The 52188-nt window shown below is 65.5% G+C and carries 39 protein-coding genes and 2 pseudogenes; 15 read left to right on the top strand and 26 right to left on the bottom strand.

The features are described 5' to 3' along the window. Positions 1-164, bottom strand: a pseudogene (locus DIE23_RS33120) (RNA-guided endonuclease TnpB family protein); the annotation flags it as partial. A gap of 92 nt (positions 165-256) precedes the next feature. Here DIE23_RS33120 and DIE23_RS33115 point away from each other — a divergent pair. The 4 genes and pseudogenes from DIE23_RS33115 to DIE23_RS33100 all read left to right on the top strand — a co-directional run. Beyond that, positions 257-1984, top strand: a complete 1728-nt coding sequence (locus tag DIE23_RS33115) for a GMC family oxidoreductase (RefSeq protein WP_124616310.1) — start codon at positions 257-259, stop codon at positions 1982-1984. Then, the gene (locus DIE23_RS33110) at positions 1971-4439 is read left to right on the top strand and encodes an alpha/beta hydrolase fold domain-containing protein (protein ID WP_124616307.1); all 2469 of its coding nucleotides are present in this window, start codon (positions 1971-1973) and stop codon (positions 4437-4439) included. The genes DIE23_RS33115 and DIE23_RS33110 overlap by 14 nt, the downstream gene beginning before the upstream one ends. 186 nt (positions 4440-4625) lie before the next feature. Continuing rightward, positions 4626-5180 carry a protein tyrosine phosphatase gene (locus DIE23_RS33105; protein WP_124616305.1) on the top strand — a complete coding sequence of 185 codons (555 nt, stop codon included), beginning with the start codon at positions 4626-4628 and terminating at the stop codon, positions 5178-5180. 26 nt (positions 5181-5206) lie between these two features. Then, positions 5207-5446, top strand: a pseudogene (locus DIE23_RS33100) (DNA-binding protein); the annotation flags it as partial. A gap of 15 nt (positions 5447-5461) precedes the next feature. On the opposite strand, the gene DIE23_RS33095 reads toward DIE23_RS33100, so the two are convergent. Together DIE23_RS33095 and DIE23_RS33090 are read right to left on the bottom strand one after the other, a co-directional pair. After that, positions 5462-7480: an LssY C-terminal domain-containing protein gene (locus DIE23_RS33095; RefSeq protein WP_124616303.1), complete on the bottom strand. Its 2019-nt coding sequence runs from the start codon at positions 7478-7480 to the stop codon at positions 5462-5464. 102 nt (positions 7481-7582) lie between these two features. After that, the gene (locus tag DIE23_RS33090; RefSeq protein WP_124616301.1) at positions 7583-8035 is read right to left on the bottom strand and encodes a hypothetical protein; all 453 of its coding nucleotides are present in this window, start codon (positions 8033-8035) and stop codon (positions 7583-7585) included. A 307-nt stretch (positions 8036-8342) separates the two neighbouring features. Between DIE23_RS33090 and DIE23_RS33085 the strand changes: the two genes are divergently transcribed. Both DIE23_RS33085 and DIE23_RS33080 read left to right on the top strand, forming a co-directional pair. Then, positions 8343-8990, top strand: a complete 648-nt coding sequence (locus DIE23_RS33085) for a response regulator transcription factor (protein ID WP_124616299.1) — start codon at positions 8343-8345, stop codon at positions 8988-8990. Beyond that, positions 8987-10777 (top strand): sensor histidine kinase, encoded by a 1791-nt coding sequence (locus DIE23_RS33080; RefSeq protein ID WP_124616297.1) that lies wholly within the window; start codon positions 8987-8989, stop codon positions 10775-10777. The genes DIE23_RS33085 and DIE23_RS33080 overlap by 4 nt, the downstream gene beginning before the upstream one ends. 59 nt (positions 10778-10836) lie before the next feature. Here DIE23_RS33080 and DIE23_RS33075 read toward each other — a convergent pair whose 3' ends face one another. Both DIE23_RS33075 and DIE23_RS33070 read right to left on the bottom strand, forming a co-directional pair. Next, complete coding sequence (locus DIE23_RS33075; RefSeq protein WP_124616295.1) at positions 10837-12147, bottom strand: MFS transporter; 1311 nt, start codon at positions 12145-12147, stop codon at positions 10837-10839. Positions 12148-12260: 113 nt separating this feature from the next. Next, the gene (locus DIE23_RS33070; protein ID WP_124616292.1) at positions 12261-13277 is read right to left on the bottom strand and encodes an ABC transporter substrate-binding protein; all 1017 of its coding nucleotides are present in this window, start codon (positions 13275-13277) and stop codon (positions 12261-12263) included. A 236-nt stretch (positions 13278-13513) separates the two neighbouring features. Between DIE23_RS33070 and DIE23_RS33065 the strand changes: the two genes are divergently transcribed. Together DIE23_RS33065 and DIE23_RS33060 are read left to right on the top strand one after the other, a co-directional pair. Further along, positions 13514-14179, top strand: coding sequence for a response regulator transcription factor (locus DIE23_RS33065; RefSeq protein WP_124616290.1), 666 nt, complete (start codon positions 13514-13516; stop codon positions 14177-14179). After that, on the top strand, positions 14166-15587 hold the full coding sequence (locus DIE23_RS33060; RefSeq protein WP_124616288.1) for a sensor histidine kinase: 1422 nt from the start codon (positions 14166-14168) through the stop codon (positions 15585-15587). The genes DIE23_RS33065 and DIE23_RS33060 overlap by 14 nt, the downstream gene beginning before the upstream one ends. Before the next feature lie 168 nt (positions 15588-15755). Here DIE23_RS33060 and DIE23_RS33055 read toward each other — a convergent pair whose 3' ends face one another. Then, positions 15756-16187 carry an Lrp/AsnC family transcriptional regulator gene (locus tag DIE23_RS33055; RefSeq protein WP_044845386.1) on the bottom strand — a complete coding sequence of 144 codons (432 nt, stop codon included), beginning with the start codon at positions 16185-16187 and terminating at the stop codon, positions 15756-15758. A gap of 295 nt (positions 16188-16482) precedes the next feature. On the opposite strand from DIE23_RS33055, the gene DIE23_RS33050 reads away from it, so the two are divergent. Both DIE23_RS33050 and ctlX read left to right on the top strand, forming a co-directional pair. Further along, positions 16483-17562, top strand: a complete 1080-nt coding sequence (locus DIE23_RS33050; protein ID WP_124616286.1) for an ornithine cyclodeaminase — start codon at positions 16483-16485, stop codon at positions 17560-17562. A gap of 58 nt (positions 17563-17620) precedes the next feature. Beyond that, entirely contained in the window at positions 17621-18622 is a 1002-nt protein-coding gene (gene ctlX, locus DIE23_RS33045) for a citrulline utilization hydrolase CtlX (protein WP_124616284.1), read from the top strand. An 82-nt stretch (positions 18623-18704) separates the two neighbouring features. Here ctlX and DIE23_RS33040 read toward each other — a convergent pair whose 3' ends face one another. From DIE23_RS33040 to DIE23_RS33025, 4 genes are all read right to left on the bottom strand, one after another. Beyond that, a complete protein-coding gene (locus DIE23_RS33040; RefSeq protein WP_124616282.1) occupies positions 18705-21455 on the bottom strand; it encodes an Hsp70 family protein in 2751 nt (916 codons plus the stop codon). Positions 21456-21460: 5 nt separating this feature from the next. Continuing rightward, on the bottom strand, positions 21461-23302 hold the full coding sequence (locus tag DIE23_RS33035) for an Hsp70 family protein (RefSeq protein WP_124616280.1): 1842 nt from the start codon (positions 23300-23302) through the stop codon (positions 21461-21463). After that, complete coding sequence (locus DIE23_RS33030) at positions 23299-23895, bottom strand: DUF2760 domain-containing protein (protein ID WP_124616278.1); 597 nt, start codon at positions 23893-23895, stop codon at positions 23299-23301. Before DIE23_RS33030 ends, DIE23_RS33035 begins: the two co-directional genes overlap by 4 nt. A gap of 258 nt (positions 23896-24153) precedes the next feature. Further along, positions 24154-24594 (bottom strand): Rrf2 family transcriptional regulator, encoded by a 441-nt coding sequence (locus DIE23_RS33025; protein WP_059601208.1) that lies wholly within the window; start codon positions 24592-24594, stop codon positions 24154-24156. A 153-nt stretch (positions 24595-24747) separates the two neighbouring features. On the opposite strand from DIE23_RS33025, the gene DIE23_RS33020 reads away from it, so the two are divergent. The 5 genes from DIE23_RS33020 to DIE23_RS33000 all read left to right on the top strand — a co-directional run bounded on the left by DIE23_RS33020 (position 24748) and on the right by DIE23_RS33000 (position 29889). Continuing rightward, positions 24748-25662: an NAD(P)/FAD-dependent oxidoreductase gene (locus DIE23_RS33020; RefSeq protein WP_124616277.1), complete on the top strand. Its 915-nt coding sequence runs from the start codon at positions 24748-24750 to the stop codon at positions 25660-25662. A gap of 163 nt (positions 25663-25825) precedes the next feature. Then, positions 25826-26752 carry a LysR family transcriptional regulator gene (locus DIE23_RS33015; protein ID WP_124616275.1) on the top strand — a complete coding sequence of 309 codons (927 nt, stop codon included), beginning with the start codon at positions 25826-25828 and terminating at the stop codon, positions 26750-26752. 112 nt (positions 26753-26864) lie between these two features. Continuing rightward, on the top strand, positions 26865-27995 hold the full coding sequence (locus DIE23_RS33010) for a DSD1 family PLP-dependent enzyme (RefSeq protein WP_124616273.1): 1131 nt from the start codon (positions 26865-26867) through the stop codon (positions 27993-27995). Between the two features lie 161 nt (positions 27996-28156). After that, the gene (locus tag DIE23_RS33005) at positions 28157-29128 is read left to right on the top strand and encodes an ornithine cyclodeaminase family protein (RefSeq protein ID WP_124616320.1); all 972 of its coding nucleotides are present in this window, start codon (positions 28157-28159) and stop codon (positions 29126-29128) included. 29 nt (positions 29129-29157) lie between these two features. Further along, the gene (locus DIE23_RS33000; protein WP_124616318.1) at positions 29158-29889 is read left to right on the top strand and encodes an HAD family hydrolase; all 732 of its coding nucleotides are present in this window, start codon (positions 29158-29160) and stop codon (positions 29887-29889) included. A gap of 147 nt (positions 29890-30036) precedes the next feature. On the opposite strand, the gene DIE23_RS40915 is transcribed toward DIE23_RS33000, so the two are convergent. The 16 genes from DIE23_RS40915 to DIE23_RS32920 all read right to left on the bottom strand — a co-directional run. Continuing rightward, complete coding sequence (locus DIE23_RS40915) at positions 30037-30219, bottom strand: zinc-ribbon domain-containing protein (RefSeq protein WP_124616316.1); 183 nt, start codon at positions 30217-30219, stop codon at positions 30037-30039. 241 nt (positions 30220-30460) lie between these two features. Then, positions 30461-31519, bottom strand: a complete 1059-nt coding sequence (locus tag DIE23_RS32990) for a hypothetical protein (protein WP_124616271.1) — start codon at positions 31517-31519, stop codon at positions 30461-30463. Positions 31520-31687: 168 nt separating this feature from the next. Then, positions 31688-32170 carry a type VI secretion system lipoprotein TssJ gene (tssJ, locus tag DIE23_RS32985; protein WP_260436284.1) on the bottom strand — a complete coding sequence of 161 codons (483 nt, stop codon included), beginning with the start codon at positions 32168-32170 and terminating at the stop codon, positions 31688-31690. Between the two features lie 50 nt (positions 32171-32220). Next, positions 32221-34026 (bottom strand): type VI secretion system baseplate subunit TssF, encoded by a 1806-nt coding sequence (gene tssF, locus DIE23_RS32980; RefSeq protein WP_124616314.1) that lies wholly within the window; start codon positions 34024-34026, stop codon positions 32221-32223. Between the two features lie 101 nt (positions 34027-34127). Next, the gene (locus DIE23_RS32975) at positions 34128-37676 is read right to left on the bottom strand and encodes an ImcF-related family protein (protein ID WP_124616267.1); all 3549 of its coding nucleotides are present in this window, start codon (positions 37674-37676) and stop codon (positions 34128-34130) included. After that, positions 37657-39006: a hypothetical protein gene (locus DIE23_RS32970; RefSeq protein WP_124616265.1), complete on the bottom strand. Its 1350-nt coding sequence runs from the start codon at positions 39004-39006 to the stop codon at positions 37657-37659. Before DIE23_RS32970 ends, DIE23_RS32975 begins: the two co-directional genes overlap by 20 nt. Positions 39007-39008: 2 nt before the next feature. After that, the gene (locus DIE23_RS32965; protein WP_124616263.1) at positions 39009-39272 is read right to left on the bottom strand and encodes a PAAR domain-containing protein; all 264 of its coding nucleotides are present in this window, start codon (positions 39270-39272) and stop codon (positions 39009-39011) included. A 40-nt stretch (positions 39273-39312) separates the two neighbouring features. Then, positions 39313-40728 (bottom strand): hypothetical protein, encoded by a 1416-nt coding sequence (locus DIE23_RS32960; protein WP_124616261.1) that lies wholly within the window; start codon positions 40726-40728, stop codon positions 39313-39315. Between the two features lie 90 nt (positions 40729-40818). Then, positions 40819-41400: a hypothetical protein gene (locus tag DIE23_RS32955; protein WP_124616259.1), complete on the bottom strand. Its 582-nt coding sequence runs from the start codon at positions 41398-41400 to the stop codon at positions 40819-40821. Beyond that, complete coding sequence (locus tag DIE23_RS32950) at positions 41375-43663, bottom strand: M23 family metallopeptidase (protein ID WP_260436283.1); 2289 nt, start codon at positions 43661-43663, stop codon at positions 41375-41377. Before DIE23_RS32950 ends, DIE23_RS32955 begins: the two co-directional genes overlap by 26 nt. A gap of 74 nt (positions 43664-43737) precedes the next feature. Beyond that, positions 43738-46092, bottom strand: coding sequence for a type VI secretion system Vgr family protein (locus DIE23_RS32945; RefSeq protein ID WP_185646589.1), 2355 nt, complete (start codon positions 46090-46092; stop codon positions 43738-43740). Positions 46093-46314: 222 nt separating this feature from the next. Continuing rightward, on the bottom strand, positions 46315-46851 hold the full coding sequence (gene tssJ / locus DIE23_RS32940) for a type VI secretion system lipoprotein TssJ (RefSeq protein WP_124616255.1): 537 nt from the start codon (positions 46849-46851) through the stop codon (positions 46315-46317). 13 nt (positions 46852-46864) lie between these two features. Then, positions 46865-47956, bottom strand: a complete 1092-nt coding sequence (gene tssG, locus DIE23_RS32935) for a type VI secretion system baseplate subunit TssG (RefSeq protein ID WP_260436282.1) — start codon at positions 47954-47956, stop codon at positions 46865-46867. Beyond that, the gene (gene tssF, locus DIE23_RS32930; protein ID WP_124616251.1) at positions 47953-49767 is read right to left on the bottom strand and encodes a type VI secretion system baseplate subunit TssF; all 1815 of its coding nucleotides are present in this window, start codon (positions 49765-49767) and stop codon (positions 47953-47955) included. The genes tssG and tssF (DIE23_RS32930) overlap by 4 nt, the downstream gene beginning before the upstream one ends. 11 nt (positions 49768-49778) lie before the next feature. Continuing rightward, a complete protein-coding gene (gene tssA / locus DIE23_RS32925) occupies positions 49779-51359 on the bottom strand; it encodes a type VI secretion system protein TssA (RefSeq protein ID WP_185646588.1) in 1581 nt (526 codons plus the stop codon). Positions 51360-51630: 271 nt separating this feature from the next. Further along, positions 51631-52188, bottom strand: a 558-nt coding sequence (locus DIE23_RS32920; RefSeq protein WP_185646587.1) for a type VI secretion system contractile sheath domain-containing protein, incomplete at its 5' end; no start/stop codon positions are given.

Below are 52188 nucleotides of genomic sequence, written 5' to 3'. Positions count from 1 at the left end.
GTCGTCAGCACGTTCAAGTCGAAACCCGATGGCCACTTCTTGTTCCACTTGAGCGCGTGCTTCTGCGTGTCATTGCAAAAGTTCCAGACGTAGTTCACCGCACGGCTCTGCTTGTTAAGCAGTCCGTTGAGCGACTTCACCCGGTAGCGGTAGACAAGAATCATGCCGGTGATCCTAACCCGTGGAAGAAGCTGCCTGTCAACAGCACTCCTTTCCTTCCCGCCATCAACGGTGGAGTTTCTCGGAGCAAATTCTGATGAGCAAGACTTTCGACTACATCGTCGTCGGCGGCGGTTCGGGCGGGTGCGTCGTCGCGGGGCGACTGACCGAGGACCCGGCCGTCACCGTCTGCGTGCTGGAGGCCGGCGGCCGCGGCGACGGCACGGTCGTCAACGTGCCGACCGGCGCGGTCGCGATGCTGCCGACCCGCGTGAACAACTGGGCGTTCGACACGGTGCCGCAGCCGGGGCTCGGCGGACGCATCGGCTATCAGCCGCGCGGCAAGGCGCTCGGCGGTTCGTCCGCGATCAACGCGATGGTCTACATTCGCGGCCATCGCGTCGATTACGACGGCTGGGCCGCGCTCGGCAACGAAGGCTGGTCCTACGACGACGTGCTGCCGTATTTCCGCCTGAGCGAGCACAACGAGCGCTTCGACGACGCCTTTCACGGCCGCGACGGCCCGCTGTGGGTCAGCGACCTGCGCACCGGCAACCCGTTCCATGCGCGCTACCTGGAGGCCGCGCGACAGGCCGGGCTGCCGCTCACCGACGACTTCAACGGCGCGCGGCAGGAAGGCGTCGGCCTCTATCAGGTCACGCAGAAGCACGGCGAGCGGTGGAGCGCGGCGCGCGCGTATCTGCTGCCGCACGTCGGCCGCCGCGACAACCTGACGGTCGAGACGCACGCGCAGGTGCTGCGCATCCTGTTCGACGGCACGCGTGCGACGGGCGTCGAGGTGCGGCAGCACGGCACGGTTCGCACGCTGCGCGCACGGCGCGAAGTCGTGCTCGCGGCCGGCGCGCTGCAGACGCCTCAACTGCTGATGCTGTCGGGCGTCGGTCCGGCCGGCGAATTGCAGCGGCTCGGCATTCCGGTGCGCGCCGACCTGCCCGGCGTCGGCCGCAACCTGCAGGATCATCCGGACTTCATCCTCGGTTACCGCGCGCGCAGCGTCGACACGATGGGCGTGTCCGCGCGCGGCGGCCTGCGCATGTTGCGCGAGTTCGCGCGCTTTCGTCGCGAACGGCGCGGAATGCTGACGTCGAATTTCGCGGAAGGCGGCGGCTTCCTCAAGACGCGTGCGGACCTCGATGCACCCGACATCCAGCTGCACTTCGTCGTCGCGCTCGTCGACGATCATGCGCGCCGGCTGCACGCCGGCCACGGGCTGTCGTGCCATGTGTGCCTGCTGCGGCCGCGCAGCCGCGGCTCGGTCACGCTGCACAGCGCCGATCCGCTCGCCGCGCCGCGCATCGACCCCGCGTTCCTCGACGATCCGCGCGATCTCGACGACATGGTCGCCGGCTTCCGCATCACGCGCCGGCTGATGGAAGCGCCGGCGCTCGCCGAATGGATCACGCGCGACCTGTTCACCGCGAACGTGACGACCGACGACGAGATTCGCGACGTGCTGCGCAGGCGCACCGACACCGTGTATCACCCGGTCGGCACGTGCCGGATGGGGCATGACGCGCTCGCGGTCGTCGATCCGCAATTGCGCGTGCACGGCGTGCAGGGGCTGCGCATCGTCGATGCGTCGATCATGCCGACGCTGATCGGCGGCAACACCAACGCGCCGACGATCATGATCGCCGAGAAGGCCGTCGACCTGATCCGCGGCGTGCGGCGTGTGCCGGCACGTTCGCCTGCCGACACCGAATACGAACCGGCCGCCGTGCCGGCACACCGCGATACCGTTCCTGCGTCGTGCGCGTCGCACGATGCGATCCAGCTCGAGGAAACCCGCCATGTCGTCGCCTGAAGCTTCCCGTCCCGCCGAATCGGCCGCGCCGCTGTCGGCGATCATCATCGGCGCCGGCTTCGCCGGTATCGGCATGGCCGTCGCGCTGCAACGCGCCGGCATTCACGACTTCGTGATCGTCGAGCGCTCGCACGACGTCGGCGGCGTGTGGCGCGACAATCGCTACCCGGGCGCCGCGTGCGACGTGCCCTCGCATCTGTACTCGTTCTCGTTCGAGCCCAACCCGAACTGGTCGCGCGTGTTCGCGCCGCAGCCCGAAATCCATGCGTACCTGCAGCATTGCGCGCGCAAGTACGGCCTCGCTCGCCATCTGCGTTTCGGCGCCGAGGTCGAGCGCGCGCGGTACGACGAGGCCCGTGCGCTGTGGCACGTCACGCTTGCCGACGGCACGACGCTCAGCGCCGTCGTGCTCGTCAGCGGCACCGGCCAGTTGAGCCGCCCCGCGATGCCCGAGCTGCCCGGCATCGACACGTTTCGCGGCCGCGCCTTCCACTCCGCGCACTGGGATCACGACTATCCGCTCGCCGGCAAGCGCGTGGCCGTGGTCGGCACCGGCGCATCGGCGATCCAGTTCGTCCCTGCGATCGCCGGCGACGTCGAGCGCCTCGTCGTGTTCCAGCGTTCGCCGGCCTACGTGATGCCGCGCCCGGACCGGGCGTATCGCCCGTGGGAGCGGGCGCTGTTCCGCCGGATGCCGTGGGCGATGAAGCTGCATCGCGCATCGATCTACGTGCGCTACGAGTCGCGTGCGATCGCATTCACGCGGCTGCACGGGCTGATGGATGTCGCGGTCGGCCGGCCGTTCCGCAAGCTGCTCGCGCGCGACGTGCGCGACCCCGTGCTGCGCGAACTGCTCACGCCCGACTATCCGATCGGCTGCAAGCGGCTCCTGCTGTCGAGCGACTACCTCGCCACGATCGGCCGCGACAACGTCGAACTCGTCACGCAGCGCATCCGGCGCGTGACCGAAACCGGCATCGAGACCGACGACGGCGTGCATCACCCCGTCGACGCGATCGTCTACGGCACCGGTTTCGCGGCGACCGCGTTCCTGTCGCCGATGCGCATCACCGGCCGCGACGGGCTCGACCTGAACGACGCGTGGCGGCGCGGCGCGCAGGCGTATCTCGGGCTCACCGTGCCGGGCTTCCCGAACTTCTTCATGCTGTATGGACCGAACACCAACCTCGGCCACAACTCGATCGTCTACATGCTCGAAAGCCAGATCGCGCACGTGATGCGCTGCGTGCGCGCGATGCGGCGGGACGGCGCGCGCGCGATCGACGTCGATCCGCGCCGCTACCGGCGCTACAACACGCATGTGCAGCAGCGGCTCGAAGGCTCGGTGTGGAGCGGCTGCAAGAGCTGGTACGTCGATGCGTCGGGCCACAACAGCACGAACTGGCCCGGCTTCACGCTGACCTATCGATGGATCACGCGCTTCACGGGGCTGTCCGCGTATCGCTTCACGCAGCCGCTGCCCGGCACCGCGACGCCGACACCGACGCTGACGCCGCCGCACGGTGCCGTCGTCGCGCCGCCCGACGGCCGGATGGAAGCTCTTGCCGCCGCTTCGCTGCGCGGCTTTCTGCGGGTTGCATTCCGCCCGCTGATCGGGCCGCCGTTCGGCGCACGCATGCAGCGCCGCGTCGTCGCGTTGCTGTCGCCGCTGATGCCGGGCGCGGGCGGCACGCTGCGCTACCGGACGTCCGCCGCCGGCGTGCCGGTCGAAGTGATCGCGCCGAAGCGCGGCGACGCGGGCGGCGCGATCCTCTATCTGCACGGCGGCGCGTTCTGTCTCGGCGGCCCGCATACGCATCGCGGCGTGACGACGCGGCTCGCGACCGAAGCCGGCCTGCCGGTGTGGGTGCCCGACTACCGGCTCGCGCCCGAGCATCCGAGCCCGGCGGCGCTCGACGATGCGCTGGCCGCATACGATGCACTGCGCACGCAAGGCTACGCGCCGCACCGGATCGTGATTGCCGGCGATTCGGCCGGCGGCGCGCTCGCGCTGGCGCTCGCCATTGCGCTGCGCGAGCGCGGCGAGCCCGCCGCGGCCGCGCTGCTGCTGATCTCGCCCGTGACCGACCCGGCGCTCGGCGGCGACACGCTCGCATCGCGCCGCCACGACGATCCGATGATCCGTCGCGGCTGGCTCGAACAGGGGTTGCGCTGGTATCACGGCGCGGGCTCGATTGCGGCGCGCGGTCCGCTCGACACCGACTTGCGCGGCCTGCCGCCGATGCTGGTGCAGGCCGGCGACCAGGAAGTGCTGCTGTCGGACGCGCAGCGACTCGCGGCGCATGCGCTCGCCTGCGGCGTGCCGTGCCGGCTGGAGATTCATGCCGCGCGCTGGCACGTGTTTCATCTGCAGGCGTTCTATCTGCGCTCGGCGCGGGACGCGTTGCGGACGCTGGCGGGGTTTGCCGCGCAGCGCGTGACGGCGACGTCGTGATGATCCTGTGAAGCCGGCGATCGAGGCAGTGGAGCACGGCTCCCTCGATCGCCGGCTTGCAACAATGCGACACCCTCTTGCAAAAACCGGCCGTTTATTTTTTTCCGCCACACGCGACCGGCATGATTTCCGCAAGCCTCGGTGTCATGCCGTGGCGACGATCACCCCACTCTGGCGGAGACACAAATGAAAAGAAGCCACACCCTCAAGACGCTTGCCCTGCTCTGTTGCCTGGGCGTCCAGTGCGCGACGTCGGCATTCGCGGACGAACCGAAGAAGGTCGCGTTCGTCGATACGGGCAATACCGGACGCAGCGTGATGGCCGAAGCGATCGCCGGACAACTGATCGTGCAACGGCACGCGCATATCGCGGTGATCTCGCGCGCGGTCGACGAGGATCCGTATGACGAAAAGCCCGAGGAAAACGGCGTGATCCTGATGAAGCGGCGCGGGATCGACACGTCCGCGCATCGTTCGGTGCAACTGAACGCGAATGATGTGAAGCACTCCGACGTGATCCTGACGATGACCGACAAGCACAAGGAAAAGGTGCTCGCGCTCTATCCGTCGGCCGCGGGCAAGGTCTTCACGCTCGCCGAGTACGCGACCGGCGCGCACAAGGACGTGCCCGACGCGTGGGGCAAGCCGATCGACTTCTACGAATCGGTGACCGCTCAGCTCGACGCCTTCATCCCGGTCGCGCTCGACAAGGTCGCGACGGCCGCGCCCGCGAAGCAGTAACGCAGGTCGGACCTGCCGGGTCGCCCGTCGCGATGGAATCGCTCGACGATCCCGACAACCGTGCGGCCGCGCTGCTCGCGCTGCGCACGGTCGCGGAAGCGTGGGGCGGGCTCGGCGCGGTCGCGGCGGAAGCCGGGATCAGCCGCGAATCGCTGTATCGCACGCTGTCGCCCAACGGCAATCCGACGCTGAAAACCCTGCTCGCGGTGCTCAAGACGGTCGGCCTGCGCCTGTCCGTCGTCCCCGCGCAACCGGCGCACGCCTGACGCGGTGCCCGCGTTTCAAGGCTGCACCATCCACACGAGCACCATCGCGGCCGGCGCCGCGCTCATCCCCGCCGGCGGCTGCTCGATCGTCGGCTCGACCTGCAGCACCTGCGCGATCGTCGCCGCATCGTCGACCGTCGTCGTGCGCACGATCGTCATCAGCCGCGCGGGCCGATGCAGCGTCTCGCGATACAGCGCGCCGTACCACAGCGGCCGCATGCCGAGCGCATCCTGCAGCACGTACGGATAACGCCACAGCCGCAACACGAGGCGGCTGTCCGGACGGGCCGGATCGACGCGCACGAACACGCGGCGCGTACTTTCGCCGTGCGTATAGCGCGGCAGCACCGGCAGCGCATCGGCCGGCACCTGCGGCACCAGCCAGCGCAGCGCGGTGGCGGGCGACCACGGCGTCGCGCGTTGCCAGCCGGCCAGCGAGAGATGGCGGTCGAGCGTGTCAGACGTCGCGCACCATTGCAGCGGCAGATATTCCTCGCGATCACCGCCGATCTCGGTGCGCCGCGTCGGCACGCGCTGCCACCCGCCGCGCATCCATTGATCGACGGTCATCGCGACGACGTCGCCCACGTGCGGACGCGCCGCGCGATCGAGCTGCCACTGCGCGGGCACGGTCCAGACGCCGGTCGTCGCGAGCACGACGAGCACCGCGACGAGCGCGCCCCGCGGCTGCACATGCTCGCGCACCTGCCAGTACGCGTAGGCGCCCGCCAGCACCGCGAACCACGCGAGCCCGAGGCTCCAGCCGCCGAGCAAGCCCGACAACCACGTATCGCCGACGTACAGCCGCGCGAAGCCGCCGAGCACGATCCACAGCGCGACAGCCGTCACCACCGGAATGCGCCACAGCGCCGGCCGGTCGCGCGTGATCACCCAGCCGATGCCGCTGCTCGCGAGCATCGCGAACGCCGCATCGGCGTCGGGCAGCGGCACGTGCAGCGCGCCGGGCGGCAGGCTCGCGGGCGTCGTGCCGGGCGGGCCGGCACCGAACGCCGGCACCAGCACGACCGCGATGCCGACCGTCGCGAGCCACCATGCGGACGTCACCCAGCAGCGATGGATCATCAGCCAGACGAGGAACGCGGCCGCGACGATCAGCCCCGTATCGTGTCCGTGCAGCACCGCGAGCGCGCGCATCGCGGCATCCACGGGCGGCGTGCGCAGGTTCTGCAGGAACGCATACAGCCCGATGTCGGCGTGCATCAGCGGATCGTTCGCGACGATGTCCTGCACGATGCCGGCAAACAGCCACACGCAGCCGACGAACAGCAGCGCGAACACGGGCACCGCGCCCGGCAGGCGGCGCCCCTTCTCGATCGCGTCGCGCAGCCAGCCATCGAAGCGCGGCCAGCGGCGCGCGCCTGCATGCACGGCTGCGCCGGCCGCACGGCACAGCAACGGCCAGCCACGCCGCAGCGCGACGCGCACGCCGATCCACACGAGCGCGACCAGCGCGGCGATCACCAGCAGGATCGCGGCGACCCGCACGCTGATCGCGGCGGCCAGCACCGCCGACGCGCCGAACAGGATGCCCGGCGCGACGTGCACGGGCGCCCAGATCAGCGCCGACACGACATTGACCGGGTAGAACGACCGGCGCGGCAGCGTCGCGCAGCCGACCACGACCGGCACGACCGCGCGCACCGGCGCCAGGAAGCGCGCGAGCACGATGCTCTTCATCCCGTGGCGGAGCACGAACTGCTCGCCGCGCGCATAGGCATCCGCGTAGCCCAACCGGACCCACCCGTTTCGAATCGTGCCGCGGTAGTGGCGTCCGAGCTCGTAGCTGACCCCGTCGCCGACGATCGCGCCGGCGGCCGCGACGCCGATCGTCGTCCAGCCGTCGAGCGCGCCCGCGCCGATCAGCGTGCCGGCCGCGAACATCACGGCGCCGGCCGGCACGACCGTGCCGATCAGCGCGATCGCCTCGGCACAGGCGGCGGCGAACACGACCGCCAGCACGAGCGCGGGGTGCGCGCCGATCGCGCCGAGCCATGCGTGGATCGTGTCGCTCATCGCGGGCCGCGCGGCGTGGCGGCGCGGCGTGCCTGCACCGGGCCGGCGATGGCGTGGAGAAGGTTCATCGGCGTGTGCGCGCGGTCGCGCCGGCGGGCGGCGTCAGTCGAACTCGTGCTGCCGCGCGTCGGCCTCGAGCGGCGCGTCGTGGTAGCCGACGGTCGCGATCTCGTGCAGATAGCGCTCGAGAAAGGCGCCGATCGACCCGGCTTCCTCGTACTGATGCACATGGCGGAATTCGTGCGTGAGCAGGCGTCGCGTGTCATGGCCGCGCAGCACGAACACCGCATGGCCGAGCGTGAGGCCGATCGTTCCCGGCGACAACAGGCCGGTGTCGCGCGCGATCGCGCCCAGCGCCGGCGTGTCGGGGAACGGCAGCCGGTCGGCGACCACGACGCGGATCCGGTCCGGCTGGGCGACGCCCACGGTACGCGCGTCGTCGGCCTGCGCGGGCGTCAGCGGCACGCCCTGCGCGAGCCCGTGGGCCGCCTGCGCGTCGGCCCACGCGACGGCGTCGGGCAACGCGGACGGCAGGATGTCGGCGAGATCGATCATCGTGGCGGCTCCTCGGGTCGGGACGGTGCAATCGGGCACCAGTTTATCTCTGAATCAGGACGGTCCGCGAGGCATGCCGCCCGCCCGACGGCGACCATTCCTCGGGAATACCCGCCCTATCTGGCCCTATCGCCTGTACCATTTCACGACGATTATTTCGCTTCAGGACACATTCGACATCCCGGTATCTCAAAAATTTCCCGCAGGTGCTCCATTTTTGGTTTCGGCGGAATATATTGGTCAGAAGAACGGCCGCGGCGACAACCGGCGGAACAGCCCGCGGCGTCATCCCGAAGAGGACCGCTAGATGATCAGGGTAATTCTGGCTGACGATCACGCAGTCATGCGCGACGGACTGCGTCACATCCTGGAAACGGCCGGCGGTTTCGAGATCGTCGGCGAGGCGAGCGACGGCGCGGCCACGCTCGCGCTGGCCGAACGTTGCGCCGCCGACGTGCTGCTGCTCGACCTGTCGATGCCCGCGCCGACTGGTATCGAGCTGATCCGGCTGGTCAGGACGCATGCGCCGTCGCTGCGCATGCTGGTGCTGACGATGCATGCGGAGACGCAGTACGCGGCACGCACGTTCAAGGCCGGCGCAACCGGCTACCTGACGAAGGACAGCGCGACCGCCGAGCTCGTCCAGGCCGTCACCAAGGTTGCGGCGGGCGGCGTGTACGTGAGCGCGTCGGCGGCCGAAAGCCTCGCGCGCACGTTGCGCGCCCCGGCTGAAATGCTGCCGCACGAGCGGTTGTCCGCGCGCGAACTCGACGTGATGCGCCGCATCGTCGCGGGCCAGACGGTCACGCGGATCGCGGCGGAACTCACGCTGAGCGCGAAGACGGTCAGCACCTACAAGACGCGCATCCTCGAGAAGATGGAACTGCCGCACGAAGCCGCGCTGGTGCGCTACGCGATGCGCCACGATCTCGACCTCGGCGTCGACGACGCATGATGCCCGCGTTCCGCTTCCGCTCCGCCGACACCGACGACGACGCGCCGGAACCGTCGCGCCTGTTCATGTCGTCGCTGCCGCCCGACCGACGCGAGCTGCGACTCGCGATCGCCACCGTGATCGTGTCGGCCGTGATCTTCGGCGTCCTCGCGCCATTCGCGGGCATGCCGCTCGCTCGCGTGTGGGGCTTCATTCCCGTGTACCAGTCGGCGATCGTCGTCAACGACATGGTGACGGCCGGCCTGCTGCTCGGCCAGTACGCGAACCTGCGCGAGAAATCGCTGCTCGCGCTCGCGGGCGGCTACCTGTTCACGGGCTTCATGGCCGGCACGCACATGCTGACCTTTCCGGGGCTGTTCTCGCCGACGGGCCTGCTCGGCGCGGGCGAACAGACCACCGCGTGGCTTTATCTGTTCTGGCACGGCGGATTTCCGCTGGCGGTCGCCGCGTATGTGCTGCTGCGCGTGGCGCCGCCCGCCCGCCCGCCATCGCTCGAGCAGCGCCACGCGGCGATCCCGATACTGCTTTGCATCATGTCGGCCGCGGGCGCGACTGTCGCGCTCGCGCTGCTCGCGACCGCCGGCCACGACCTGCTGCCGCGCATCATGCAGGGCAACCGAATGGCGTCGACGATGACGAACGCGATCGCGCTCGTCTGGGCGCTGAACCTTGCAGCGCTCGTGCTGACGTGGCGGCAGCGCCGCCATTCCGTGCTCGATCTGTGGGTGATGATCGTGCTCGTCGCCTGGCTGTTCGATATCGCGCTGTCGGCGATGCTGAATCACGGACGCTTCGACCTCGGCTTCTACGCGGGACGTACCTACGGACTCGTCGCGTCGAGCGTCGTGCTGTTCGCGCTGCTGTTCGAGAACGGCCGGCTGCATGCGCAGACCGTGCGCGCACTGGCCGGCGCGCGCTATCAGCACCTGCTCGTCATGCAGAAGAGCGCGCAACTCAACGAGGCGAACGAACGGCTCGAGCAGCGCGTCGCGGCGCGCACCGCGCAGTTGAGCGCGTCGAACCGCGACCTGCGGCGCGAAGTCGAGGAGCGCGTGCGCGCGGAGCGGGCGCTGCAGGCGTCGCGCGAGGAACTGCGCGAAGTCGCTGCGATCAGCGCGAGCGCACGCGAGGCCGAACAGCGCCGCATCGCGCGCGAACTGCACGACGAACTCGCGCAGACGCTCGCGACGCTGAAGAACGATCTCGAATGGCTGCTCGACCACGTGCCGCAGGACGACGCGCAGCTGGCGCGCAAGATCGCGGCGATGCATGCGCTCGCGCGCGGCGCGGTAACGGCGACGCGGCGCATCGCGTCCGACCTGCGTCCGCTGATGCTCGACGACCTCGGGTTCGCGGCCGCGATGCAATGGCTCGTGGAGGATTTCCAGCGCCGTCACGGCATGGCGTGCACGCTGCATGTCGAGCCGGGCGAATTGCAGCTCGACGAACCGTATGCGACGGCCGTGTTCCGCATCGCGCAGGAAGCGCTCGCGAACGTCGCGCGGCACGCGGCCGCGTCGAGCGCGACCGTGACGCTCGTGTACCTGGACGAGACGATCGCGCTGACGATTCGCGACGACGGTGCGGGCTTCGATCCCGGCGCGCCGCGCAAGTCGGGATCGTTCGGGCTGGTCGGGCTGCGCGAGCGCGCGTATCTCGTCGGCGGCACGCTGCGGATCGATACGACGCTCGGCGAAGGGACGACGGTGGAAGTGGATATTCCGGTGTCGTCCGCGCATGTGGCGCTCGCGCATGACGGACGGGGGACGTCGCGGACGGAGGGGTAAGGTTGAAGCAGCGGGGGCGGTATGCTGCCGCGAGGGCTGCACCCCGCTCCCGCCGCGCATCACGCCCGCGCCGCCACCATCCCCCGCTCCGAGCGCGTCCACGCGATGAGCGCGCCGATCCCGAGCAACGCGAGGCACACGATCGGCACGATCATCGGCCCGAACGCCGTGCCCGTCACCTTCCCCGCGAACGGCATCAGGTTCTGGCTGAAGAAGCCGCCGAGGTTGCCGATCGAGTTGATCGCCGCGACACTCGCCGCCGCACGCGCGCCGGTGAAGTAACGCGGCGGCATCGACCAGAAGCACGGATACAGCAGCGGGATGCACGCGCCGCCGAGCACCAGCGCGATGAAGCGCAGCGGCGTCGACGGCAGCACGAGGCTCAGCAGGAAGCCGAGCGCGCCGAGCGCCGCGACGATCGCGATCGTGCGCAGGATGCTCTTCGCGCGGCGCAGCTTCGACGGCAGCCACACCAGCAGCACCACCGCGAGCGCCCACGGCAGCATGCTCAGGAAGCCGTTCGTGCTGCTCGACACGCCGAACGATTTCACGAGCGTCGGCAGCCAGTACGTGACGCCGTACAGCGACGTCGACATCAGCATGTAGGTCGCCGCGAACAGCATCACGCGCGGATCGAGCAGCGCCTTCCACGGCTGCGCATGCTCGGCCTGCGCCGGCTTCTCGCGTTCGAGCGCGGCCGCGACGATCTGCTTCTCGCGTTCGTCGAGGAACGGCGCGTCGCGGAACGACGCCGGCAGCACGCGGAACACGACGATCGCGACGATCACGGCCGGGATGCCCGTCGCCACGAACACCCACTGCCAGCCCGCGAGCCCCCACACGCCGTTCAGGCTCAGCAGCACGCCGCCGACCAGCGAGCCGAGCATGTTCGCGAGCGCGCTGCCGAGCGTGAAGATGCCGAGCACCTTCGCGCGGTAGCTCTGCGGGAACCACAGCGTCAGGTAATAGATCACGCCCGGATAGAAGCCGGCCTCCGCGATCCCGAGCAGGAAGCGCAGCGAACAGAACGCGGGCATCGACGTCGTGAAGCCCATCAGCACGGTGATGAGGCCCCACGTCAGCATGATCCGCGCGAGCCACACGCGTGCGCCGTAGCGATGCAGCGCGAGCGTGCTCGGCACTTCGAACAGCAGGTAGCCGATGAAGAACAGCGACGACGCGAGACCGAACGCGGCCTCCGTCATCCCGAGGCTGTGCACCATCTGCAGTTTCGCGAAGCCGACGTTCTGCCGGTCGATGAACGCGATCAGGAACATCACGACGAGGATGGGCAGCAGGCGCCGCGCCATCTTCGACATGATGCGCTGCTCTTCGGCGGACGCGGGGTCCAGGGTTTCGGTGGCATTCACTGCGGGCTCCTCCGTGAATCGGTTGCTTGTCGGTTGAATCGGCGCCGCGCGCGACGCACGCGCGGGCGCGGTGGTATTCGATGAAAATGGGGTTCGGCGGCGGACGGCGGCGGTCAGCCGGTCCGGTAGTCGTCGAGCATCGGCGCGAACATCTCGTTCCACGTGCGCGGCTTCGCCTTGATCGTGCCGGCGAGATACAGGAATTCGACGTAGTCCATCAGCTGGTTCGGCCGCACCGAGAAACGCGTGTCCGGCGCGGCGAGCATCTGCATCACGTCGTCGTGCGACACGCCGACACCCGACGACGCCGCATACAGCGCGGCCGCCGCGCGCGGGTCCTGCGCGATCAGGCGGTTCGCTTCGTCGAGCGCGCCGAGGAACGCGGCGGCCAGCGCGGGCTCCGTATCGACGAGCCGCTTCGGCGCGAACACGACGTCGAGCGTCATCGGGCCGAGCACGTCGACCGAATTCACGACGCGATGAATGCCCGGCTGCCGCAATTCGAGCGTCGAGAACGGCGGCGACGTGAAGTGCGCGGTGACGCCGTTCTCGCGGCGGATCAGCGCCTGCATCGCCTGCGGATGCGGCAGGTTCACGGTGATCGAGTCGAGTTGCGCGAAATGCTTCGCGCCGAGCTGCCGGCTCGCGACCATCTGCAGCACGACCGCCGACAGCGACGTGCGGATGCCCGGCACCGCGATCCGGTCGGACGGCGTGAAGTCGCGCAGCGACGCGAGGCCCGGACGGTTCGCATTGAGCGACAGCGATGTGGTCGACAGTCCGCTGATGCCGATCACCTCGACGTTCGGAATCCCGCGCGCCCGCGCCCACAGCTCGATGAAGCCCGGTGCGCCGGCACCCGCGAAATCGAGCGTGCCGGCCATCATCGCGTCGTTGACGGAATTGCCGCCGTCGAGCAGCACCCAGTCGACCGCGACGTCGCGCAGGCCGTGCCTCGCCGCGTGCCGCTCGAACAGGCGCTGCTTCTCCATCACGAGCAGCGGCAGGTACAGCACGCCATAGCCTTTCGAAATCCGCACCGTGCGCGGCTTCGCGCGCACCAGCGACGGCGCGGCAAGCATGCCGAGGCCGGCGGCGAGCAACGCGCGGCGGCGCGGCGACGTCGTCATGCGCACGCCTCCGTGCACATGACGGCCAGCGGCAATGCGGCAGCCGGCGTCAGGCTTGGCCGTGCGTTCGGCCGCGCCTTCGTCGTGCCCGTGACATGCTGCATGTTGCCGTCTCCTCTGGTATTAATGCCGTCGTCGCTTGCTCCGGCTGAACACAGGTTATCGAGCGAGTCTGAGAAAATGCTGACATCCCGCCCTCGGGAAAACCCCTAACCCCTCTACCTGCAAACGGCACCATGCGCATTCTCGTCGTGGAGGACGATGCCGAAATCGGCGCGGCGATCCGCAGCCGCCTCGCGCGGCTCGGCCATGCCGCCGATCTCGAAACCGACGGCTCGACCGCGAACAGCCTGCTGCGCGTCGAGCGCTTCGATCTCGTCGTGCTCGATGCGAACCTGCCCGGCCTCGACGGCTTCGCGGTGCTGCGCAACCTGCGCGCGTCGGGCAGCACGACGCCGGTGCTGCTCGTCACCGCTCGCTCCGCGATCGACGACCGCGTGAGCGGACTCGGCCTCGGCGCCGACGACTATCTCGTGAAACCGTTCGACTACCGTGAGCTCGATGCGCGCGTGCAGGCGCTGCTGCGTCGCAACAGCGGCCATGCGAACGACGTGCTGACGCTCGGCGGCCTCGTGATCGACCGCAGCAGCCGGCTTGCCGAACTCGACGGCCAGCCGCTGTCGCTGTCGCGCCAGGAGTTCGCGCTGCTCGAGATTCTCGCGAGCCGACCGCAGCGGATCTTCTCGAAGGACGAACTGCTGAACCAGCTGTTCAGCTTCGGCAACGAGCCGACCGCGAACGCGGTCGAGCAATACGTGACGCGCGTGCGCAGGAAGCTGCAGGGCAGCTCGGTCGAGATCCGCACCGCACGCGGGATGGGGTATCAGATTGCCGCGCATTGACTGGTTCCCGAAGACGCTGTTCGGGCGCACGCTGCTGTTCATCGCGCTCGTCGTCGCGACCGGCGCGCTCGCGCTCGCCGCGATCGCGCGCTATTACGCGGGCGTCGCGGCCGAACGCGCATATGACCAGTTGCTCGCCGGCGCGTCGATCCAGGTGGCGGAGAACCTGTACGTGCAGGGCGGCGTGCTCGCGCTGAACCCGCCCGTCGCCGCGCTGTCGACGCTGTCGCGCTACGACCTCGTCTACTACAAGGTCGTCGATTCGCGCGGTGTCGTCGTGGCCGGCTACAACGATCTCGCGAGCCCCGCGACGCTCGCGGCCGCGAAACAGGGCCCGGCGTTCGCGAACGCCGTCTACCAGGGGCACCGGATCCGCACCGCGACCATCGCGCGCTACATGCCCGAGGAAAGCACGCCGGGCTGGGCACTCGTCACCGTTGCGCAGACAACCCATGCGCGACAGCAGCTGACGAACGACATGAGCATCAAGGTGTGGACGCTGATCCTGCTGATGAGCGTGCTGGCGATCGGCGCGAGCGGCCTCGCGATCCGGCGCGGGCTGCGGCCGCTCGCGCAGATCGGCACGATCATCGCCTCGCGCGACCCGGCCGACCTGCGGCCGGTGGCCGTCGATACGCCGAGCGAGATCGACGCGATCATCGGCTCGATCAACGGGCTGATGCGCCGGCTGGCCGAGCGGATCAACGCGATGCAGCGCTTCATCGCAGATGCGGCGCACCAGATGCGCACGCCGCTCGCGCGGCTCGACGCGCAAATCGAATTGCTCGACGGCGAAGCCGATCCCGCGCGTCATGCGGCGCGGCTCGATGCGTTGCGCGCGACCTGCTCGGATGTCGGCCGCCTCACGGGGCAGTTGCTCAATCATGCGATGGTGATCCATCGCATCGAGGCCGTGCCGCTGCAACCCGTCGACCTCGTCGCGCTCGCGAAGGACGTGCTCGGCCGCACGATTCCGCTTGCCGACGAACGCGATGTGGCCGTCGCGTTCGCGAGCGATGCACCGCATGCGTGGATCGACGGCGATGCGATCAGTCTGCAGGAGGCATTGTCGAACGTGCTGCACAACGCGCTGCTGCATGGACATGCGGACGATATCGTCGTGTCGGTCGCGACCGCCGGCAACGTCGATGATGCCGTGACGCTGACCGTCACCGACAACGGGCGAGGGATTCCGCGCGAACATTGGGATGCGGCGTTGCAGCCCTTCGTGCGGATCGCGCCGGACGGCAGCGAGCGCCGCACGGGGTCGGGGCTCGGGCTCGCGATCGTGCAGGAGGTGATGAAGGCGCACGGTGGGCGCGTCGGGTTCGCGTTTCCCGATGCGGGCGGGTTTGCGGTGGTGCTGATGTTTCCGCGGCCGGTGACGACGCGCGCGGACGAAGCATAGGCTGCCGGAGAATCCGCCGTACAACCAGTCGCACGGCGGATAGTCCGCCGCGCAGTGCGGATTCAGCCGTTCGACGTGGAACGGGTCAACATGACGCGCCATCCCGTGGCGTTCGATGTGTGGGGCGCGTCGATCTACCCTGAGTTGCACCGCGCGTCGTGCTTTTCGCTACGCCTTGTGCGTCGACAACAAAATACTCGTCTCCGTATTCGCGATCCCGTCGATCAACCGGATCGCGCCGAGCACGCGATCGAAATGCTCGAGCGAATCGGCGTGCAGCTCGGCGACCAGATCCCAGCGCCCGTTGGTACTGTGGATCGACGCGACGTTCGGATGCCCGCGCAGCACCTTCACCACTTCCGCGCCGCGATTGCCCTGCACCGCGATCGACATCAGCGCGCGGATCCGGTGCCGCTCCGCCGCCGGCTTGAGCCGCACCGTATAGCCGACGATCACGCCGTTCTTCTCCAGCCGCGTCAGCCGGTTCTGCACGGTCGCGCGTGCGACGCGCAACGCCTTCGCGAGGGCGACGACAGGCATTCGCGCGTTGTCCCGCAGCAGCGCGATGAGCTGCCGGTCGACGTCGTCGAGCGTAATCATGAGCGAACCTTCCTGTTGAACGTGAGCCGGCCGCCAGCGTGCCGGACGGCGTGCATTCCGACTAGTGCAAATCGTACAAACTGCCGTATCTTGCCAGCAATTTGCCAAGTCTATCGATAAATCTGCCAGTTTTGCCGTCTTTTTGTTGGCTCGACTCCCGGAAATAATGACTCCATCGACCGGCTGCACACGCCGCGACACCGCTTTTGATGGAGCCGGGGCCCGGGCCGAAGCGCCCGCCCCGGTCGACCAGGACGCCTGGACACCCGTACCGGCAAAAATTGGAGACAGACCGATGACCCGCTTCCTCGACGTTCCCGCCACCGCCCGACTGATCGCCAAGACTGGCGTCACGCCGTTCCTGCGTGAGCTCGTCGACACGCTGCGCGCCGATTACCTGCAATGGGCCGACTTCGACAAGTCGCCGCGCGTCGCCTGCCATTCGCGCGACGGCGTGATCGAGCTGATGCCCGTCGCGAACGCGTCGCTGTTCGCGTTCAAGTACGTGAACGGCCACCCCGTCAACGCCGCGCGCGGGATGCACACGGTGATGGCGTTCGGCGCGCTCGCCGAAGTCGACACCGGCTACCCGCTGCTGCTCGCCGAACTCACGCTGACCACCGCGCTGCGCACCGCCGCGACGTCGGTGCTGGCCGCGCAGGCACTCGCCCGCCCCGACTCGCGCACGATGGCGCTGATCGGCAACGGCGCGCAGAGCGAATTCCAGGCGATCGCGTTCCACACGCTGCTCGGCATCGAGGAGATCCGCGTGTTCGACGTCGATCCGCAAGCAACCGACAAGCTCGTGCGGAACCTCGCCGCGTATCCGGCGCTGCGCGTCGTGCGCGCCGCGTCGACCGCCGACGCCGTGCGCGGCGCCGACATCGTGACGACCGTCACCGCCGACAAGGCGTACGCGACGATCGTCACGGCCGACATGATCGAGCCCGGCATGCACCTGAACGCGGTCGGCGGCGATTGCCCGGGCAAGACCGAACTCGAGGCGGGCGTGCTGCAGGCGGGCCGCGTGTTCGTCGAATTCGAGCCGCAGTCGCGTATCGAGGGCGAGATCCAGCAGATGCCGGCCGACTTCCCGGTGACCGAACTGTGGCGCGTGCTGCAGGGCGAGACGACCGGCCGCGAACGCGCGGACGAAGTCACGGTGTTCGACTCGGTCGGCTTCGCGCTCGAGGACTACTCGGCGCTGCGCTACCTGTACGCGCTCGCGCAGCAGCACAACGCGGGCGTCGAGATCGCGCTGATTCCGCCGGCCGTCGATCCGAAGAACCTGTTCGCGCTGATCGACGATCCGGCCGCGATCGCGCAGGGTCACGCGGCGTTCGTGACCGAAGCCGTCGCCGCGTTCGCGCGCTGATCGTCATCCCGGGCGGCCTGCGCGCCGCCCGGTTCCCCGCCTCTCGCCTCTACCGTTCATGAATCTCGTATCGATCCAGGCGCCGGCCGCCGTCGTGATGATCCGGCCGCACCGCTTCCTGCCGAACCCGCAGACCGCGGCCGACAACGCCTTCCAGCGCACCGCCGCCGACAGCGCGAACGACACGCCGTCGGTGTCGGCCGCCGCGCGCGACGAAGTCACGGCCGCCGCGCAGACACTCGCCAATGCAGGCGTGCGCGTGCACGTGTTCGACGACCAAGGCGAGCGCGACACGCCCGACTCCGTGTTCCCGAACAACTGGTTCTCGACCCATCCGGGCGGACATATCGCGCTGTATCCGATGGCCAGCGCGAACCGCCGCCGCGAGCGGCGCGCGGACATCGTCGAGATGCTGAAGGCCGAGTATCGCGTGCAGGACGTGATCGACTACTCGGGGCTCGAATACGACGACGTGTTCCTGGAAGGCACCGGCGCGATGGTGCTCGACCACGTCGCGCGGATCGCGTACACCGCGCGGTCGCGCCGCGCCGATCCGGTCGCGCTCGAACGCTTCTGCACGAACTTCAACTTCGAGCCGATCTGCTTCGATACGGCCGACGCGAACGGCAACCCGATCTATCACACGAACGTGATGATGAGCGTCGCCACCGAGTTCGCGATGGTCGGCCTCGACCTGATCGCCGACCGCCGGCGCCGCGACGAGATCGCGCAGCGCCTGAGCGAAACGGGCCGCACGGTGATCGCGCTCGATCACGCGCAGATCGCGAATTTCGCGGGCAATACGCTGGAACTGTCGTGCAAGGACGGGCGCGTGCTCGCGCTGTCTCGGCGTGCGTTCGACTGCCTCACCGGCGACCAGCGCGCGACGATCGAACGCTCCGCGCGGCTGCTGCCGCTCGACGTGCCGACGATCGAACTGGCCGGCGGCTCGGTGCGCTGCATGCTCGCGGGGATTCATCTCGCGCGGCGCACGGCAGCAAATGACGTAAAGGAAATCGAATCGGTGGAGCGGCAACGCGAACCGGTGTCGCACACCTGAGAGGACATACCGCGGCGGACGGTCCGGCCTGGCCGGACGATGCTTCGATCTGCAAACGAGATCGAAGCATCCCGCCTTTCAATCAACCGGCCAGCAGCTTCAACCCGGCCGGCAGCGTTTCGCCGAACACGCGCGCCGTGTCGGCTTCGTCGAACGCAATCGCCTCGCGCACCATGTCGATCCACGCGGCCGACACATTCGCGGCCGACAGACGCTTGATCACCGCCTCACGTGTTTCGTCCGGCAAATCGCGTTCGCGGTCGCCCGTCATCCGCGCGATTTGCGCGACCGCGAATGCCGCGGGTTCGACGTGCTTCCAGTCCAGCGCGAACAGCGCGTCGAGCCAGCGGTTCGCGACGTCGGCCGGCACGACGTTGTGCGCGCTGCCGTAGAACGGCCGCCGCGCACCGATCCGCCCGAGCGCCCACGCGCACAGCGTGCGCTCGGCCGGCTTCTGCAATTGCACGATCAGACGCTCGGCCAGTTCCACCTTGCGCTCGACCGGCAATCGTTCGAGCGACGCGGACAAGCGCGTCATGTCCGCCGGGCCGACCTTGGCCGGGTCGAACGGCAGCTTGCGGCGCTTGTCGTCGGACGGTTCGAGGAACGCAATGGCGTCGCGCACCTGCGTCTGCGCATCGTCGTCGAGGCCGCCGGCCACGCGCCGCCACAGCGTCCACCACTCGGACCACACCTGCGCGTCGTTCACGTACTGAATCCCGTCGTCGAACAACGGCCACAGCTGCTCGATGCGCCACGCATCGAGCGGATGGCCGAAGCCCGGGCGCAGGCAATAGCCGGCAAGGTTCAGCCACGCACGTTCGTGATCGGCCGAACGCCGCCGGCGACGCGCACGCGCGAGCAACGCGTCGAACAGTTCGCGCGCGAGCGCGACGTCCCACTCGTCGCGCGGGCCGAGCACCTGTTCAAGTTGCGCGCGCAACCGTCGCGTGTCCTTCGGCGTGACGTCCGCGGCCTTGCTGCCGAACGAGCGATCGATCAACTCGATCGCGTGGTCGAGACGCGGATGGCGCGCGAGCGCGGCGTCGTCACCCCGTGCGGGCGCATCGCCGCGCAACTGGAATTCGAGCCGCCAGCGGCGCGATGCATCGTCGGTCGCGATGCAGTGCATTTCGAGCGTGCCGACCTCGGTCAGCGACGCGGTGAGTTTCACCGGCGTTTCGCGCGCGTCGCCGCCGGCTTGCCGGTCGACGACCGTCGCGATCGGCGGCAGCCGCACGAAATCGCCGCCGTCCAGGTCGACGAGATCGCCGGGCCGGTACGCGGTTTCGGCTACCGTCGACACGAGGTGGAAACGCACCGGCTGCCCGAGCTGCAGCGCGAACGTGCGCTCCTCGAGCCGGATCTCGCGGCCTTCCTCGGCGCCGCGCGGCAGCAGGCAGACGCCGCGCGGGGCCGCGTCGCCGTCACCATCGTCGAGCACGAGGAAGTAACTGCGCGCGGAGCCGCCGCCGATGCGCGGCGCATGCCCCGCCCGCGCAAGCCCGTAGGCCACCGCGCCGCGCGCGACCGCCACGTCCGGATGCGCGTTGTGCAGCACGTCGAGCGGCGCGCCGCGCCATGCGCCGAGCGTCTGCGCGAGACGGCCGGCGAGCGCGCCCGCGCGGAACACGCCGCCGTTGAGCAGCAGCGTATCGGGTAGCGGGCCTTCCGCATGACGATTCAGGAATGCGGCGACGTGGCGCGTGACGGCCGGGTCGCTCGCATACGGCAAGCCGAATTCGACGATCGCGGCCCGCGCGCGGCGCGGCAGCTCGCCGGCCTCGACCTGCGGAAAGAAGCCGTCGACGACGATCTGCTCGACCTCCTGCCGCGTCAGCTCGGCCGAGCGCGCGCCGCCGACGAGCTTGCTGCCCGCGCCGAGCAGCGTCACGGTGACGGACGCCGGCGCGTCGTCGCCGAGCAGCCGCTCCTTCGCGGCACGGCAGCGCTCGACGAGCTGCGACAGGCTCGCGGCCGACAGCCGCGTGCCGGGCTCGGTCAGCCGCGTCTCGACCAGGCGCGCGAGCGCGAGGTCCATGTTGTCGCCGCCGAGCATCAGGTGATTGCCGACGCCGACGCGCGTGAAGGCCGGTTCGCCGTCGTCGCCGGGCGCGACGTCGACCAGCGTGAGATCGGTCGTGCCGCCGCCGACGTCGCAGATCAGCACGCGGCGCGCCGCGGCGAACGTGTCGCGCAACGTCGCGCGCTGGCCGTACAACCAGTCGTAGAACGCGGCCTGCGGCTCCTCCAGCAACCGCAGCGCCGGCAGTTTCGCGCGTTTGGCCGCCTCGACCGTCAATGCGCGCGCGCCATCGTCGAACGACGCCGGCACCGTCAGGATGACGTCCTGCTTCGCGAGCGGCGCATCGGGAAAGCGTGCATTCCACGCGGCACGCACGTGCGCGAGATAGCTCGCGCTCGCGTCGACCGGCGACACCTTGTCGACGCCGTCGGCCGCGCCCCACGGCAGGATCGCCGCGAGCCGGTCGACCGATGCGTGGGACAGCCAGCTCTTCGCGCTGGTGACGAGCCGCCCCGGCACCTGCGCACCGAGCGTGCGCGCATAACGGCCGATCACGGCCGGCGGCGCTTCGGCGGCGGCCGCGCCGGCCTTCGAATCAGACGCCCACGGCAGGCGCAGCGCGTCCGGCGGCAGCTCGCCCGCCGCCGGGTGATAGCGCACCGACGGCAGCAGCGGCTGCGCGGCCACCGCGCCGGGGCCGACCAGCTGCTCGACGTCGAACACACGGATCGCGTCGGAGCCGGCCTCGACGTATGCGACGACCGTGTTGCTCGTGCCGAGGTCGATGCCGACCGTATAGCGCTTCATCGCGCTCAGGCGGCGCCGCGCACGTCGAACTCGACCTTCCAGCGCTCGTTCGTGCCGCTCGGGATCGCCTCGAGTTCGAGCGTGCCGGCTTCGGTCACGCGCGCATGCAGCTTCACCGGCACGACCTCGCCGACCGTACGCCCTTCGGCGGGCAGCGTGGCCTGGATTTCCTCGAGCTCCTGCAGCTCTTCCGGCGACCAGTAGTCGAGCAGCGTGCCGACCTGATCCTGACGGCGCACCGACGACCCGAAGAAACGGAACTGCACCGGTTCGCCGACGACGAGGCCGAACTCCTGCGGCGGCAGCGCCGCGTCCGAGCCTTCCTCCATCCCGAACGGCGCGACGCACAGCGCCTGCACCGGCGGCTCCAGCCCCGGCACCGCGGGCATCGCCGACTCGATCGCGACGTAGTACGCACGCGCCGTGCCGCCGCGAATGCGCACGCCGCGGCCGCGCTTCACGTAGCCGTAGTACGCCGCGCCGCGCGCGACGGCCAGATCGAGGTCCGCGCCTTCGAGCAGGCGCGCGGGCGGCGCGCCTTCGGCTGCGAGCCAGCTGTTGAGCGTATCGAGCACGCGCTGCGTGAGCAGCGTCGACTTGAACACGCCGCCGTTGAACAGCACCGCGGTCGGATGCAGAAACGTCGCGCCCTGCGGCAGCGTGCGCTGCACGCCTTCGAGCGTGTCGAGCGCCGCGACCTGGCGGCCGAGGAACGCCGCGAGGTGGCGCGTGATGCCCGCGTCCTGCGCATACGGCAGGCCGAGCTGCGTCAGGCCGACGCGCGCGCGGCTCACCGGACGCGCCGCCGCGTCGACTTGCGGGAAGAAGCCTTCGAGGATCGTCTGCGTGAGTTCCGCGCGCGTCAGTTCCGTGCGGATCGAGCCGCCGATCAGCTTCGAGCCGCGGCTCGGCACGACGAGCGGCACGGCGTCGGTCGTCGGATCGGACAGCAGCGTTTCCTTCGCGGCACGGCACGCGTACGTCAGTGCGCGCAATTGCCACGGATCGGCCTGCGTGCCCTGCTGCGCGAGCTTGCGCGCAACCACGTGCGCGAGCGCGAGGTCCATGTTGTCGCCGCCGAGCAGGATGTGCTCGCCGACCGCGACGCGATGCAGTTCCAGGTTGCCGTCGCGCTCGACCACCGCGATCAGCGACAGGTCGGTGGTGCCGCCGCCGACGTCCACGCACAGGATCAGGTCGCCGACCTGAACCTGCTTGCGCCAGCCGCCTTCGCTCTTCTGAATCCAGCTGTAGAGCGCCGCTTGCGGCTCCTCGAGCAGCGTCATCCGCGAGTACCCGGCGGCACGCGCGGCTTCCGCCGTCAGTTCGCGCGCGGCCGGGTCGAACGACGCGGGGATCGTGACCGTCACGTCCTGGTCGGCGAACGGCGCGTCGGGATGCGTGTGGTCCCACGCTTCGCGCAGGTGCGTCAGGTAGCGGATCGAGCTTTCCAGCGGCGACACGCGCGACACTTCGGGCGGCGCATCGCTCGGCAGGATCGCCGCGCGGCGATCGACGCCCGGGTGGCACAGCCAGCTCTTCGCGCTCGACACGAGGCGAATCGGCGTGCCCGCGCCGCGGGTGCGTGCCATTTCGCCGACCGCGAAGCCGCGCGAGGCCGTCCACGGCAGCGTCAGGTCGCCCTGCGTCAGCTCGCTTTCATGCGGAAGGTAGAGGAACGACGGCAGCAGGTCGCGCGACTCCAGCGCACCGGGCGCGGTCAGCTGCGCGATCGGCAGCACCTGCTGCGTGATCCTTTCGCCGTCGCTCGCGGCGCTGTCGACGTACGACAGCGCGCAGTGGGTCGTACCGAGGTCGATACCGATCGAATAGCGCGGATCGCTCACAGTTCCACCTCCGCCGGTGCGACCACCGATGCGTCGTGGCTGCCCGTCAGCTTCGGCAGACGCACGTCGGCCACGCGCCAGCCGCGATGGCTGACCGTGCCCGTGAACGGCGCGGCGCCGACCACGTTGCCCGTCACCCGCACGGCCGTCGCGTCGAAGCCGGCCGGCAGCGTCACGCGGCTGCCTTCGGCTTCATCGCGCACCGGCACGATCGTGAAGTGCTCGCGCAGCGCGGCGCGGCAGCCGTCGTGCACGAGGCGGGCGGCGGCGCCGATGTCGGCGTCCGCATAGCCGGCGATGTCTTCCTCGACGAAGTCGATGAAGCGCGCATCGCGCTGCAGCAGGCCGAGCAGTTGCAGCGCGGCTTGCGGGCTCGCTTCGCGCAGCTCGGGGGCCGGCGCCTTCACGGGCGCGGGCGCGGGTGACGGGGCCGCGGCGGGCGCCGGCGCAGCCGGTGCCGGGGCGACCGGTGCCGGGGCGCCGTCGCGCACGCGCAGCACGCCGGCCGCGAACTCGCGGTTGCCGAGCACGGAGAAGAACGTGCCGACGGCCAGCGACAGCCGGCCGAAGAAGGACAGGTTGGATTCGGGCATGGGGTCTGGACTCCTGTGGGCTCGCGACACGGCGAGCATCTTGCCTGGGCGCCCGGCGGCGGCGTGCGATTGCGCACTGCCGCCGCCCGGCGCGTGATTCGGGCGCGCCCTCTCGGGTGCGGAAAACCCGTATTTTGCCCTGTGGCGGGCGAACCGGGCAGAAGTTGGGGGACAGAACACAACGGCGCGCGGATTTCGCCCCCGCCGGATTACGTCGGACTGCCGGCTAGTTGCCGTCGGCCGCGATGTTGCGGCGCGTCAGCGCGGCTTGCGGCGGCGCGCCGCCTTCGCCTCGAAATCGCGCGACAGCATGCCGAGCGTGACCTCGCCGAAGCGCGCGAGCAGCACCGCCTCGGCCTCCTTCAGCGTGGCCGACAGATGCGCGTTGACCGCCTGTTCGACCAGGCACTCGGGCGCATCCTCGGCCACCAGGTCGGAAAACACCGGCGGCTCGCCCACCGCCCGATAGACGTCGAGCAGCGTGATGTCGTCCAGCGCGACGCTGAGCGCCCAGCCGCCGCCGTGGCCTTTCTCCGACTGCACGTAGCCGCAGTCGCGCAGCCCGCCGAGCAGACGCCGCACGACCACCGGATTCGTGCACAGCATCGCCGCGATCGCCTCCGACGTCAGCGGGCCGTCGGCCTGGTCCATGTGGATCAGCGCATGCAGCATGCGCGACAAACGGCTGTCGGTTCTCACGGACGGGTTGCTCCCACTCTCGAAACTCATGAAGTTGCATGAATGATACCATCGACCTATCATGCAACTTCTCGTGTTTCATGAGTTGACCGCCATTGGAGCACGTTCTTCGCTTGATACGGATTCGGGAACGCTCAGGAAAGGAGTGAACACATGCAGAACCCTCATGAAGTGATCGTGATCGGCGGCAGCTTTGCCGGGCTGTCGGCCGCGATGCAACTGGCGCGCGCGCGACGGCGCGTGCTCGTGATCGATGCCGGGCGGCCGCGTAATCGTTTCGCCGAACATGCGCACGGATTTTTCGGGCAGGACGGCAAGCCGCCGGCGCGGATCGTCGCCGACGCCGCCGCACAACTCGCGGCCTATCCGACCGTGCGGCGGATCGCCGGCGAGGCGCGCACCGCCGAGCGCGATGCGAGCGGCCGCTTTCACGTGACGCTGGCGGACGGCAGCCGCGCAAGCGCCGACCGGTTGATCCTCGCGACCGGCATCCGCGATGCGTTGCCCGCGCTGCCGGGGCTCGCGCAACGCTGGGGCGTCAGCGTGCTGCATTGTCCGTATTGCCATGGATACGAGGTGTCGGGCCGCCAACTCGGCGTGCTGGCCACGCATCCGCTTTCGGTGCATCAGGCGATCCTGATTCCGGACTGGGGGCCGACGACGTGGTTCACGCAAGGCGTGGTCGAAGCGAACGAAGAGGAAACCGCGTTGCTCGACGCACGTGGCGTACGTATCGAACGGTCGCCGGTCGTTGAAATCCTCGGCGACGCGCCGCGGATCGAAGCGCTGCGGCTCGCCGACGGGCAAGTCGTGCCGATCGATGCGCTGTTCATCGGCGCGCGGACGGAGATGGCGAGCGATCTCGCGCAACAGCTCGGCTGTGCGTTCGACGAAGGGCCGCTCGGTTCGGCGATTCGCGTCGATACGTGGAAGCAGACGAGCGTTCCCGGCGTGTTCGCCGCCGGCGATGCGTCGAGCCTGATGACCAATGCGACGTTCGCATCGGCGTCGGGCGTGGCGGCCGGGGTCGGCGCGCATCGGTCGTTGATTTTCGGGCTCGATGCGTGACGCAGGTGAAGCCGCATGCTGCGTGATGCCGCATCCCCCCTTCTTCGAGGCATCGTTCACGTCGATCTACACACGCGCTTGTCGATATCCATCGCCGCATCGATGGATTCGCCCCGCGATGTGATGTTTAATGCTCGGCAACGCCAGCATTAAGAGACATGCAATGCTCGACCTCGACGACCTTCGACTCGTTCGCGCGATCGGCGCGTCGCGCTCATTGGCATCCGCCGCTCGATTGCTCGACCTCACCCCGCCCGCGGTCACGATCCGCCTGCAGCGGATGGAGGCGAGGCTAAACGTCCGGCTCGCCGTGCGACAGCCGAAAGGGATCGCGTTGACCGACGAAGGTCAGCGGCTGTATCAGGAAGCCATCGGGATTCTCGAGCGCGTCGAAACACTGCAGGCCAACATCTCCGGCGACCACGGCGACGTGCAGGGCACGCTGCGCGTCGTCGCGCCGTTCGGCTTCGGGCGCAAGTACGTCGCGCGGATCGTGCGTGACGTGCAGCGCGCGCATCCGAAGCTCGAAATCTCGCTGCACCTGTCGGAGAGCCCGCTGACCAGCGCGTCGGGGGCCGACGTGGTCGTCCATGTCGGCAGCCTGAAGTCGTCGTCGTGGATCGGCTATCCGCTCGCGCCCAACGAGCGCTTCCTGTGCGCGAGCCCCGGCTATGCGCGTCGCATCAAGGCACTGAATCATCCGTCCGACCTCACCCGCTACGATTGCCTGTGCCTGCGCGAAAACGACGAGGACATCCCGCGCTGGCGCTTCTCGCAAGCCGGGGATGGCAAAGGCGAATCCAGACGATCGGCGGTGATCCGCGTCACGGGCGCGCTGTCGTCGAACGACGGCACCGTCATCACCGACTGGGCACTGGCCGGGCTCGGCATCGTGGAGCGGTCCGAGTGGGACGTCGCGCCGCTGCTGGCGAACGGCAAGCTGGTCAGGCTGCTGCCCGACTGGCATCTGCCGCCCGCGCCCGTGACCGCGCTGCTGCCGTCGCGCACCGGCCGCTCCGCGCGGCAGCGGGTTTTCCTCGAAGCCGCTCGGCAGTTTCTCGATCCGCCGCCATGGCGCGGCAAGGCATGAACGGCTTTTCTGGGTTAAATACCGCTTAATGATCGATTTGGTACACGTTAAACACGTTGCTTGCCAAACGCCCTACAGTGTCCGTGTCGGCAACCCACCGGGACAACGCATCATGGGCATTCCTCCCCTCAACACCCCCGCCGCCTTGATCGACGTCGATCGCATGCGCGACAACATCGCGCGCATGCAGGCGCATCTCGACGCACTGGGCGTCAAGTTCCGGCCGCATGTGAAGACCACCAAGTGCCAGCACGTCGTCGACGCGCAGGTTGCGGCCGGCGCGCAGGGCATCACGGTGTCGACGCTGAAGGAAGCCGAACAGTTCTTCGCGAGCGGCGTGCGCGACATCGTCTATGCGGTCGGGATGATTCCCGCCAGGCTCGGCCAGGCGCTCGCACTGCGCCGGCAGGGCTGCGACCTGAAGATCGTCGCCGACAGCCTGCAGATCGCGAACGCCATCGCCGAATTCGGGCGCGCGCACGGCGAGCGCTTCGAAGTCTGGATCGAGGTCGACGTCGACGGCCACCGTTCGGGGATTCGACCCGACGACGACCTGCTGATCGACGTCGGCCGCGCGCTGGTCGACGGCGGCATGACGCTCGGCGGCGTGCTTGCTCACGCCGGATCCAGCTATGAATACGACACCCGCGACGCGCTGGTCGCGATCGCCGAACAGGAGCGCAGCCGGACCGTGCACGCCGCCGAGCGCCTCAGGGCGGCCGGCTTGCCGTGCCCGGTCGTGAGCATCGGTTCGACGCCGACCGCGCTGTCCGCGCAGCACCTCGACGGGGTGAAGGAAGTCCGCGCGGGCGTGTACGTGCTGTTCGACCTCGTGATGCACAACATCGGCGTGTGTGCGCTGTCCGACATCGCGCTGTCGGTGCTGACCACCGTCATCGGACACCAGGAAGAGAAAGGCTGGGCCATCGTCGACGCCGGCTGGATGGCGATGAGCCGCGATCGCGGCACGCAGCGGCAGGCGCGGGATTTCGGCTACGGGCAGGTGTGTACCGAAGACGGTGAAGTGCTCGGCGAGTACGTCATGAGCTCGGCCAATCAGGAGCACGGCATCGTATCTCGCAACGGTGCGCCCGACGCGGACATCGCGAAGCGGTTTCCGATCGGCACCCGTTTGCGGATCCTGCCGAACCACGCGTGCGCGACCGGTGCGCAACATCCGGAATACCACGCGCTGGGCGGCGACGGCACCGTGCAAGCCTGGCCGCGCTTCTACGGGTGGTAAGGATTGCGGGCGCAGTGGCCAGTGGTGCGGTGATGTGATGCGCCGACTTCCAACGGAGAAGCCGGCCACCGTACCCTCGTCCGCGTGGCATTGACTATTTGTCTAAATCTGTACAAACTATAAAACCGCGATTTGCACCGCACCCGACAGGCTCGCCCATCATGCCGACAGACGCCCAACTCCTTCTTCTCGACCGGGATGTCGTCGAACCGGCGCTTCAAGCCGAACAAGTGATGACCGCGGTCCGCGAAGCCTTCGTGCTGCATAGTCAACGCGCCGGACGCGTGTTCCCGGTCGTGCGCGAGAAGCTGCATACGGGCGGCGTGTTCGGCATCAAGTCGGGCGACGTCGCGAGTCAGGATCTGCTCGGCTTCAAGGCAGCGGGGTTCTGGCCCGGCAATCGGAGCCGGGGCGGCGAGCCGCACCAGGCGACGATCGCGCTGTTCGATCCGGCCACGGGCCGCCCGCTCTGCATCATGGATGGCAATGCGATCACCACCGCCCGGACCGGTGCGGCCGGCGGCCTCGGGCTGCAGGCGCTCGCCCGCCTCGACAGCACGCGCATCTGTGTATTCGGCACCGGCGTGCAGGCGCGCGTCCAGCTCGACTATGCGATCACGCTGCTGCCGCAACGGTGCTCGGTGCAGTACGTGAACGTCAGTGGCGAGCCCGATCCGGTGTTCGAATCGGCATTCCGCGAACGCTGCAACATCCGCGTCGCACGGGACCGGAACGATGCAGTGTCCGACAGCGACGTGGTCATCACGGCAACACCGGGCGGCGGCCCGCTGTTCGATGCGGATGCGGTTCAGCCAGGCACGCACCTGACCTGCGTGGGCGCGGATACCGCGGGCAAGCGCGAGCTTCCCGAACGCGTACTGGAGCGCGCGCGGATTTTCGTGGACGATCACGAGCAGGCGCGCAGCATCGGCGAGTGCCAGTGGGCGCCGGATTTGCCGCGCACGGAAATCGGTGACATCCTCGCTGGCGTTGCGTCGGTCAATCGTGCCCCGCACGAGATCACGGTATTCGACATGACCGGACTCGCGCTTCAGGACCTGACCGTCGCGCGCTTCCTGTATCGGCAGGCTGCCGAAAACGGCGCGGGACGTTCGATCCCGTGGCCGTGGTGAACGGCAACCGCGTGGTATCTTCCGTCGCCATGCACCTGACCAACGTTTCCGCCATCTCGTTCGATCTCGACGACACGCTGTGGCCGTTCGGACCCTCCGTCGAACGGGCCGAGGCGTCGCTGCATGCGTGGCTGATCGCGCACGCGCCCAATACCGCGAGCGTGCTGCCGACGTCGCAGACCCTGGCTCAACTGCGCGATGAGTACGAACGCTCGCACCCGAATCTCGTCGGAGACTATCGTGCATTGCGCATCGGATCGATCCGGCTTGCGCTCGAACGCGCGAACGAAGACGTCACGCTGACCGACCGCGCATACGATGTGTTCTATTCCGCAAGGAATCAGGTCGAGTTCTTCGACGATGCGCTGCCGGCGCTCACATGGCTGAGCGCGCGGTTTCCATTGGTCGCGGTGACGAACGGCAATGCGGACCTTCGGTTGACGGGTGGCGGCGAGTTCTTCCGCGCAACGCTCAACGCGCGTGCGGTCGGGTTCGCGAAACCCGAGCCGGAGATCTTCCATGCGGCCGCCGCGACGCTCGGCGTGCCTGCGGCGGAACTGCTGCACGTCGGCGACGACTACCACCTCGATATCGTCGGCGCGTTGAATGCGGGGCTTCAGGCGGCGTGGCTGGTTCGCGACACGCATCCGGACGCGGAACACGTTCAGCAACGAGCGGCTTCCGCACACCTCACGCTGCGCGATTTGTCGTCGCTGTGTCGGGTGCTCGGCGGGCCTGTCGGGGGGCGTAGAAGTTCTTAAGGCGATCGAAGGATTCAGTTGAATCCTTCGATGGGGGTCGAACGCTATTCGGGTCGTAGTAGCGATGCCGGTTGTAATGCAGCCCCGTCTCTTCATCGCACACATTATTCTTACCTGCTCCGTTTCCAAGCCGTATCACCGCACATATCACACCGCGATCGGCACCAGGTTGCCGCTCTTTTTCTGCCGGCGGGCCATGCGCCGGCTCGCCCACGCACATTCGGGACACCAGCTGCCACGCCAGACGCTGCTGACCGACGCATGCCAAACGTGGCCTTTCGCGCACTGCCATTCGATCTTGCCATGTGCGCCCGGGTAGACCGTCGACAGGCAGTGGCCGCCGCGCGACTGCGCGAGCTCCTACATCTGTTCTATCGTGCGGGTTCTGGCCTTCACGGCGCAGAGATGACACCACTGTCCCTTGCTGACGCGAAACCACGGCGCAATCCGGTGTGCCGGATCCGCCAAGTGCGGGCAACGTCGGAAGAACACGCTGCACCCGCTTGCGGATGGTGGCAGGAACGCGTGGCGACCACGCTGCACGATTCATCGGATTGAATCCTCGCGGCAGTCAGCCGGACGTGACCGGCCGGATGGTGCGTACCAGATCGTCGGGTTCCATCACGTTGACCGGAATCGGCGGAAGCCAGCGCAGGGAACGGACGGGGTTCTGCCTCGGGCCGCTCAGAATCGTGTGCCAGTGCGCCCGACGGATATGTGCGCGTGGACTTGCATGAGACCCGCGTGTGGCATCGTTTTCGCCCTGCTCATTCACCGACTGCCATGCCGAACGCAACGACGCGCCCAAGCGCGTCCCCACCTCCCACCTGACGGGGCGTCGCGCTGGCATCATCCTGACGCCCCGGTGCGTACGCCTCGGTTGCGGTCTGACGGGCAGAGACGCACCGTCGCCCAGCTCCGGCGCCTCACTGCACAGATACAACACCAGCGACACAAGACGCGGCAGCACGCTACGCATTTCCGTCGCAAGCGCAGGTGCGGATTCGCCATCGCCATTGATCGACACCTCGATCGCAGCTTCCAGTGATGGTTGATCGAGGCGAAGAATCAGCATGGTCGCGCATTCCCTCGCGTTCAGGACGAATGCGAGCCCCTCCGTGCCGTCAAAAATTTCACCTGCCTGAGCAAATACCCCGTCCAGTACCGAGCCGTTCCATATGAACCCGGGTGTTTCGACATAGACGGTCCACTCCGGAAGGCGCGTAAGCAGGTCTGTCGGCAGAGCGCCCGTGACAGGCGTCGCACACAGTTCGTCAAAAAGCGTCGCGTCGAACCGGTAGATCCCCTGCGTCAGGCGCCACGCCGCAAGCGTGTTGACCAACGTGGGCGTCGAACGGGCGACACGCTGAACCTCCGTTCCCATGCGATCCATCTGCCCGAGCAGGTCGTTGAGCGCCTGGGCAGTCGTATGGAACGGCAGGTACCAGTGCGACGGCATGCCCCAGATTGCTCCGACAGTCTGGCCCGGCGTCGAGCCGGCCGTTTGCAGTGCGGCACGCAGCAGGTCAAGCCGTGGCAACAGTTCGGGGTACCGGCGGTTCAGACCCGCTAGGCAGTCGAAAGGGGAGTGTTCCCTCGCGTTTGTCTGCGTTCCGCCATGCCTCGTCATTCGTCGGTTCCTTTCATGCAGAGATCGCCCTTGAACTTGTCCGCTCGCCGGCTTGCGCGGCATTGTCGAGACAGAATGTGCAAATCGGGCCGGCGGAGCGCCGCGGCCCTAGCTGAGTCATGGTGAGGATGGCTGAAGCGCGTCGCGCGCGCTCGATACGTTGCCTCGTCAATGTTCCGCGCCCAGTTCAATCTGGTTGCCCGTCACGATGAGCTTCACGGGATCAGTCTTCTTCCACTGTGATTTCGGAATCACCAGTTGCCACGTGGCACCACCCTGATCGCGGAAAAAAACCACGACGCCCACGGCCTGCGCCGCGTCGGCCATTGGCGCCGACAGCTTTACCGTCGCGCCGGGTCCGAGTACGGCCTCCATGCTGCCGGTGAGGTCGGCCTTCAGCAACGCGCGATCATCGTCTAGCAGCTGACCATAAGCTGCCTTTTCAAAGGTCTTCGTATCCTTCAATTGATAGACGCGTAATACGACCGGCAGCGACCGGCCCTGCTCGTTCGGGTTCAGCGCAGCGCGGCTTTCGATGACAAGGTTCATCTGTTTCACCTTGGCGATGAATACCGCGCGTGTTGCGTCGACAGTCGTTTCCTTTGCCGACTGCCACATGCCGCAGCCGGAGAGCAGTGCAGCGGCCGTCACCCATGCGCCTGCAAGTCGGATTCTGCGAAGCGTCCAATTCGTTTGCCGTGTCACAGCCAATCTCCCGTCTTGATTACGCGCGGATAACGTCGGCCCGGCCCGCCCACACCTTCATATAACACGAGCCGCACCGCGAAATGGAAGCAGGCATAGCGACCGACGAATCGACTCAGCACATCGCCGAACAGCGCGACATCGCCCGGACCGGCGAAGCCCGATGGCTCGATGCCGACGTTCACATTCACGATCCTGTCGACTCGCGCACCGACAATTTCAGTGTCTTCGTCCAGCCATACATGGTGGATTGCCTCAATGCGCCGCTTGTTGTCGTCCAGCGGCGACCAGTCGTACAGTGACAGCGCACCGCGCAGCGCACTCGCATCCATCATGTTCAGTTCAGTGGAGCCGGCCGCATTGAAGTGCGAGACCACCTTCCAGTCATACTCGCCGCCACGAGGCGGATACAGCGGCATCGTCGGTGCCGTGAGATTGCGCACCCGCTCGACACCCGCAAACGCCGATACAGGCTCGGTAATCATCGATTCGCGTAGCGCCATACGCGGCAGGCGGCCGTTATTTGCCAGTACCCGGACCGTTACGTGTCCGTCCGGCAAGCTGCCGGGTTCATCCCATAGCTGGCCACCTAGCGTTACCCACATCTCACGCTGTCCCGTTACGCCATGGCGGATAGACGTGTGGAAGTAGCGCTCAGGCGACTCGTAGCGCATCATCCCGCCGCGGTGTCGGAACTCCTTGAACGACTGGTATTCGTAGTGCATCGCATTGCGGGGATCAGCTGCCAGGACCGACAGTGCGTCATAAGGCTCGATATGATCGCCGGCCGACGCGGGCGGACGTACCGGATAATCGCGATCATGCGCGTTGGGCCGAATCGTCTGCGCGTCCAGTTCAAACAGGTTGATCACCGGCGTGCAGAACAGACGGATGTTGTTCGCGTTGAACGTCACTTCGCCGCCAATGCGGCCATCAATCAAGATCTCGAACTCGATGCGCGTCTCACCAGACGGCACGCTTGCCGTGTTGAATCCGCAGAGGTCGACAAAGTGGAATTTTTCCGGGAACGCGAAATACTCGAGCATTGTCTGCTCGCGATCGAGCTCTGCGTCGCGCGCGTCACGGTCGACCGGCCACAGCCGGGTATCCGGCCCGAAACCGGCTGCCTCGAAACGCACGGCCGGTTGCGGCTGCAACTGACCGTCAAGCAGGCGCGGCATGCGCACGCCGATCGATTCGATCTGTCGCGTGAAAACGGCATACAGCGCCGACGCAGTCGGCGGATCTCCGTGGAGATACAGGCGGATGCGCGACAGATCGTCCAGCAGGCGCTGCTCGCGATGCAGCAAATTGAATGCAAGTCGGATCACCGTGCGGCCGTCCTCGCGCATCCGTACGCCCGCATCGCAAACTTCTAGCGGCAGCAGACGTACCGGTTGGGTGGTGCGATAAACGCATACTGTTCCGTCGGTGCCGATTGGCGTCGAGCGCACCTGCAGGCCCGCTGGCAGGGTATCCAGAATCCGTGCCTCGCCCGCGCGCGGCCCGCACTCGAGGATCGCCAGCGACGGAATCGTGCGGCCCGCGTGCGGCCACAGGTGCGCGATCAGAGGATCAGTGATTTCTGGCAGTGCGTCATCGAGTTTCATTCGCAGCCGGCTCGCGAGGAACGCGAAGCCCTCGTAGACTGCTTCCACGCGCTCGTCCCGCGCGCCGGGCGTAGTCATCCCCAGCTGGCGCGCGGCCTGCGGCTGCGCTTCGGTGAATTCTCTGCCCGCTTCGCGCAGGTAGCGCATTTCCGAATCGAAATATCTCAGGAATGGATCGTCTTGCGGGACCATCCGCTCGTCATCCAGGCGACCTTTCATCCCATGGCCTACGGCCACTTCCTGCGGAGCGCCGGGACTCCTTTCGGGCACCAGCGGTCTGTTCCTGCTGTCGGTCATGGCTGAAGCTCCGGTGGCAGGGGCGGTAATACCGGCACGACGCCCGCCTTGCCGACGATAAAAATCCGCTCGGGCATCCGGAAGCCTCGCAGCTTCAGCAATTCGAGCGGTCCTGCGCCGATCTGTGTGCGCATTACGTACGACAAGGGTTCGCCGTTCGTGGTGTTCCACGTCAGCTGGTAGCGGGTGCTGTCGAGTTGCTTCATGTCGGCCTTGCCCAGAAGGCGCAGGAATGCCCAGTCGCCGGTCGAATCGAACGCTTGCCGAAGGCCGGCGTCGAGTGTCTGCCATGTCAGCCCCGCATGCCCATTCAGGCCGGTACCGGGCCACGCGAGCGGCGTCCAGTTTTCCTGCTGGTTGAAGTAGACGATCTGCTTGCCGTCAACCGACAGCTCCGAGCGTGTCACGTTGGGCGTGGGCAGTGCCATCATCTCAAAGCGTTCGCTCGCATCGCCCTGCATATAGAGCTGCGCGCCAACGGTCGACAATTGCCGGATGCCTGTCAGGAACTTCGGGTCGAACTGCAGCGCCTGCGGCGCCAGCTCGTTCGGCGTCCAGTGATCTCCCTCGAGCTTCAGCACGCCGGCGAGCTGCGTGGTAACGAAGCGTGCGATCAGGCCGGTGTCGGGCCGCACATAGCGCCCGAGTTCGGCAAATGACGCATCGGCATTCGTGTCGAAGAACGGATACCTGCCGCTCATCGCCGCGTTGAAAGGCGCCGCTACGCTCGCCCGCCACGCCTCGTTCAGGCTCGCCGCAGCCGGCTGCAGGATCGTCTGCCAAGCGGCCTCGAGCGGTTGCGCGAACACCGCATCGCCGAAACCGGACCACGCCGTGCCGAGGCTCGCGGCTGTCAGCGCCGCGTCGTCGCGTGCCTGTGACAGCTCAGAGAGCTTGCCTTGGAACACCGCCTGCGCGAGCGAGCGCGCCATCGCCTGCGCGTCAGGACTGCCTGCGATCTGCTGCAGCTTCAGGCGCATCGTCGTGACTGCGGTCAGGTACCGCGACAGACTCACGCCGTTCAGCGCGATGTTGGCCGCCGCGTTGCCTTTGCCGCCGGCAGCCGGTACGGCACCAGCGTCGCCCATCAGCGCAAGAAGCGGGCCGAATGGCTTGTCGAGCGGGTTGACGACCGGTGCGACCGTTTGATCGTCGCTACCGATCAGGCTCTGCGCCTTGCGCACCAGCGTGTCAGTCAGGGCCTGCGACGGCCGTCCTGCCTGTGCCTGGTATTGAACCGCCTTCATCAGTGCGATGAGTGGCGACGTCTGCGCGTCGGCGAGACGCGTCAGTTGTTCGATCGCGCCGTTCAGGTTCGCTGCCGGCTGCCAGCGGACGCTGTTGAGCATGCCCTGCCACGCCGCCGTGTACTCGGCGAAGTACCGCGCTGTCAGGCGCTGTCTCAGGTCCTCGGCCGCATGCTTTTCGTCGATCACGGCCGCGGTTCTGATCGCTCCCTGCGACAGCGTGTTGCCGATGGTTTGCGCCGGCTGGGCGCCGGTCAGCACCCAGTCGCCGCTCGTGCGCCGCTCGCTTGCAGCCTTGTCGATCGCTGTGGCGATCATTCCGTCCCACGCGGCACGCGTGTATATGCCGGGCACGGTCTGCGAGGTCAGGAACAGACCACGAGCATCCGCGCCGGCGAGCAACGTTTCAAGCGACGCGTCGGCGTACTTGCCTTTCGCCTCTTCGATGATGCCCTGATAGACCGTGTCGTCGGCTGACGCGAGCCCCATTTGCGTAACCAGCATATTGCGGGTCGACGTCACGAGACCGTCGTTCGTCGCGATGCGCCATTCAGGATGCGCCTTGAGGTGTTCGGCATAAAATCGCGCCAACCGCTGGCCGGTGTCATCGCGCTCGCCCAGGGGCATTTCGACCGGGCGCGGCCACAGGGACACCAGCATGCGTTTGAGGAACGCGGATTCGGCACGCGACGGATCGCCGAGCATCAGGTACGTCTTGAGCGTGTTGTAGGTGCCGCTGCGCGTGTCCTGCGACTCGAGGCTATCGGCGCGCGTCTGTCCTGCTGCCTTGAGCAAGTCGCCAATCGTCTGCACGACGGGCGTCTGCAGGTTGCGGGTCGCGGCGATCCGGTATGGCAGCCAGAGACCGGCGAGCACATCGTCGTTGCGCGACAGGCCGCCGCGCAGATACCACGGTGCGCCGTGCTGCTGGCGATACTCAAGCTTTTCGATCAACTGCTGCAACGCGAGTTGCGCGCGCCAGGCCGCTGCAGTCTGCGGCCGGGCCTCGACCGCGCCGTTCGCCGTCGCGCGCGCTTCGCGCACCAGCCGCTGGTTGCCGATGAACGAACCGGTCATCCACACGCACGACGCGACCGCAGCGACGGTTACGAACCAGGCCAGCACATTGGGCCAGTAGAAACCGACCCGCCGGCCGGTACCGCGCCGGAGCGCGATTGTTCGCCACGCGGGCAGCAGAGCGGCCGGCTGATTCTGGAACACTACCGGTTGCTCGACTGCCGCCGCTTCTGCCCGGGCTAGCGCGATCGGTACCACCGGAACGGGCATCGGCACAGCGACGGAAGTCTCGAAGACAGGTGCGAACATTACGCCGGTCAGCGGGGATCGATGCCAGTGCGAGGCGAATAGCGCATTCCAGCCCGAGATGATGCTCTCGCGCTGTTCGTCAATGTACTGGGAGATCTGGGCCAGATAGGTGACCCGTGTGGGCGTGACGCAGAGCCGCACGCCAGCGTCCGCAGTGAACCGCCCAATCGTGGCGAGCTGCTCGCGCAAGGTCGAAGCCGGTTGTGCACCGCGGAGCGACGGACCAGGGAACGCGCCGATTGCCTCGAACGTCTCGGGGTGGCCGCCCTTGGCCGGCACCGCGTGCAGGAGCGTGACGGGCGCAGCCCAGCCGAGATCCGTCGCAAGTGTGGCCAGTGCGCGCGGCAGTTCGGTCTCGCGTGCATTTGCATCAGTGACATGGACGACGCTGTCGACGGGACGTCGGCGGCGTAGCTGCCGGATCTGGCGGCGCCATTCTCCGACATCGATGCCATCCGGTGCGGCATGCACAAGGATCGCTTCGGCAACGGGCATTACACCCGCGCGCTTCAGGCCGGGCGCGACATCTTCGATCAGAGCGTCCGTGCCGTTCAAAAGCAGCCAACGCGTTCGATAACGCCACCACCAGCCGCGCGTGGCGCGCAGTTCATCACAGAGGGTCTGCAGGCGAGCGTCGCACTTGAGCGTTCTCGTCTGCTTTACCGCGGCGCCCCGATCGCCGACTTCGGCGCGAAACACCCTCCCAACGAGGCGGTATGCGCCACCGAACAGCAGCCCGACGTGCAGCAGAAGCACCGCCACGAGCGCCAGGAAAATCCAGACCGACGCGCCGAGCTTCGCCTCGCGCGTGAGCACGCCAAACAGGTCACCCTTGAACCACACCAGTGCGAACGCGATTCCGGCCAGGATCAGTGCCAGAAATATGGGTCCCCAGGCGAGCAGCCGGTTCGTTTCGGTCGACGCAGCCTCGGCCGTCCCGAGAATCTGCATGTTATTGCGAGCGTTCATCATCAGGTTCTTCGTAATTCATTTGTTCGTTGACGTGCAGGATCGCGCTCTGCGCGATCGACGTTGACGACGGTGCATGGAGGATCAGTTGCGGTCCGGCGGCCGCCTCGAGCGCTGCGGCAACCGACAACCATCCACCGGCTGCGCCAGCGTGCCCGATGAGAGAGTCGGGCCGGCGCTGGGCTTCCGGTTTCGCGATGCCCGCGAGGCCGGCGGTACGCAACGCCGCGAGCAGTTTTGTATCGTTCGATCCGTCCAGGCCGCTGATCCACGCCGTCGCGACGCTGACGGAAGCGGTTTTGCCCCACAGCACGCTGTTCGCCAACACCGCATCCAGCGCGTCAAGCTCGTCGATGACCGGACGGTGCAGCAGGCCGAGCACGCTTATCGCTTCGGGCAACTGGAACACGCCCGGGCCGAGCAGCACGGCGACCGCGCCCTCAGTACTGCCCGGCGGTGGCGCGTCATGCCATTCCGCGGCGATGATCAGCAACGGTCGCTGTTCGCCGGCGTCCAGCCAGGCATCTGCCACCATCAGACCGTCTGTGGCCGGCACGGCAAAGCACTCTAGGTTCGGCAGGCCAACCCATTGCAGCGCCAGCCCGACCTGCTCGACACGCACACTGGCCGTTTCGGGGGCCGTCAGTATGCGCACCGCAGGCGCGTACTTCACGCCGTACTGCGTCAGCGCGAGCAGGCTTTCCACGAGAGGTGCCAGCGCCTGCGCAATCATGCGCACGGCGGGTGGTACAGGCGCAAGCGGATCTGGTGCTTCGACCGGCGCGAACGCCTCGACATGCCCGGCGTCGTGCCCCTCTGGCAGCTCGGCATCAAATAGAGCGGGCGCATCCGGGTCTTCGCGGAGCATGGGCGCGTCATCGGCAAAACGGTTGTGCACCACACGACCGGTGCCGCTACGAGGCACGCGCGCCTCCAGTAGTGACGTCTTCCCGGCGAGTACCTCACCGAACGGCTTGTCGCCCAATGGCAGACAGTAGCCGGCGCCGAGCACCTGCAGCGGCCGCTGCGCCGTAAGGATGCGGTCGCGGAGCCAGGCTGCGCGATGCCTGTTACGGAACAGCGCGTGGAGGTAGTCCGCCTCGTAGATCGTCCGCGCGATGGCCAGCGCTGCGAAAAATACGGCGTTCGGGATGCCGAACAGGCACAGCCAGAACCGCGTGCCGCGCGCCGGCGTGCCCGCTGGCCACAGCAACAGCACCGCCGCCGCGCCGAGCCCGCAGCACAATAGCCAGCCGAGTAGCCACGGCCAGAAGCGCGGCCCGTGCGCCGGATACGCTGATGGAAGACCCGCTGGCGAGAGTTCAACGGGCATGTTCAGCCGATGTGCACGTTCTGCAACGACGAAATCAGCCGACAGCCGCACGCACAACGATGCAGATGCATCGCCACGGGCCTGCCGTCCTGGTCAGGAAACGATTCGTCGCCCTCATCGATGACGGTTTCGCCGTGCCGGTCACAGAGCGCGGCATCGCCCTTGCGGGCCAGCGGTCGGCCCACGAATTCCATAGTCGAAGAACCGCCCGTCACCCGGCCGCCGTGCTCCAGTTCATCATCCTTGCGTATGGGAGAGTGTGTCATTTCAATTCAGAAATCTTGAAAATTCGATTGCAAATCAAGGCTAAAGCCTTAGGCAGTATCCAAGTTGCTCGTCATCAGCGGCCACGACCGAACCATTCGTGGTCATATCCCAGCCTTGAGTGCGGAAAGTGTGATTGCCCTTGTGCACAAAGATCTCATTGCAGATTAACTCGCCGGATTCATAGGTCTCGCCGGTATCACGGCCAAAGCGATCCACGAGTTTGAACGCTTTGCCGTCGGCACGCCTTAGCAAAACGAATTCATCGTTGTAGTTCAGGTCAGCTTGCGAGAAATTTCCCTCGTAGGTCTTTCGCCAAACAAAGAGACCTTCGGCGAATGCGGCCATATTCAGCTTATCCTGCTTCCATGCGGGAAGAGTGTCGTTTGATGTTTCTTGCGCCGGGCCAAGCGTCCAGATTGCGCTCTCCGGGTTGTTGGGGCGCGTGATGAATACTCGGTAGTGTTGATCGCCGGTCACGCACTTGTCCTTAAACGATTTTCCAATCTCAAAGGTATCCAGGCTGCTGTCTACATAGGCGCACGTGTGGTCCTCCTGTAAGCCAACGAAGCCATATTGGACCCCAAGCCATTCCAGCCCCCGCAGGGCGTAAACGCGCATCGTGCGAATCGGTGTCCCTTTCGCGTCAAAGAAATGGACAGACCACAGATCATCGATCCTTTCGTTTGGACCTTTGGGCGGGATCTGAACGCGATCAGTTGCGCCGACCCAATACTTCTTCCCATCGGCGAATTGAAGTTGGCGGATGCGTTCATATTTGACTGGCAGAACATAGTTCAAATCTTGATCGAGAAGGCCAACATGACCTTCGTATTTGTCCGAGACCGCCGCATATTGTTGGGCTTCTCCCGAGTGCCTGGGCACTTCGACGTTCACGACGGACACGAACGGCCCCTCCGACTTCACAAGCCGGTCACCGACCAGATCGATTTTGAACAGGTAACGGCCCTCTGGACGCAGGGCTTCCAACACCGTGCTCTTGGAGCGCGGATTTCCGGTCTCTGCAAACTCACTGACAGAGAGCGAGTTGTTGGAAAACGGAATCAACACTTTGCCGTCTCGGGCCAAAAGGCCCACGCATCCCCTCCTAGCTGCCAGAAAAGTGTGTCCTGGCCCCCGGACGATGCCGTCATAAACTGCGGCTGTGAGATGGCGTTTGGACGCAGCTAGGCCGATTAGTCCCGTCTTCTTATCGAGATAGGTCGGAGCCTCGTCTTCTATGTTTCGCGGGTCAGCGAGAAATATACGATCGTCGTCGCCAGACGCGGTCGAACATACCGCCTCCGGCAAATCACCCGGGTAATTCGCCTCGTAAACCGCATCCAGCAGACTGGTTCCGTCGAAAGTAATCTGGGCCTGGACGCTTTCGCCAAACGCAATCGCTAACAGAACGGTTAGCCAGAAAAAACACTGACACTGCATCCAGCCTTTCCTCATCCGACGTCATCCAAAATATTCAAATTCAATGGATAGGCAACCTAAGCATTCCACTACCTTTGCAAGCGAATGGGCGCGTTCGACCGCCACTTATTTGATCCCGCGAAGAAATGATCTGTAGTCGTTCAATTCCTTTTTTCCCAGGGCGGTGTTTGGAGTGCAAAACCGAGATTTGAGGGACCGGGATTCGTCTCCGATTACGTCAATAAGACATGAAACTCTACCAGAGTACGGTGCAGTATCTTTCCATTGCGCCTTGGGGAGGACTTGAACGAAGAAATCAGCTCGCTCCTCGAAGCCACCCATTCCATTAAAGTGGATAGGTGTTGCCTGATACTGCTTGATCGCTTTAATTGTGACATTCGAGTCATCAACATCCTCATTCACAAAATATTGCTTTCCACCTTCATTAATAAAGAACGTGTTATCGGAAAGCACATCTGCTACGCTCGAGCTGAGCAACGTAAGGTAATTCAAGCCGGCCGGATTGGTAATATTTTGTGCGACCATAGAGCAGTCACCACCGCTTTCCAACACAATCGCGCCCGCCATATCTGGCAGTGTGAAACCACATTGGGATACTGCCGACGCACCCGTTGCAAAGCACAGCAGCAGACTGCCACCCAAGACACGCAACGCGTACGATCTAGTCAGGAAGAACTTTATATCCATGAGGAAATGCAGATAAATCCGAAAGATAAGCGTATGCATTTTTGAAATACTCCCTTCTATCATCTCGTCCGTCAAGCGCAGAGTTGACGCATCTCGTAACGTCGTCGACAGCTCCGTTAATTTGAACGACGTTATCAAAACTTGAAAGCTCAACCCTATCAGCCCAATAATTAACACCCAGAGATCCAAGCGGCACGAGTCGGTTTGTTATTGGGTCTTTGCGATACCTTTGTTTGCTCGCCCAATAGTACCCGCCAGCATCGCATGCGTCGCGAGGGTCATTAATTATGTTTTCAGGCCCAGGGTCGACTGTAAAATTTCTCCCGCCGTGATACTTTTGATAGGTGCGGTAATTATCGCCACCCGTCAGCTGAATCATCCCTTTTCCAGAAAAACGAACGCCATCCCCCGCATTGCAATTTCCGAGTGGGCTCAATACCTTCATTGACCCGTTTATTAGTCGATGCACAGGGGCGTTACAACGCCCCTCATAATAGTTTGTCAGATAAGGTTCTCCTCCAAGCTCGCGCATATACGAGAACAAGCCGGTCTCCCGAAACGTTTGCCCAAACCAATGAGCCATCCGCAGGGGTGTATTAATTCCGTACTTACGCATGGTGTCGGGCAAGGCGGGATATAGATTCGCCGGCCGCATGAGTCGATGGTGGCGATCTCGAAGTTCGCTCACGAACAGGCGCGAGACTGTTGTAATTGTTCGATGTTGGTCGGCAGGAACCGTTTGTGCCAGCTCTCGCATGTCCAACCACCCACACTTCCTGAAATGCCGGATAAACGCAAGCGGATGGAAAAACCACACCGTTCCGCCTGCTGGCAAGCCTGTCTTATCCCAAAATTGAAGCTTTTTGACAAACTCCAAAAACTTGTTGTACGCGTTCTGGTTTCCCTCGAAATGCTCCCCTTCGTCCAACAGGTTTCGATAGCGAGGATCTAAACTGGCACTATCCCACTCGCTGGGTGCTTCGCAGATAAAGCCATGCAACAACTGCTGTACCGCCTTGTGGTCCGGATCGCTGAGGTAATGCCGCATGGACTCGTTTTTCTGTTGTGCGGTTTGCTCTACCGCCGCCGCGCCGCTCCCTGCGGCCTCGACATTCCCGATCGAAGCGCGGACCAGCGCTTTGAGCTTATCGAGGTCCCAGAGCCCGTTCTGATCAACCGGCGCGGACTGCGCCTGGATCTTCCGCCACCCCATAAAGAAGGGGAAATCCGCGTCGGACAGCTTCTTGATGCTCGGCTTGCTGATGTCGATATAGCCCTGCTTTCCACTAGCGAACGGGATGCAATACCATGTCTCGCGCGGATTCGTGATTGCCGATGTTTCCTCGGCCGGAACGGGCGACAACGTTTCGGGGCGGCTCAGAATCCGGCCGAACCGCAACATCTCATAGCCGTCGCTAGCACAAGCCGAGTACAACGCACTCGCCCGCTTGTACATTTCGTATTCGAATTCCGGCTCGCGGACCGGTTCGGGAGTGAGGAGCGTCCTGCTACCGTCCGCCGCGACGCTCCAGACGTTAGTGAATTTGTCTCCCTTATGGAAATACACCTCAACATACAAGGGACGTTCATTCTGGCCTTCTTGCTTAGGAAGAAATTCGATCCCATGCAGCTTGTGGTGCGCGTCAACGTTGCGAGGCTGCGCACGGAAAGTCTGGTTCGCAGGAATCACGTAATAACTATGACCCCAGCAGTCGCTCCCCTGCGGGGTCTCGACCTGCTGGTGCCCAAGTTGTGTCGCGCCAAACCAGGCATCGAAATCGCTGGGCGCCATGAAGATCTCGAAGTGCAGCTGCCGTTTGTCCTGACACCGCCCCGTATATCCGAGGATATCCTTGCGTCGCACCTTCTTGCCGCCACCCGAAACAGCCGCGCCGGTTGAATGCCGGAGCCAGTCGGGCATGCTGTGAGGCTCATTGACCGGTGGCGGCTGGATACCGTCGGTCGTCATGCCGTCGAGATCAAGCAGGTGCATGTACAGCGAGTAGAACGTCAACTTGCGGCTTTCGCCTGTCTCGGTGGTGTGCTTGAGCAGCAGGAACCCAGCATTGGTGTTCTTGTCGTCGAACACGTCGGCTACTGGCCTCTGGTACACCCCGTAGGCCGCAACCTCCCCGTCCGCGATGGCTCGCACTGGCAGCGAGCGGTTATTCGACGGAACGAGATGCACCCCTGTATGCCAGCGGCGATCGAACGCGATCGGATAGATGCCACCGCTATCGGTCATCTTGTCGAGTTCGTCCATCAACAGATCGTCTTTCGATCGATCGTTGGAAGTAGGAACGGGCAGCAGGAGAGGCGGACTGATAATCATGGGCTTCAGTGCGAAAGCGAGTAGTCGTCGGGTGAGGTCAGATTGCTTTTAGGCAGCACGGGCAACGGCGGATTGACATTCCCGGGCCCCTGGAATACAAACGATCCGGCCTTGATCTTGAAGGCTCCCGGGCCGATGAATTCGAAGGTGCCGTCTTCGATCTTGAGTGCGGCGCCGCCGCTGGCCAGCACGATCTTCTTACGCGCAACAACCAAGACGTCCTCGTCCGCGCTTGCCAGCTTCAGCTGTTTTGCAGCAGCTAGATCCATCGCATCGCTCTGCGACTGGATTTCGACCTTGCCATGCGTAGCAAAGATTTTCAGGCCGAGTTTGTGCGCGCACAGCGAAATCAGTTCGCCTGCAGCGACGGTAAAACGCTTGACCACGCTTACGTCCGCGTGCTGGCCAGCCGTCACGATCACGTTCTCGCCAGCGGCCTGCTGGATCGACTTCGGTGTGACGAACGCCATGCCGGCCGGCGCGCTGGCCAGCAGCCCCGCGTCTTTTAGCTGGTCCAGCACGTCCATCAGGCTCGATTGCGTCGCCTTGTCGGGCGGGGTGGCACTTGCCTGCGCGGTCGCATTGGCCAGCGCGGTTACGCGCTGAATAGCGGCCTGCAGCTGTTTGATCGCCGCCTGCATCTCGAGATGCGGAGCGTTCGGGTTCACCGGGTCCGCCGACCAGAACAGCCCCTTTGCCGCGCGCGTTACCCCCCAGCCCTGCGTGGTGAGCTCGTAGCCTTCGCCGCGCTTGTTCTTCTCTCCATCGACGAGATAGCCCATATTGAGCGCCGTCTTGCCGAAGACCGTTGCGAGCCGGATGCCTTCGTGGCTTTTCAAGTCCTCGAAGCGCAGCTTGTTGCCCAGCAGCGGCGAACGGAACACCGCACGGCTGTACCAGCCTTCCTTGCCATGCACCAGATCCCGTCGCGCATAGTCGTGGGCGGCACCGGCGATCAGTAATCGATCACAATTGCCGTGAGTCGCAATGACGCGGACTTCCGTGTTCGGCAGCAATGGAACGTGCAGGCCGCCCTGATACGAGGCCGACGTACGCAGCAAGCGCAACGACATACTGTTCGTGCCACGCTTGCCAGTGTGCCGCGTGAAGAGAAGCCTCACCCGGTATCCGCCATACTCATCCATCCATGCATACGGCTGGTCGTCGCCGGACTCCACGATGCCGATGAGTGCACCGCCTATCCAGCGCCAATGCTTTTCCGGTGCATACTCGGGCCGGTAGGTTAGATGCGACGGGATCGCCTCGAACTGATTGGTTACCGACTGCTTGCGGCTGCCCGTCGTAACGAGCTTGGTGATCACGATGCCGTGTGGTGCTTCGGGCACGGTATCGTTGATCACGCGCACCACCATTCCCGGAATCATGCCCATCACGTTGCTCTTGCCCGAGATCCGTGTCTGACGCGTGATCAGCTCGTCGCGTCGTGCATCGGCAAGCACCTGTCCTTCCTCGACCGAGTGGAAATGCTCGATGCTACGGTTGACGCTGCCGTACACCGAGCGGTCGCCCTTCTCGGCCACGACCGACTCGACCTGCAACGGATCGTCCGGCTGCCGGTAGTTGTGGTCCCATTCACGCACGGTCTGCGGCACGAGCGAGCGCGTCACGTTCAGCTCAAGGATGGCCTCGTGCCAGCTTACGAGACCCGAATTCGGCAGCAGCGGCACATCGAGCGCCCGCAGGTAGCCGCGCGCCGCGTTACTGAACACCAGCGTGTCGCGCTGTGCTCCGTCTTCTTTCTTCCCGTGTTTGAAGTAGTAGAAAACGCCCGCACGCCTGCAATGCCTGTCGATGAAATTCGCGACCGTCTCCTCGTACATGACGGTTTGGTCCAGTTTCGCGTCCAGCCCGTCCAGTTCGAACTCGACGTCATAGGACTGGAACAGGTCGCGATCGACGATCGTGTCGGTGAGCAGCTCGCGAAACGAGCGGTCCAGGAATACGGCCGAATCATGTACCTGCTCGAGCAGTGCGAGACGCGGCTTGAGATGCAACTGGTAGGTCGCCTCGTCGCGCGACGTCTTGATCCGCGTCCACTGCGTCACAATGCCGTGCACAGTGCGCGTCGCGTGCTGGACCGGGTTGATCAGCCCGGGCATCGACGGCACCGACGCGTGTTCCTCGATCGTAAAGATGGCCGGGCGCCCGATCACTGCCGCGCCGTCAATGTGCTTGTCCTTCGACGTAACGGTGATGTCCGCGACAAACGGTGTGTTCATTTCTTCCGTGAGGACAAACGAGAACACCGAAATCGGCGACTGCAGCGTCGCTATCTCGAGATGGAGAGGCTGGGTGACGATCGCGCTTGGGTGCTTGAGCACGTCCTGGATAGTTTGCATGGCCGCAATAGGATCGAGAGGTTTCACACTAACAAAGTTGCCCACCAAAAGTTTAGGGGCGCAATGCCGTCAGGTTGGCACAAGTAGATCAAGTCTCAAGAACAAAGTCCATCCGAGCACCCTGAATTTGACGATGCCTGACAGTGAGTGATGCTGTAGGGAGTACGAAGCTCACACGGAGAACGACGTCTTTCTGGGCGTTGTGCGTAACGAATAGATATTTCATTGCGATATGCTCCGAGTCCTGGACGCATCGTCCTGTAGCGCAATCGCTTCCTCATTGAGCATAAGCCTTAGCGGCTTGTCGGCATCGAGCTTCTTCCTGTCGATCACGCGCTTCCAGGTGCTGGCAGTCCCGGGCGTGCGGTAGAACGCAACGATGGCAACGTACTTAGCATCAACCTGCATTGGCTGTGACAGGCTCACGGACGCGCCCGGATTCAACACCGATGCCATGCTCGCCAGCAGATCATGCGCGAGCAGCGTACGGTCGTTTTTGAGCAAATCGGCAAAGAGTGCGTCATCAAACGCCTTCCGGTCCTTGAACTGGTAGACGCGCACGGTAACTGGCGCTGCCCGGCCGTCCTCGTCCGGGTTCAGCGCGTCACAGGCAGTCAGGTCGACATTGAGCACCTTGATGTTGTCAGAGAACACCGAATGCCAGGCACTCGACGACGTATCTGAAATGGCCTGCCACGCTCCGCATGCGGCAAGCAGCAGGACGGAGGCTATGGCTAGGGTGACAAGACGGAAGGACATGGAGGCTCTCCGGTCATGCCTGTTGTGAGTTCACGTATGCATTCGTCGCAGGCGTAGGTGTTGCCTCGTAAATACCCAGACCAATGCTTATCGTTCGTTCTTGATCAGCTGGCAGCACGGTCGTCCATCCGAGGCGCGGCGCGACGTTAATATCGGCCTGCCCAATAGCCGGCCTGGGCGCAAGCCGCGATGAGACTTCCATACGAAGATGGACGTCAACCTTCGTACCGACGTAAAGCTGGACGAGCGCCATCAGCTCGCGATGAAGGCGAGCGCCAGGCAACAGATCCTGAGCCTGTTGCGCGCTAGCCGGGTGCAGCGTCGCGCAGACGGCGCGGCTGCGATACGCGACGCGCCGACCCAGCACGTAGCCGCCACCGAGCCCACGCCGACTGTTTGCGTCGATGGCTCCTCCAGAGGCCGATGTCAACGGCTGATGTCGGGCGACTTGCGCGGTAATCGGCCAGAATTCGCTGACGCGGACTTCGGCACCAGGAGCCGCGAGCGCAATGACGCGGGTCAGACCTTCTGGCGTACGGGTCTTCTGGACGAGCACACCGAGCAGCGCCAGCATCCGCGAGTTGGGGAGACCCGCGCGCTGGGGTTTGTCACCCCAGCCGAAACCGGCAAGACTCAGCAGATTGTTCGAATGGACGTCGCTCCCACCCGATCGGTAGCTTTCCGGATAGCGATACTTCTTCCATGTCCGGTACAGCAGCGTGACGAAGCGGTGGTTGAACTGGTCAAGAAACGCTTCGACAGCTTCATGTCCTTCCTCGCGCAGCACAATCTCGTCAATCATGTGCGACGGCATCGCGGCGTCGACACCATATAAGCCCATGAACGTCGTACGCACGGTCGGCGGGGCGTCGAGACGCTCGTCGTCAAATTCGACCGAGGCAATTTCGCCAGCGGGGAAACCGACGCGCGGTCGTGGCCGGAAACGCACGGGCTCTTGCTCTGGAGTATCCAGCACGCCGAAGCCCGAACGGTCTGGCGCGCGTTCCTCCAGCAGCCGGCAAAGCTGCATGAAGTTCATCTGCGGCGCACGCGCGAGCAATGCAGCAACCAGCGGATCGAGATCCGGGAGTTCGGGCGGTTTCATAGCAGTACTGGTTGTGCCTTGCTTCGCGGCCATTCCGTGCGCGTTTGGGAAGGCAGACTGACGATCGCAAGCCTGGTGAACAGATTGATTTCTGCATGGAGCGCGATAAAGTGGTGCAGCAATTCGCCAAACAGCATCAGATCCCCTTCCCCTGAGAAGGCATGGGAATCGAGCGTCACCTCGATTCGCACGCCGCGCTCGATAGACCCTGCCCTCACCTCCTCGAGCATCTCCTGTCTTACCTGCAGGATTCCTGCAAGCCGTCGACGGTTCAGTTCCTCGTTGGTCCAGTCGTACAGAGCCAACGCGCCGCGCAGTACCTCGGCATGCGTCAACGATAGGAAGTTTGGCGTGAGGTGCGAGAGGCTGCGCGATTCGAACCGATCTCCGACAGGCGGGTGAAGTGGCATGGACGGCGCGATGAGATTGCGCACAGCCGCGACGTTCGGTACATCCGCTGCAAGTTCGACAAGACGCGTCTCACGAAGGCTCTTGCGCGGAAGCATCCCGTTTGTGCCGGTCACGCGCAGCGAGATGCTTTCTTCCGGCAGGTCCGCCATCGTTTCCCACGCGTGGCCGCCGAATGTCACCCACGCTTCACGGACACCCGATGCGCCGGGCCGTACACGTGTATAGAAATATCGTTCCGGCGCGTCATACCGGAGCGTGCCTCCATGGTGACGGAATGTTGCGAACGGTACATACTGCCGCCGCTCGGCGGTCTGATGGTCGAACGACTCAATCGAATCCACCGACCAGGTTTCGACATATCCGCTCTGGTGTGCCATCGGCACTACCCTATATTCGGTCTCCTGGTGATTTGTGACAATCGGCTCGGCATCCAGGTCGAACAGATTAATTGCTGGCGTGCAAAAGAGCCGCACGTTGGCGGCATTGAAGCGCTGGTCCTTCGGATATGCCTCTGCCAGTACGATTTCAAGCTCGAAACCGGCCGAATCGTGCGGAAGCTTCGTGATATCTAGTCCACACAGGTTGACGAACAGGAACTTTTCCCGGAACGCAAAGTACTCGAGCAGCAGTTGATATCCGGAAAATGTTCCTTCGGTCCTTGGCCACAGTGCTGCATCGCTCGAAAAGCCAGCCGGCTCGATCGTAACGCCAGTCAGCAAGCTCGCTTCGCCATTACGGATCTCTGGAATCCGCCAAGCGATCGAGTCGACATGGCGCGTGAGCGCGAGGTGCATTGCGAACGCCGTCGTTAGATCTGCATTCAGGTACAGGCTGAGGCGGGAAAGGTCAAGCTCACCTCGATGTGCTGAAGGACTTAGTTCGAACCCGAGACGGATGACCGACCGGCCGTCTTCTCGCACGCCTGGTCCGGCGTGAGTGAGGAAGAGCGGCTGCAACGTAACGGGCTGCGTGGTCCGATAAAGACACTGGACTGCCTTTGACGTTTGCTCCTCGTCATCGGGTGACGGCGGAATGACGATGGGCGTTGAGCGCACCGGCACACCCGCAGCGACCACTTCGGTTCCCTGAAGCTTTTCTGTCGATGGGATCAATTCGACGATGGACAGCGACGGGATCGTCCGCAGATAGTGCGGCCACAACAATCCAACAAGGGCTTCCGTCAACTCGGGACGCTCGTCATCCAGCTTTTGCTGGAGTCGTCCCGACAAAAATGCGAAGCCTTCCCACAGTCGCTCGACGAAAGGGTCGCGTTCGCCTGCCCGATCAGGGCCAAGAATACGTGCCCGATCCGGATGGGCCTTTGCGAATGCCCCACCCGACTCGCGCAAATATCGCATTTCGGCTTCGTAGTAGCGCAGGACCCGATCGTCGTTTTCCATCGCGATCCTTGTTACGAAAGGGTGAGCGCGCGAGCGGGGTCGAGCACCGTGAGTTCGGACTGCAGCTCGCCGATACGGCGTGCAAGCAGCGGCTTGTCCGCATCCTTGCGATTGTTCATGGCTTTCAATACGCGGATTAACTGATGCTTGACCTCGAAGACAAGCGAAGGCTCCCAGCGGGCGAGTGGCAGCGACCGTGCAGCCGCATCGAGTTCTGCGAGCAAAGCGAGCGCCATGTCGGTACGTCCCGCGTGATCAGCAAGGCGAGCCATCACAAGCCGCTGCAGGTAGCGATGTCGCTCTGTCCTGAGGCCGGGCAACGCTTCTAGCCAGCCAAAAGCAGCCTCAACGCTTTCGCGTCCGGCCAACTCCCGTGCCTGTGCCTCGATTTCCGGCCAGTCGCCGGCCGAACCGGCTTCACTATCAGCGGATACGGGCAGCGGGGCGACACACTCGCCGGCCTCGAGGTCGCGTACCACTGCATGCCGTGCAATCCATTCAAGCGTCGAGTCGTCCGCGAACGGTGTGCCATCGTTGAACGCGAGGCGCTCGATGCCAGGCAACCGCTCCAGGAATAACGCGAAATCTGCGCGCAGCAACTCGCGCCAGGTGTTGTAGGGTGTGCCGACGTGATCAAGTGCGACGTGCTGGAAATACTGCAGATCGAACCACAGGTGGTTCACGCCTTCCATGAATGCACCTTCGACGCGTTCGAGCAGTTCATGCCACTGCTTCTGCAGGACGAGCCGCTTCATCTGCTGACGTAGCTCCCCTCGCGGTGGCACCAAACGCGTGCGGGAAGCCGCGTCCGCCGGTGGCGCTTCGTGCAAGGTATCCCAGCGAACGCTCCGCACAAGCCGCACCGAAGGCAGATAGCCGTTCTCCTGATCGCGCAGCCAGACTGCCATCGTGCGCGCCTGGTCGAGCAGATCACGAGTCGAGACGATCGTGCTTGCTGAAGTGGTGGCAGCCGCAGCCGATTGCGGCGCTCCGGCATCCAGATCAACGCGACGTAGCGGATCCTCCTTGCGTTCGAACCGGGAGACGAGCGGCTGCAGGTTCGGGCGGGAAGGCTCCGGCCACGTTGCCGTGCGGGACACAAGCACGTCGAGTGCGGCGAGCGCCCGTTCAAGATCAGGAGACGCGAATTCTCCCCGGCTGTCGAGCAGCTCGATCGTGCGCGCGGTTGCCAGCATCTCCAGCGCGCCCTTCTTCGCTTCAGCGCGCGTGGGCAGCACCGCGTCTGCAAAGCGGTCGACAAGGGCGGCAGCCAGTTCGAGGCCATCCGCAAAACCGGCTGGACCGTCCTGTCTCAGGCGCGCCCCGGCGTAATAGCCGGCGAGACGCAAATCCTTGCCGGTTTCCTTGATGAGCTGCTCGCAGGCACGGACAATCAGGCTGTCATCGATGCTGGACAGCTTGTTCGCCTCGTCCTTGAGTTCGAAGAACGCGTCCTCGTAGCCAGGGTCGCGGCCGACGGCATTGTCGCGCGCGAGAGGTTGCAACCAGGCGTCCCACGCCTCGAGACGCGACCGGGTCAATTGCTCGGGGTCACGCGATGGAAAAAGCGCTTTTAGCATCCCGGACAACATCACGCGGTCTCCAGCATGGATCCGGCTTCCGGGAAAGCCGTGTCCCGCCGCATTGCCAATGCCCTGCCCCTCAAAAGATGTGCGCAACCCCCTGGCGAAATTATCGCTGGTTCGAGCAACCGGGCGGAGCCAGGTTGCTTATGCACGTTCTGCACGCGGGCCTGTGAAGGCCAGACCATCGACATCCGGAAATTCCTTTACGCGCGTCATATCAGAAATAACGGCGCCGGGACAATGAAGCCCCGGCGAATGACTCAGCAGGTGCTACTGCTTAGCTCTTGGCCTTGGGCATCTGCGAAACCAGCGACAGACCGATGTCCATGCCTTCGACCTGGAAGTGCGGGATGATGAAGAGCTTGATGCGGAAGAAGCCCGGGTTGTCTTCGATGTCCTCGACCGTGACCTTCGCGTCGCGCAGCGGGTGCGATGCCTGCAGCTCGTCGCCCGGATCCTTCATCTCGGTCACGAGACCCTTGATCCAGCTGTTCAGCTCCAGCTCGAGCAGACGCCGGTCCTTGGTCGTACCGATGTTCTCGCGCTGGATCAGCTTCAGGTAGTGCGCGATGCGCGAGAGCAGGAAAATGTACGGCAGGCGCGCGTTGATGCGGCTGTTGGCGGTCGCCTCCTTCGTCTCGTACAGCGCGGGTTTCTGGGTCGAGCTGGCCGAGAAGAAGCACGCGAAATCGTGGTTCTTATAGAACGACAGCGGGATGAAACCGAGATTCGCAAACTCAAATTCGCGCGTCTCGGGAATCAGCACTTCGGTCGGGATCTTCGGCTGCACGCCGGTGCCGAGGTCATACAGGTGCACCGGCAGGTCCTCGACCTT

The organism is Burkholderia sp. Bp9143 (assembly GCF_003853645.1).
GTDB lineage: Bacteria > Pseudomonadota > Gammaproteobacteria > Burkholderiales > Burkholderiaceae > Burkholderia.
The sequence above is the reverse complement of the archived record's forward strand: the minus strand, read 5'-3'. Positions and strand labels throughout refer to the sequence as shown.

What these genes read in the sequence shown, in the direction of transcription:
- DIE23_RS33115 (WP_124616310.1), top strand. Translation starts at nt 257, where the DNA reads ATGAGCAAGACTTTCGACTACATCGTCGTCGGCGGCGGTTCGGGCGGG.
- DIE23_RS33110 (WP_124616307.1), top strand. Translation starts at nt 1,971, where the DNA reads ATGTCGTCGCCTGAAGCTTCCCGTCCCGCCGAATCGGCCGCGCCGCTG.
- DIE23_RS33105 (WP_124616305.1), top strand. Translation starts at nt 4,626, where the DNA reads ATGAAAAGAAGCCACACCCTCAAGACGCTTGCCCTGCTCTGTTGCCTG.
- DIE23_RS33095 (WP_124616303.1), bottom strand. Translation starts at nt 7,480, where the DNA reads ATGAGCGACACGATCCACGCATGGCTCGGCGCGATCGGCGCGCACCCC.
- DIE23_RS33090 (WP_124616301.1), bottom strand. Translation starts at nt 8,035, where the DNA reads ATGATCGATCTCGCCGACATCCTGCCGTCCGCGTTGCCCGACGCCGTC.
- DIE23_RS33085 (WP_124616299.1), top strand. Translation starts at nt 8,343, where the DNA reads ATGATCAGGGTAATTCTGGCTGACGATCACGCAGTCATGCGCGACGGA.
- DIE23_RS33080 (WP_124616297.1), top strand. Translation starts at nt 8,987, where the DNA reads ATGATGCCCGCGTTCCGCTTCCGCTCCGCCGACACCGACGACGACGCG.
- DIE23_RS33070 (WP_124616292.1), bottom strand. Translation starts at nt 13,277, where the DNA reads ATGACGACGTCGCCGCGCCGCCGCGCGTTGCTCGCCGCCGGCCTCGGC.
- DIE23_RS33065 (WP_124616290.1), top strand. Translation starts at nt 13,514, where the DNA reads ATGCGCATTCTCGTCGTGGAGGACGATGCCGAAATCGGCGCGGCGATC.
- DIE23_RS33055 (WP_044845386.1), bottom strand. Translation starts at nt 16,187, where the DNA reads ATGATTACGCTCGACGACGTCGACCGGCAGCTCATCGCGCTGCTGCGG.
- DIE23_RS33050 (WP_124616286.1), top strand. Translation starts at nt 16,483, where the DNA reads ATGACCCGCTTCCTCGACGTTCCCGCCACCGCCCGACTGATCGCCAAG.
- ctlX (WP_124616284.1), top strand. Translation starts at nt 17,621, where the DNA reads ATGAATCTCGTATCGATCCAGGCGCCGGCCGCCGTCGTGATGATCCGG.
- DIE23_RS33040 (WP_124616282.1), bottom strand. Translation starts at nt 21,455, where the DNA reads ATGAAGCGCTATACGGTCGGCATCGACCTCGGCACGAGCAACACGGTC.
- DIE23_RS33030 (WP_124616278.1), bottom strand. Translation starts at nt 23,895, where the DNA reads ATGCCCGAATCCAACCTGTCCTTCTTCGGCCGGCTGTCGCTGGCCGTC.
- DIE23_RS33020 (WP_124616277.1), top strand. Translation starts at nt 24,748, where the DNA reads ATGCAGAACCCTCATGAAGTGATCGTGATCGGCGGCAGCTTTGCCGGG.
- DIE23_RS33015 (WP_124616275.1), top strand. Translation starts at nt 25,826, where the DNA reads ATGCTCGACCTCGACGACCTTCGACTCGTTCGCGCGATCGGCGCGTCG.
- DIE23_RS33010 (WP_124616273.1), top strand. Translation starts at nt 26,865, where the DNA reads ATGGGCATTCCTCCCCTCAACACCCCCGCCGCCTTGATCGACGTCGAT.
- DIE23_RS33005 (WP_124616320.1), top strand. Translation starts at nt 28,157, where the DNA reads ATGCCGACAGACGCCCAACTCCTTCTTCTCGACCGGGATGTCGTCGAA.
- DIE23_RS33000 (WP_124616318.1), top strand. Translation starts at nt 29,158, where the DNA reads ATGCACCTGACCAACGTTTCCGCCATCTCGTTCGATCTCGACGACACG.
- DIE23_RS32990 (WP_124616271.1), bottom strand. Translation starts at nt 31,519, where the DNA reads ATGACGAGGCATGGCGGAACGCAGACAAACGCGAGGGAACACTCCCCT.
- tssF (WP_124616314.1), bottom strand. Translation starts at nt 34,026, where the DNA reads ATGGTCCCGCAAGACGATCCATTCCTGAGATATTTCGATTCGGAAATG.
- DIE23_RS32975 (WP_124616267.1), bottom strand. Translation starts at nt 37,676, where the DNA reads ATGATGAACGCTCGCAATAACATGCAGATTCTCGGGACGGCCGAGGCT.
- DIE23_RS32970 (WP_124616265.1), bottom strand. Translation starts at nt 39,006, where the DNA reads ATGCCCGTTGAACTCTCGCCAGCGGGTCTTCCATCAGCGTATCCGGCG.
- DIE23_RS32965 (WP_124616263.1), bottom strand. Translation starts at nt 39,272, where the DNA reads ATGACACACTCTCCCATACGCAAGGATGATGAACTGGAGCACGGCGGC.
- DIE23_RS32960 (WP_124616261.1), bottom strand. Translation starts at nt 40,728, where the DNA reads ATGAGGAAAGGCTGGATGCAGTGTCAGTGTTTTTTCTGGCTAACCGTT.
- DIE23_RS32955 (WP_124616259.1), bottom strand. Translation starts at nt 41,400, where the DNA reads ATGGATATAAAGTTCTTCCTGACTAGATCGTACGCGTTGCGTGTCTTG.
- DIE23_RS32950 (WP_260436283.1), bottom strand. Translation starts at nt 43,663, where the DNA reads ATGGACGAACTCGACAAGATGACCGATAGCGGTGGCATCTATCCGATC.
- DIE23_RS32945 (WP_185646589.1), bottom strand. Translation starts at nt 46,092, where the DNA reads ATGCAAACTATCCAGGACGTGCTCAAGCACCCAAGCGCGATCGTCACC.
- tssJ (WP_124616255.1), bottom strand. Translation starts at nt 46,851, where the DNA reads ATGTCCTTCCGTCTTGTCACCCTAGCCATAGCCTCCGTCCTGCTGCTT.
- tssG (WP_260436282.1), bottom strand. Translation starts at nt 47,956, where the DNA reads ATGAAACCGCCCGAACTCCCGGATCTCGATCCGCTGGTTGCTGCATTG.
- tssF (WP_124616251.1), bottom strand. Translation starts at nt 49,767, where the DNA reads ATGGAAAACGACGATCGGGTCCTGCGCTACTACGAAGCCGAAATGCGA.
- tssA (WP_185646588.1), bottom strand. Translation starts at nt 51,359, where the DNA reads ATGTTGTCCGGGATGCTAAAAGCGCTTTTTCCATCGCGTGACCCCGAG.